The following is a 56118-nucleotide window of genomic DNA, read 5'->3' as shown; positions in this document are numbered from 1 at the left end:
TCAGTTCCCAGTACATGAAATCGTTGGCGCCGCTGCTGCGCGCCAGCACGCTGCCGGCGCCATAATATGGCAGCACTTCGCCGCGAAAATAAAACGACAGCACGCTGGCCTGCGCCTGCTGGCCCTGGCAGACGGTAAGGATGTCGCAATCGTCGCCGAACACCGTGCGCAGCAAAGCAAAGTGGCGTCGCGCGAACACGGGCGTGCCCAGACGGTGCACGCTGGCCGCATACAGGGGGAAGAATCGATCGAGATCGTCGTCGACGGCGCTGTGCAGGCCGGCGGCGATGGCCTTGCGCAAGACGGCGCGCTGCTTGCGCGGGATCGCCAGCAGGTTTTGCTCGTCATCGGCCAGCAGGGTCTTGCGGAAGGTGGCGTACAGCGGCTTGCCTTGCCAGCCGTCGGGAATGTCGCCGTCGCGCTGGCGGTACTCCAGGTGGCCTACCTCCAGTTCGCGCGCCAGGTGCTGGGCCCGTGCGTCCAGCGCGCGCCTGGCCTGCGGGTCGACCGCGGCAATGCCGCCATACACGCAGAAGGGCAGGGAGACGAGCGCCTTGCCGCACAGCAGGCCGCGCAGGTGCACCAGCGGCAGCACGCCCAGGATGCGGCCGTTCTGTTCGGCATACAGGAAATGGCTGGCGTGGCCCAAGCCTTGCTCCATGATGGTTTGCCAGCCGGCGCGGTGAAAAAAGGTGGCGTCGGGGCAGCTGTGCACGAAGGCGTCCCAGCGCCCATGGTCTTGCGGCAGCAGCGTGCGGATGGTGATCGCGCTGCTGCGCTGGGCGGCGGCAATCACGTCCGCCGCGCTGTCGGTAAAGTGGCGCGCCTCATGCATCATGTGCCCTCAAGAAAAATGCGGTCCATGCGGTCCCAGGCAAAATCGCTCGTCAGGCGTGCCAGCCGCGCCTCCATCCGCGCCAGGTTCAGGTAGTGGCGAAAACGGGTCTTCCAGCCCGGCCCAAGCGGCCGCGGTTGCCCCGGATCGAGCTCCCAAGGGTGAAAATAGAATATGCCAGCCTGGCCATCGCGCGAATTGATGCGGCGCAAAAGCCAGCGCGACAATGGATAGGGCAGCAGGCGAAAGTAGCCGCCGCCGCCGGCCGGATAATTGCGGCTGCCCAGGCGCACCGTGCTGACCGGCAATTCCAGCACGCCCTGCGCGCCGCGCGGACGCCAGGCGAAGCGCGGTGCGTCGGGCATGCCGTAATGGTCGTGGCGGATCGGGTAGATGCTGGAACTGTAGCGGTAGCCCGCTTCACACAGCACATCGAAGGCCCACAGATTGGCCGCGCCGATGGAAAAGCTGGGGGCGCGGTAGCCCAGCACCGCCTGGCCCGTCAGTTGTTCGAGGATGCTCTTGCTGAGCACCACATCGTGCAGGAATTCGATGCGCGACTGTTGCGAGGCGCGCAGGTGGGCATGGCCGTGGCTGGCCACTTCATGGCCGGCGGCGGCCACGCGGCGCAGCATGGCGGGATAGCGTTCGGCGATCCAGCCCAGGGTAAAGAAGGTGGCGTGGATGCCCTTGTCGTCCAGCAGCAGCAGGATGCGCTCGACGTTGGCCTCGACCCGGCACTCCAGGCGCGGCCAGTCGGCGCGGGCGATGTGGGGCGCAAAGGCCGAGACCTGAAAATAATCCTCGACGTCGATGGTCAGCGCGTTGCGCACGGTAGTCGGGTTCATGGCGCAAGCCGGGCGGATAGCCATTGCGCGGTGGCGCTGGCGATGCGCTCGGCGGCATGGCCGTCCCAGTATGGCGGAATGCGCCCGCGCTTGCCGCCCGTGCGCAGCACCTGGCGCGCCAGCGACAGGATGGCGGCTGGGTCGGTGCCGGCGATGACATTGGTCCCTTCGTCGACGGTGACGGGGCGCTCGGTGTTGTCGCGCAAGGTCAGGCAGGGCACGCCCAGCGCCGTGGTTTCTTCCTGGATGCCGCCCGAATCGGTCAGCACTAGGCGCGCGCCCTGCATCAGGCCCAGCATTTCCAGGTAGCCCAGCGGCGGCAGCAGCACGACGGCATGCTCGCGCAGCAGCCGCTCCAGGCCGGTTTTTTCCAGCATCCCGCGGGTACGCGGATGGACGGGAAACAACAGCGGCAGCTGCGCCGACAGGCTGCACATGGCCTCCATCAGCGCGGCCAGGCGCGCGCCATCGTCGACGTTCGATGGCCGGTGCAAGGTCAACAGGCCATACGCGGGCGGGTAGTCGTGGCCGTGGGCCTGCAGGCTGATGCGCGGCGGCACGGCGTCGGGCAACTGGCGCAGCAGGCTGTCGATCATCACATTGCCGGCAAAATGGATGCGCTCCTCGGCGATGCCTTCGCGCAGCAAATTGGCGCGCGCCCCCGCTTCGCTGGTAAACAGCAGCGCCGACAATTGATCGGTCAGCACGCGGTTGATTTCTTCCGGCATGGCGCGGTCGCCGCTGCGCAAGCCCGCCTCGACATGGATCACCGGCGTGCCCAGCTTGGCCGCCACCAGCGCGCAGGCCAGGGTGGAATTGACGTCGCCCACCACCAGCACGGCGTGCGGAGCCAGGTCGAGATGCACGGTTTCATAACGGCGCATGATCTCGGCCGTCTGATGCGCGTGGCTGCCCGAGCCGACCTCGAGGTTGATGTCGGGCGCGCGCAGGCCCAGGTCGGCAAAGACCTGCGCGTTCATGGCCGTATCGTAATGTTGGCCGGTATGCACCAGGCTGATACGCACCTGTGGCGCCACTGTTGCAAACGCCGCCAGGATAGGCGCCATTTTCATCAGATTGGGCCGCGCGGCAACGATGCACAGCAGATGCGGCCGTGCGGATGGCAGGACAGGGTCAAGCATGGGACCTCCTTAGAATCGCATGGTGAGCGTGGCGCTGACGCCGTTTTCGCGAAAATCTCCGCCGCGGTTGCTGCGGTGCTGGGTGCGGCGCAGGTCGACCGCCGCCGTCATGTTCGACCGCAGCACACGGCTGTAGCCGGCCGTGAACGTGATATTGTCGTCGCGTCGCGGCACGCTGAGCGAGCGCGCGCTGGCGTAGCCGGCCTGCACGTTGACGCTGCCGCGCGAGGAGGAACGCCAGCTCCAGCCGGCGCTGGCGCCCAGCTGGCGCGTGCGGTCCGACGTGCTCAGGTCGATATCGGGCAGCAAGCCGCTGTCGACACCGCTATTCGTCTGCGCCGTGCGGTCGACCGCCGACACGCCCAGTATCAGGGTGCTTTTCGGCGTGGCGCGCACCATGTTCAGTTTCAGCTGCTTTTGCAGGTAGTAGCGGTGGCTGAAGTAGTTCAGGCCGCCCAGCTGCGGATCCTGCGCCTGGGCGTAGCGCAGGAAGGCATCGATGCGCAGGCGCCGGTCTTGGGCGTTGGGAAAGATGCCGCGCCACAGCTGGTCCAGCAGGCCGGCCGCGTCGCTGTCGCCCAGGCGCAGGAATTGCGCCGGCATGGTGGTGATGTCCTCGCTGTATTGCAGCGACCAGTTGTTGTGGCGCTGCAGGAAACGCGCGTCCAGGCTGTAGGTCTGGCCGAAGAAGCGCCGGCCCGTGCTGAAAGCGACGCTGGTGCGCGAGGACGGCGTCCACACGCCGCCGAGCGACCAGAAACGGCCTTGCGGATTGCGCCCGTCGCTGGCCTCGTAGCCTTCCTTTTCCGTGCCGACGCTGGCCGTGCCCGACCAGGTACGGCTGAACGGGTAGCGCAGGCCGACGCTGGCGCGCTCCTTGCGTTGCGGCGGCAGCACGCTGTCCTCGGTGCGGCGCACCTCATAGCTGGCGTTCCAGGTCCAGCCCCGTCCGCGCGGTTCGCCACCGAGCAGCACCTGCAGCTCGTCGCTGTGGGTAGACAGCAGATTGTTTTCGCTCGACACGTCGGCGCGCGTATAGCGTGCATCAAAGGTGCCCAGGCCGCGAAAGCGGTGCCGCAGGTAGGGGCTGACGACGGTGGCGCGCACGGTGCTCTGGTTGCTGCTGTCGGGCAAGGCATCGATCACGGGCACGCCGAACGGCGACACGTTCTGCCGGCTGACGCTGGCGTGTCCGTCCAGGTAGAACCAGTCATGCACCAGTTCGGCATTGACGCCCGCCTGCAGTTGCACGGTGTCGGAGTCGGCGCGCTGGCGCGACAAGAACTTGCGCCAGCTGGCGTCGAGGTGGACCTGCAGGCGCGGACCGGTGGCGATCACGGCGATGGCGGGCGCGATTTCGGTGATGAAGTCGGTTTTCTCCTGGCCCGGCGGCGCCAGCAGCGCGTTGTCGGTATAGCTTTCACGCAGGCGCAGCGAGGGCGCCACCAGCCAGTCCAGGGCCGCCGCCGGTGGCGCCACCAATAGCAGCAGCCACGGCGCCAGCGCGCCGGCCGGGCTAGTCGTAATAGCCATAACCGTAGTATTCGTTGCCGGGGAAACCCTTGGTCTTGTTATAGATCAGGTGGATGTGTTCGCACGATTCGATCTGGCGCAAGGCTTCCTTGACCGCATGCTGGGTGGTGGTTTCCGCTTCGACCACCATCACCACCTGGCCCATCTGGCCCACCAGCGCATGGGCTTCGCTGGTGATCAGCAGTGGCGGCGAGTCGAACACGACGATGCGGTCGGCATAGCGGCTGGCGATTTCACTGAGCATGCGGCTCATGGCGCGGCTGGCCAGCAGTTCCGTGGCGTGCTTGTTGCTGCGTCCGGCCGGCAAGATGCTGAGGGTGGCGACATTGGTTTTCAGGATCACGTCGGCCATTTCCAGGCGCTCGTCGAGCAGCACGTCCATCAGCCCCGGTTCGGGTGGCAGTCCCAGCACTTTCAGCACCGACGGGCGCGCCACGTCGGCGTCGACCAGCAGCACCGTCATGTCCATTTCCATGGCGATGCTCATGGCCAGGTTGACGGCGCAATAGGTCTTGCCTTCGCCCGGCATGGCGCTGGTGACGACGATCAGGTTGCCGTGGCGGATGGCGTCGGCGCCGGTGGCGCGCGCGTTGCGCAGCAGCGGGCGCTTGATGATGCGGAAATCCTCGGCCACCGAGGTGCGCCCGCCGTCGTGGGTGACCATGCCCTGGGCCTGCAGCCTGGCCAGGTTCAGCGCGCGGTAATTGGGCGAGGCCGGGGTGCTGTCCGGGGTAACGTCGCCTGTGGCGCCATCGACCTCGTAAGGCGTGGCGGCCTCGGCCACTTCCAGCGGCGCGCCATTACCGGCTTGCCGTGCGTCGTCTGCATTGGTATCCATCGTGTCTCCCGTGCCAGCATCTAGAATTTGAGCAAGGCGGCCGCCACCACGCCGCCGTACAGCATGAACAGGCTGCCCAGGCAGGCGCTGAAGGCATAGCGGGCGCGGCGCTGGCGCGTCTGCTGCTGCTCGGTCCAGTTCATCGCCACCGTGCCCAATACGCTCAAGCCGGTGGCGTCGCGCAATTCGGCCGGGCTGAGGAAGGTCGGCCTGATCTGGCTGATCAACAGGGCCGCGGCCACGCCGGCCACCAGCGCCGCCGCCAGCGCCACGCTGAACAGCAGCGGCCGGTTCGGGCCGACCGGCGTCAGCGGCACTGTGGGCGGATCGATGATCTTGAAGGCCATCATGTCGGTGGTGGAGCTCAGTTCGCCCGACAGCTTGGCCGCCTCGCGCCGGCCGATCAGCTTTTCATAGTTTTCCTTGTTGATCACGTAATCACGGTTCAGCTGGGCCAGTTGCGATTCCACTTCGGGCACGGCGTTGCTGTGCGCCAGCAGCCGTTCGTTGCGGGCCGTGTATTCCGCCACCCGCGCCTTGATGGCGGCCACCTTGGCGTCCGCTTCGGTCAGCGCCACTTTCAGCTGTTGCAGCATGGGGCTGTAGTTCTTGCCGGGGTCGCTTGTTGCCGAGCGCAGCTTGCTTTCCGCGATCTTGCGTTCTTCCAGCTGGGCCACCAGCCGCTTCGAGGCCACGATGTCAGGATGCAATTCCGTGTACTGCATGCGCAGGCTGTCGAGGTTTTTATTGATGGTGGCGATGCGTTCGTCGAGCTCGGGATTGCTGATGGCCGCCGCCGTCGGTTCGAGATCCAGCACCGGTTCGTCACCCTCGATCTGGCTCAGGATGGCCTTGCGCGACTGCTCCGCTTCCAGCAGTTCCAGCTTGGCGTTGTTGAGGCTGTCGGACATTTGCAACAGCTGGCCGCCGTAGTCGATGCCCTGGCGCGGCAGCAGCATGTTGTTGCGGATCTTGAAATCCTTCATCAGGTTTTCCGCTGCGCTCAGCTTGTCTTCATAGTTCTTGATCTGTTCGTCGATGAATTGCACCGCCTTTTGCGAGTCGCCTTTCTTGCCCTGGAAACTGCCCTCGACAAAGATGGTCAGCAGGCTTTGCACCACGTCGCGCGTCACTTTCGGTTGCGGGCCGCTATAGCTGATGGTGTAGATGTCATAGGCATTGGTGCCGCTGATCTTGATGTTGCGCATCAGGTCATCGAGCTGGGCTTCATGTTCGCGCACGGTGCGCGAGTCGAGGTCCAGGTCCACCATGCGCATCACCCGTTCGACATTCGGCCGGCTGAGCAAGGTGCGGCTCATGATGGCCACCTGCTGTTCGGTATTGGGCACGCTGGTCATGCCGGCCATCAGGGGCTTGAGGATGGTTTGCGTATCGACAAACACGCGCGCCGAGGTCTGGTAGTTGTCCGGCAGGCTGATCACCTTGATAAAACCGGCAATTGCCACCAGCCAGGCCACCAGCACCGCGTGCCAGCGGTACTTCCAGATGCCTTTCAGGGCCGAGAGCACTTGCTGTATCAAATCCTCCATGTCGCTTCCTTCAGGGTACGGTGCAGGGCGTGGATAGGCGAAAACGGCGTATTTTCTTGTCGAGTGAACAAAGTATAGGGCGCGCCCGCCACAAAATTTCCCAAGATGATTGCTTCTTGATACTCCTCAAGAGACACCAGGCCGCTTTTACTAATCATGGGAAGTTCCCGGCCCAGCCGGGCTTTGCAGCGCCGTCTCTTTTGAAGGAAACAGCATGAACCTGTTACGCCGCGCCCTGATCACCCGCGTCCTGGCCTGCGCCAGCGCCATCGTGTTGCTGGCCGGCTGCCGTACGCAGCACGCGCTGGCGCCGGCCGAAGACAGCGCCCCGCTGCACGACTACCTGATCGGGCCGGGCGACTCCGTCAATATCCTGGTCTGGCGCAATCCCGAAGTGTCGCTGACGGTGGCGGTGCGGCCCGACGGCAAGATCACCACGCCACTGGTGGAGGACCTGATGGCCAGTGGCAAGACCTCGACCCAGCTGGCGCGCGATATCGAGCAGGCGCTGGGCAAGTTCATCCAGCAGCCGGTGGTGACCGTGATCGTCACCAATTTTGCCGGACCGTATGCGGAACAGATCCGCGTGATCGGCGCGGCGGCCAAGCCGCAGGCGCTGCCTTACCGCCAGGGCATGTCGCTGATGGACGTCCTGATCACCGTCGGCGGCATTACCGACTTTGCGGCCGGCAACAAAGCCAGCGTGATCCGCATGCGCGAGGGGGCGCAGCAGCAGCTGCGCGTGCGGCTCGATGACTTGTTGCGCGATGGCGATATTTCCGCAAACATCATGATGCGGCCCGGCGATGTGCTGCTGATACCCGAGAGTTTCTTTTAAACTTGCCGCCTATCAAAAGTGCATTTTTATTTGCTATTGCATATAAAAAAGCAAATTTATATTTGTATTTAGTCACTGAATATGTAAATTCTTCTGATTTTTCTAGCGATTGCGGGAACTTCTTCAGTTCAGGTCTTGTCACATGGCATTGGCATCAGTTCGTCTCAGGACGAACCGCCACGACAGCGAGGACAAGATGAGCTTTGAAGATGACCCCATAATTTCGTTTGACAGCCCGGTCGGTCTCAGCGACCTGGTAGTGGGCGAAGGCAAGATCGATCCGGCCATGGAGCATGAAATCGACCTGCAGCGCTTTCATATCCGCATGGCCAACTCGCGCGGCCGGCGCGAGGCCGCCAGCCTGCTGATCCGCAAGATGTACGGCTGGCGCGGCTACGCGGTCGATCCCGGCATCGCCCACGCGCTCAATAAAATCACGCTGTTTGCCGAAACGGCCGGCGACACGGTCGGCACCATGACCCTGTGCCTCGATAACGAGGAAACCGGGCTGCCCGCCGACGACAACTTCCGCGACAAGCTCGACGTCCTGCGCGCACAGGGCCGGCGCCTGTGCGAACCATCGCGCCTGGCGATCGACAAGGGCGTCAGCAAGCGCGTGTTTGCCGCGCTGATTCATATCTCGTATATCTACGCACACAATATCCACCGCTTTACCGATTACGTGATCGAAGTCAACCCGCGCCACGTGGTGTTCTACAAGCGCATGCTGGGCTTCAAGGACTTCGGCGGCGAGCGGGAATGTACGCGCGTGGGCGCGCCGGCCGTGCTGCTGCGGCTGGACCTGGCCTATATGGGCGAGCAGATCCGCAAGTACGGCGGCCTGATGGAGCAACACGGTGGCGAGCGCTCGTTTTATCCCTTTTTTTTTCCTACATGGGATGAGCCTGGCATTACCGAGCGCCTGCGGCAGGGGCGGAACTGAGCGCATTGTTTTTCAATAGCAGCGCTTGCATGTGGCGGCCCGGGATGGCGTAGGTGATGCCGCTCGGCGCGGTCACGGCCGCTTCCTTCAGGCCCTTGACATAGACCATGTTGACAATGCCGTACACCAGGCCGGTCTGCGGATCGAACAGGGGGCTGCCGCTGCTGCCCGGATAGGCCGTCGCATCCAGCTGGAACACCGTGTACGGCGCCTTTTGCAGCTGCGCCAGCTGTTTCGGGTCCAGCCGCAGCGCGTTGGCGCCGGGTAATACCACGGGCGTGAGCGCCGACACCATGGCGCGGTGCGTCACATGGTGCAGGCCCAGCAGGGTGCCGAGCGGAAAGCCTGTAAACGCCATGGCCTGGCCTTCGCGCACCTCGGCCGCGTCGCCCAGTTGCAGGGCCGGCAAGGGCGTGCCGGACAGGCGCAGCAAGGCCAGGTCGTGTTCGGCGTCAAGCGCCTGCACGGTAGCGGCGCGAAACTGCGCGACCTCGCCTTGGCCCGTCAGGATGCCGATGGTCTCGCCGGGATTGGCCGCCAGCAGCTTTTCGATCACATGCGCGCAGGTCAGCACGCTCAGGCCGTCACCGGTGGCAAAGCCGGTGCCGATGAACTGGATGGCCGGCGTGCGCGTCTTCTGATGGCTGCCGATGCCGACAATCGCCGGCTTGACGCGCGCGATCACCTGTTCCAGCGATTGCGGCTGGACCTGCGCGCGGGCGGCAGGCAAGCCACATGGCAATAACAGGCACAACAGCAGCAAGGTTTTCATCGCGGCGGCCTTTCACTATCAGGAACAGGGGAGATGGATGGCCGCAGCAGCGCGCACAGCAGCAGCATGTAGAACAGCAGGGCGATGCGCGGCACGTCGAGCAGGCTGTCGAACACGCCGATCGCCATGAAGCCGGCCAGCCCGGCCAGCATGGCGGCCGCGCCATCGGCGCCGGGTCCCGCCTGCGCCGCGCGCCGTACCAGGTTCGCGCAGGCCAGCACAAACAGGCCCAGCATGGAAAGCAGGCCGAACAGGCCGGATTCGACATGCAGGTGCAGCCACAGGTTCTTGATATGCCAGGGCAGGTGGTGGTGGTCGCTGCTGAAGAACCAGTAATCATTCGCCTTGCTGAAGCTGCCGTTGGCCAGCAGTTCCTCGCCGTCCGGCGCGCGCAGGCTGAGGTTGTCGACGTCGATGACTGCGGGATCGGCCTGGCCGCCGGCGGCCAGTTCCAGCTGCACCGGCGCACGCAGCAGCCAGGAACCGCCGCCCAGGCGGGCGCTGTCGATGGTCATCTGGTAATGTTGCCACTGCGGTTGCCACTGCGGTAAAGCCGGCGTGGGCGGCAACAGGCGCAGGGGCGCGTGCACGCAGTATTGCGCATACAGCAGTTGCCGCTGGCACAGCTTCAGTTGCAGCACCGGCATGGGGCCGTGGCGGCGCACGTCGAGCGCCAGCGCGTAGTGGGTGTCGGGCCGCACGCTCACGCGCTGCAACAGGCGCAGCAGTTCGCCATAGCCGGCGCGGTAGCCGGGACTGGCCAGGCGCAGATAGCGGTTACCTGCCTCTGCCTCGTCGGCATAGGCCAGGCGGGCCGGCACGTCGCCCACGGTGTTGCGCCAGAAATAACTGGCCGGAAAGGTACCGGTGCCCATGCCGAAGACCGTGCTGGCCCAGTCGGCCGGCATCATCGCCAGGACGCCGCGCCAGTGGCGCAGCCGGCCTTGCCAGTCGCCGGCGGTGGTGGCGAAGCGTTCGTTGGCGTAATAGCTGGCCGAGACGGGAATCGCCAGCATCAGCATCACCGCCGCCGAGGCGGCCACGCCGAGGCTGGCGCGCCCCATGCGCCACAAGGGCGGGCGCAACCGGCTGTTCAGCAACAGCAGGGCCGCCAGCAGCAGCACCAGCGCGGCCGGCCGCAAGCCGATGGCGCCGGCCCAGTGCCAGCCTATCCAGGCCGTATTGCACGCCATCATGCTCAAAGCCATGATGGCCAGCGGCAGCCACTGGCGCCACAGGCTACACGCCAACAGCAAACTCGACAGCAGGAACAGCGCATACGGCGCCTTCAGCAGGCCGTGGGCCGGGTCGGTTGGCCACAGCGCCGCCAGGCTGGCCTGCAGTGCCAGCGCGCACAGCACGCTGGCCGGCGCCAGGCGCCAGGGCAAGGCGCGCGTGGCCAGCACAAAGGCGCCAAGCAGCAGCACGATGGCCGCCAGCAAGCCACGGTAGCCGGCGGCCTGGAACATCAGCACCAGCAATGCCGCCGCGCCCACGCCCAGCAGCAAGCCGGCACTGGCGCGGCGCGCCGACCAGCGCTGCCGAGCATGCCGGCCATGCGCCAGTTGCCAGCAAGCCAGGCCGGTGATGGCGGCCACCGGCAGGGCCGCATACAGGGCGCGCGAAAAAGTGGCCATGGCCGCATGCAGTACCAGTCCCAGCAGCAGCAAGGCGGCGATGGCTGGCCGGCGGGAGCGGGCGCGGGCCAGCCACAGCGCCGCAAACGGCAAGGACAGGGCCAGATAGCCGTCGAGCGCCGCGCCGCCCGTGTGCATGGCGGAAAACGGCGCCGTGATGCGGTAGTCGCTGGACAGATTGAATACGCCGGGAAACACCGCCCGCTCCCACAGCGCGCACAGGGCGACCAGGCCCAGGCCGCACAGCATGCCGGGCAGCGCCAGGCGGCGCAAGCCGTCATTGGCGGCATCGCGCAGCAGCAGCGGCAGCAACAGCATGGCCCAGCACCAGGCCTTGCCCAGGCGCAGGCTGTTATAGGGACTCAGGTAATTGTTCCAGGCATTCAAGGCGTCAGGCGGCAGTTGCGCGGAAAACACGCCGCGCAGCAGGGCCGCCAGCGCCGCCGCGCTGACCAGGACCAGCCACAGGCGCGCGCCCGGCGCCAGCGCCAGCCGCGTGGCGCCGGTGCGCCAGCGCCAATAGCCGCAAGTCACGGTCAGCAACAGCAGCAAATCGATTTCTTCGAAAAAAAACCAGCCGGTCCATGGCGCCAGGTCCAGCACTGGCAACAGCGCGGGCAGGCAGAACAGCCACACCGCGGGGCGCCAGCACAGCAGCAGGAAGTAGATCGGCAGCAAGGCGTACAACAGCCAGACGGGCCAGCCGTGACCCAGCGGATATTGGCCCAGCGCCGCCAGGCAGGCCAGGCCGGCGGCCAGGGCCAGCAGCCGCGCGGCGATCATGGCCATCGGCTAGAGCCGTGCCAGCAGCGCCTGGGCCTCGGCGCGCTGCGCGAAGTCCTTGTTGGCGGCCAGCAGTTGCTCGAGTTGCTTGCGCGCGCCCGCCTTGTCGCCATTTTCCGCCAGCGCCGCGCCCAGGTGGTATTGAATCTCGGCGGCATTCGGCGCCAGGCTGGCCGCGCGGCGCAGCAGTTCGATGGCGCGTTTGCCATCGCCATGCTCGAGCGTGATCCAGCCCAGGGTATCGAGCACGGCCGGGTTGTCGGGCGCCAGCTTGTGGGCCTGCTCGGCGGTGGTCAGCGCGCGCTCGTCTTTGTCTTGCTGGTAAGCCCAGGCCAGGTCATTGAGCGCCACCACATTGCCGGCATCGCGCGCGACCACCTGCTGGTATTGCGCGATGGCGGCCCGATATTGCTTGGCTTGAAGCTTGGCACCGGCCAGGTACAGCCGTGTCGCCTTGTCGTCGGGCTGCTCCTTGAGCCAGGCGTCGATGCGCGCATCGGCCTGTTTTTCCTGGCCGGCCGCCAGCATGGCGCGGTAGATCTGCACTTGCAGGTGACCGATCCTGCTGATTTGAAAAGCCTGCTCATACAGCTTCAAGGCCTCGCGCGGCTGTTTCTGTTCCATCAGCACATCACCTTCCAGCTTGTAGCCGGCCGCCAGCTTCGGCTGCTGCTGCTGCACCTTGCGCGCCACGGCCAGCGCTTCGCGCGTACGCTTCAAGTCCAGCAGCAGCGCCACTTCGACCACCTGCGCGTCGAGCAAGGCCGGCTCGATCAGTTGTGCGCGCCTGGCCGCCTGCAGTGCGCTGGCCGAATCGCCCAGCGCCAGGTGCAGGCTGGAAATGCGCATCTGCAAGGGTGCCGAGGTGGTGCGCAGCATCGCCAGTTTGGTATAGCTGTCGAGCGCGGCGCGCGCCTCGCCGGCGCTGTACTCGACTTGCGCGCGCAGCGCCAGGGCGTCGGCATCCTCGGGATGGCCGCTTTGCAAGCGGCGCGCCAGCGCCAGGGCCTTGCCGGTGGCGCCGGTTTTCAGATAGAAATTGCTCAGCAGCAGGGCTGGCGCGACGGCGTCGGGATGGTCGGCATGGGCTCTTTCCAGCCAGCGCTGCGCTTCGTCGAGCTTGCCTTGCGAGGCCGCCAGCTTGGCCAGTGCGGCGGCCAGGTCCGGGTTTTTCGGGTCTTTCGCCAAGGCCGCCTCAAAACGCTGTCTGGCGCGCTCCGGCTTTTTCTCGGCCATGTCGATCTGCGCCAGGTTGTTCAGGGCCGGCAGATAGCGCGCGTCGATGGCCAGCGCCTGCTCGAAGCTGTCGCGCGCGGCCCGCAAATCGCTCAAGGCCAGATAGACGCCGCCTTTCAGGTTCAGCACCAGCGGATTGCTGCCATGCTGCTTTTCCATCGCCTGCACGGCGGCCAGGGCCTTCGCATTGTCCTTGTTGCGCAGCAAGGTCATCACCAGCATGGTGCCGGCCTGCGGCGTTTTGCTATCGAGCACGCTGGCGCGTTCCAGCTCGCTGACGGCGCGCGCGCTTTCGCCCTGGCCCACGCGGCTCACGCCCAGCGCCATGTGCAGCTTGGACGTGCCAGGCGCCAGCAGGCTGGCTTTTTCAAAGTAGCCGCTGGCCTTGTCATAATGGCCGGCGCGCAGGTGCGCCTCACCCACCAGTGACAGCAGTTCCACGTCGTCGGGAAAGGTGACCAGCAAAGGCTGCAGCAGGTCGATCGCCGCATCGGTCTTGCCTCGCCCCATTTCGATCGAGGCCATCATCTTGCTCGCATACAGGTGCTTGGGGTGGGCGGCAAGAAACGGTTGCAGATAATTTTCCGCTGGTTGCGGCGCACCGAGCGCCAGTTGCACGGCGCCCGCCAGCAGCAGCGCCGGCGGGTGTTCGGGGGCCGCCTTGAGCACCAGTTGCAAGCCTTCCAGCGCCGCCTTGAATTTGCCCTGGCGAAAATCGAGCAGGGCCTGCGCCTGCAGCACGCCCAGGTTGCCGGGCGCACTCTTGCGCGCGGCGGCCAGTTGCGCGGCCGCGTCGGCAAACTTGTTCTCCGTGATATCGAGATTCGCCAGTTCGATGCGCGCCTGCACCTGGTCCGGCTTGAGCTTGAGAATCTGCTGGTAAGCCAGCCGCGCCGGGCCATTGTTGCCCTGCAGGCGTTGCAGGTCGCCTTGCAGGCGCAGCGCTTCCAGGCTGTCCGGACTGCCTTTCAAGGCCTGTTCGCTCAGCAGTTGCGCCGCGGCGATTTGTCCGTCGAGCGCGGCCAGTCGCGCCAGTCCCAGCAGCGCTTCGGTCTGGCCCGGCTGGCGTTGCTGCATGCCGGCAAACAAGGCGCGCGCTTCCTCGTGGCGCCCGAGGGCCAGCAAGGCGTCGCCGCGCAGGGCCAGGACGGCGGTCGGCTGGGCCGGATCGCCCGGCAATTCTTTCAACACCCGCTCGAACTGGCCCAGCATCAGCCAGGCCTTGCCCAGCAGCGGCAGTACCTCGGCAGGTGCCGAGCCCAGGGTTTGCGCCTTGCGCAATTCCTTTTCCGCCGACAAGGCGTCACCCGTGTCGAGATAGATGCTGCCCAGCAGCAGGCGCGCGGCGGCGTTGTCCGCTTCCTTTTGCAGCAAATTCTTCAGCTGGATAATGGCGGCGCGCGGCTCGCCTTTCTGCTGGTACAGCTGGGCGTCGGCCAGCAGGCTGGCACTGCTCTGGCCGCCATTGCAGGCCAGCAGCAGGGTGGCGCACAGCGACAGCGCGGCGAGGCTGATCACGGGATGGGTGTGGCGCATGAAATTCTCCGATGGCGGCGTTGGCAGGAAGGGCACAGCACAGGGTAGGAAAGTTGGACATCGTGCCTGTTGATGAGGCTCAACACGCAGGCGATTGCGCGCGGCAGCTTCCGGCACGGCATGGACTTTCTTGTTCCGGCTCAAGAATGGTGCTGGACGCAACCGTAGAATTTCCAGACGGCGGCAAACCGGCCGGCAACCAGATGGAGCGAACAACCATGGACAAGGAAGCAGGCGTGGTGGCGGTGGTAGGACTCGGTTATGTGGGACTGCAGCTGGCGGTGGCGTTTGGCGCGCGCCAGCGCACCATCGGTTTCGATTTGTCGGCGCGCAAGGTGGCCAGCTACCGGGAAGGCGTCGATCCCACCGGCGAAGTGAGCACGGAGCAATTGCGCGCCGCACGCTGGCTCAGCGTGAGCTGCGATCCGGCCGAACTGATGCTGGCCGACTTCATCATCGTTGCCGTGCCCACGCCCGTCGACAGCGCGCACAATCCCGATTTTTCCGCCCTGGCCGGCGCCAGCGCCACGGCCGGGCGCCACATGAAGCGTGGCGCCACCGTCATTTTCGAATCGACCGTCTATCCGGGCGCCACCGAAGAAATCTGCATTCCCTTGCTGGAACGCCATTCGGGCCTGCGCTGGAAAGAAGATTTTCATGTCGGCTTTTCGCCCGAACGCATCAATCCGGGCGACAAGTCGCACACCCTGGCCAGCATCCGCAAGGTGGTGTCCGGCGACGACGCGGCCACCCTGGACCAGGTGGCGCGCCTGTATGAAGGCGTGGTCGAGGCCGGCGTGCACCGGGCTTCCAGCATCCGCGTGGCCGAGGCCGCGAAGGTGATCGAAAACACCCAGCGCGACCTGAACATCGCGCTGATGAACGAGCTGGCCATCATTTTCGACCGGATCGGCATCGATACCCTGGAAGTGCTGCAGGCGGCCGGCACCAAATGGAATTTTTTGCCATTCCGGCCGGGCCTGGTCGGTGGCCACTGCATCGGCGTCGATCCGTATTACCTGACGCACAAGGCGGAAATGCTGGGCTACCACCCCCATGTGATCCTGGCCGGGCGCCGCATCAACGATGGCATGGCCAAATTCGTGGCCGAAAAAACCATCAAGGAAATGGTGCGCGCCGGCTTCAAGCTGAAAGGCTCGCATGTCAACGTGCTGGGCCTGACCTTCAAGGAAAACTGTCCCGACCTGCGCAATTCCAAGGTGGTCGACATGATCCATGAACTGCAAAGCTATGGCGTGCAAGTACACGTGCACGACCCGGTGGCCGACGGCCGCGAAGCGCTGGAAGAATACGGCCTGGAACTGGTCAGCTGGGAGCAGCTGCCGCGCGCCGAGGCCATTATCAGCGCCGTCTCGCACCAGGCGCTGCTGGCGCGCCCGCTGGCCGATTTCCGCGCCAAGGTGGTCGACAACGGCTGTTTTATCGACATCAAGTCGCATTTCGATCCGCTCAAGCTGACCGAGGACGGCTTGCATGTGTGGCGGCTGTGATGGCCGCTATTGGTGACAGCACCACTGATTACAGCCAGGCCTGCGAGCGGTTGCGGCAGGCGCCCCGGCGCTGGCTGGTGACGGGCGCGGCAGGTTTCATCGGCTCGCACCTGCTGGAAACCTTGCTGGAACTGGGCCAGACGGTGCGCGGCCTCGACAATTTCAGCACCGGCCACCGCCACAACCTGGCGCAGGTACGCGAGCGTGTCGGCGAGCGGGCCTGGCGGCGCTTCGCCTTGATCGAAGGCGATATCCGCGATGCGCAAACGTGCGCGCGCGCCTGCGCCGGCGTCGATATCGTGCTGCACCAGGCCGCGCTCGGTTCTGTGCCGCGCTCGCTGCGCGAACCGCAGCTCTACCATGACGTCAACCTGGGCGGCTTCCTGTGCCTGCTGGACGCGGCGCGCGCGGCCGGCATCGGGCGCTTCGTGTATGCCTCGTCCAGCGCCGTTTATGGCGACCATCCGGGCTTGCCGAAAGTGGAACACGCCATCGGCGAGCCGCTGTCGCCGTATGCCCTGAGCAAGCATGCCGACGAGCTGTACGCGCGGCTGTATGGGCGCTGCTATGGCACCGAAACGGTGGGTTTGCGCTATTTCAATGTATTCGGGCCGCGCCAGGACCCGCTGGGCGCCTACGCGGCCGTGATCCCGCGCTGGCTGGCCGCCATGCTGGCCGGCGAGCCCGTGCGTATCAATGGCGACGGCAGCACCAGCCGCGACTTCTGTTATGTCGCCAACGCCGTGCAAGCCAATCTGCTGGCCGCCACCACCGTCCATCCGCAAGCCGTCAACGAGGTCTTCAACGTGGCCGTCAATGGCCGTACCAGCCTGCTTCAATTGCATGCCGTGATGCAAGCCCTGGTGCTGGAGGCGCGGCCCGGCCTGCGCCAGCCAGCCCCGCTGCACGGCGATTTCCGCGCCGGCGACGTGCGCCATTCCCAGGCGGACATCGGCCGCGCGACGCACCTGCTTGGCTATGCCCCCACGCACGATCTGCGCCAGGGCTTGCGGCAGGCGGTAGCCTGGTATGCGGCGCAGGAAGTTGCCGCGCCGGCTGGCGGTGTGCCGCTTTAACGTGGCATGGGTGCCGCGCCGCGGTCGGCATTGCCGTGCAGCACGCGCGGCGTGCCGCGAAAGTCGGCCGTGTGCAGGATCACCGGCCGGCGCCAGACCCTGGCGATATAGTTCAGCACCTGTTCCGCCTGTTCCAGCGCCAGTCCCCGTCCATCGCGCTGGTGATCGTGCCGCAGCACCAGGCTGCCGTCATCGTTGAGCAGGGTGGCGGCGATGCACGGCGCGCCATAATGGTATTTGGGCGACAGGATGGCCTCGCGGATGGCGTGCAGGTCGCGGCTGGCCAGCCGGGTTTCGCCATCGTGGCGGCTTTCATGCACGAACAGGCCCAGGCTGTCGGCCAGTCCGGCATCGAGGTGGTTGCGAATAAAGCTGAAATCGTCGTCGTCGCGGCAGATGCGGCGCGCCTCGTCCAGCCCCTTGCGCGAAACAATATGCTCCCAGATGGCAAAGCCCAGGTGGTAGGGGTTGAGCGCCAGCGCCGCCTGCCGCTCGCCCGCATGCGGGCGCACCACGTCCGAATGCGACTTGAGCGCCGCCAGGTACAGTTCCGGCGGCAAAAAATCGGCCTCGCGCAGCAGCCGCGCATGCCAGTAGGAGGCCCAGCCTTCGTTCATGATCTGGCAGGCAAATACGGGATAGAAATACAAGGACTCTTCGCGCACGGCCAAGAAGATATCGCGTTCCCAATCCTCGAGCTCGGGTGCGTAACGGGCGATAAACCACAACAAATCGTATTCGGGGTAGGGCGGCGTCAGCGGCCGTTCGGACAGGGGTTCCGAAGGTTCGTGTTCGCCGGGCAACTGCCGGTAGCGCGCGGAAAACGGGCCCGCGGCGGCTTTTGCCGGCATGGCGGTGGGTGCATAAGGCTGGCGGTACAGTTCGCCATGGATATCGACATGCTGTTCCAGCGCCAGTGCCGCGTCGAGCACGGCCTCCACCTTGTCCTGGCCCTGGGCTTGCCATGCCGCATCGATGCGGCGTGCCCGCGCCGCGCTCTGTTCCAGGATGCGCTTGCTGGCCATGGCGCTGAAACGGGCAAACAGGGCGTTGCGGTGGGCAAAATCGGCGTGGCCCAGCACATGCGCCGTCACCAGGGTGTTTTCCGCCAGGGTATTGTCTTGCGCCATATACGCGTGGCAAGGGTCGCCCGGGAACATGACTTCGAAAATATGCGAATGGCCCATCTTGCGCTGCACCAGCTGGTGGATGTAGCGCACGCCGAAAGACCAGTGGCGCATGCGCACCGGCAAGCCATAGATGGCGATTTCTGCCATGAAACTGTCGGGGACCAGCTCGAAGTCGACCCGGTCGAACTGCAGGCCCAGCTTGACCGCCAGCGCTTCGATGCGCGCCGCATGGCCGGCCAGTAGCGCGGCGTCGCCCGTGTCCGCCGTCATGCCGGCACTCCCTGGGCCGCATTTTCATGCTGGAAAAAATTGCGCAGGGCGGGCCACACATCGCCGGGCTCGGCCAAGATACTGGTGTGCAATGGCATGCCGCGCCGCGCCTGCTGCGCGCACAGGGCATGCGTTTCCGTTTCCAGCGCGCGCGGCATGCCGGTCGCCGTTTCCACATAGCCCATGTAGTTCAGCTCGCTTGCCAGCTCCGCCAGCGCCACGCTGGCCGCGTTGCGGTCTTCGCTGAAGTTTTCGCCATCGGAGGCATAGAACAGATAGGCGTTGTCGCGCGCGCCGCCATGGCGCTCGGCCAGCAACTGGCGGCACAGGCGAAACGCGCTCGAGGCCATGGTGCCGCCCATGCCATGCACCTGGAAAAAGTCGCTTTCCGAAAACGTCCAGGCGCGCGTGGTGTGGGCGATAAAACGCGTGTCGACGCGCGCATAGCTGCGGCGCAGGCCCTGCAGGGCCAGGAAGAAAAACGTTTTCGCCAGCCGGCGCTGCTCCTGGCCCATGCTGGCCGACACATCGAGCACGAAGAACACCACCGCGTCAACGCTGGGCAGGGGCCGCTGCAGCAACTGACTGAAACGCAGGTCTTCATTGGCAAACGGCACCGGATGCTCCTGCACCGCGCGCCGCTTGATGGCCTCCTTGACGGTACGCCGGCGGTCCAGGCGCGAACGGGCGCCGTGCTTGTCCCAGCCGGCACGCACCAGCTGCGTCTCGGTGATGGCACCTGGCCGACGCGGCTGCAAGTTGGGCAGCTTGAAGTGTTCCCACAGCCAGTCGAGGATATCGTCGACGGAAAATTCCAGCAGCAAACGGATCTCGCCGCCGCCGCCGGCGCCTTCCTGCGCGCCATCGCCACCGGGCTCATCGCCGTCCATGGTACGCGCCGGGCGCAGCAGGTCGCCGGGCTGGCCTTCGCCCTGGCCGGCGCCCATTTCCAGCCGTGGCGTAGACAGCCTGAAGCGCGCGTGTTCCAGCAGGCGCACCGGTACTTGCACGCTGCGCTGCCGGGTGCCGCTGATGAGATCCGGACCGGCGATCAGCTCGGGCAAATGGGCTTGCACCGCTTCGCGCACTTTCTGGTTATGCCGCAGCCAGTCGCGCGCGCCGCGCGAAAACAGGCCGTACCAAGGCTGGGCCAGGCTGCGGGCCGGGGTAGCGGGATAGACGGGCGTGTTCATTCCTGCGCCAGCAAGGTGGTGACATAGTTGAGCGCTTCGCGCGCGCTGTGGGCATCGTAGCCATAGTCGTCGACCAGGCGCTGCTCGACTGCCGATACCTTGGCGCACACCTCATCGTCGGGACGCTTGCTGGAGCCGACCAGGCGCAGCACGTCGCGCCGCTGTTCGAACAGATAATGCTGGACCGCGTCGCGCAGCGGCGCATGGCTGGCCAGGCCGAACGGCTCGCCGCGCTTGAAGGCGCCCATGGCCTTGCGCACCACCTCCTGGCGAAACGATTGCTTGCCCGAGTCGCTGACATGGATTTTTTCTTCCACCGCGCGCAGGAAGCGCTCATCGGGCCGGCGTTCGTCACCGGTGATCGGGTCGCGCACCTGGCGGTTGTCCAGCATGGCTTCGACTTCATCGAGGTATTTGTCCAGCAAGTCCTGCGCCTCCTGCTCGAACGAGACGAACAGGGCCTTGTGCACGTCAGCCTTGACCCAGCGGTTATAAAAATCCTTGCGCGTGAGCACCAGGTAATCGATCCACTTGCGCTTGCGGCGCGGCTCGATGCGGGCGTCGTTCTCGATGCTGTCCTTCAGGGCCAGCAGCACGTCCATGGTGCTCAGGCTGTTGCGTTCGGCCGCGATAATCGCGTGCGACAGCGCATTGATCACGAAACGCGGCGACACGCCCGACAGCGCCTCGTCCTGGCCGGATTTGTCCCGTTCGCGCTCGCGCAAACGTCGCACCTCGGCCTGGTTCAGGTCTTCCACGTCTTCGCCGGCATGGATGCGCAGACGCTGCACCAGTTCGGCCTCTTTTTCGTCACCGTCCTGCAGGCGGCTCAGGATGGCGAACACGGCCGCCGCATGCAGCGCATGCGGGTCCAGGTGCACGGCGCGAAAGGCGGGCGCCGACAGGATCAGCTTGCGGTAGATGCGCGCTTCCTCGCGGTAATCGAGGGTGTACGGCACTTGCACGATGACCATGCGGTCAAGCAGGGCCTCGTTCTCGCTTTCCTGCACGAATTTGCGGAATTCGGCCAGGTTGGTATGGGCGATGATGGTTTCATCGAGGTAGATCAGCGGAAAACGCGAGACCTTGACGTTTTTTTCTTGCGTCAGCGTCAGCAGCAGATACAGGAATTCGCGCTTGACCTTGAGGATTTCGATCATTTCCAGCATGCCGCGGCTGGCCGCATACACGGCGCCCGACCAGGACCAGGCGCGCGGATCGCCCTCGTCGCCATACTGCGCCACCTTGGACAGGTCGACCGAACCGACCAGGTCGGCCAGGTCGGCGGTGGTCGGGTCGTGCGGCGCATAAGTGCCGATGCCGCAGCGGCCCGCCTCGGACAGCACGATGCGCTCGACCGGCATCTGCAAAAAGTCGCCCTGGTACTGCTCGTCCAGGCGCGCGCGGCAGTGCGGACACAGCTCGCCGTGCAGCGCGACGCCATAGCTGTCGCGAAAGTCGCTGCGCATGCCATCTGGCACCAGGTGCAGCGGCGATTCATGCACCGGGCAGCCGGCGATGCCATACAGCGCGCCGTCGTCGCTGTGGCTGTACGCTTCCAGGCCCCGCTTGAGCAGGATCACCAGGGTGGACTTGCCGCCCGAAGGCGGGCCCAGCAACAGCAGCATGCGCCGGCCCACTTCCGAGCCGGCCGCGGCTGCCTTGAAATAGGCGGCCACCCGGCCGATGGCGACATCGATGCCAAACAGCTCATCGTCGAACAGACTGCAGTGAAACTGGCCGCCGGCGTCGTCATGGCCGCTGGCGCGCAGCATGTCCCACACATATTCATGGGCACTGCGGCCCAGCAGGGCGGCGCGTCCGGGCAGCACCTGGGCCAGGAAATCGTCGAAGCGCCCGCTCCAGCCCACGGCGCGGTGGGCCTCGTTGAAGCCGGCCATGCCGCGCAGGAATTGCGCGCGCAGGACTTCGTTGCCGCCGTCCTGGTCCGCCACGCCGGTCGCCAGTGTCATCCGTGAGCTTGTCATGTTCCCCTTCCATGCGCCCTGCATGCGGTCGATGAAAGCAGTATAGGACGCTGGACCTGCGGGGATGCCTGATGTGGCTCAATTGAAAAAGCGGAACTATCGTGTATATACAATGCCCTGCCACCGGCGCGGCCGGGGCAGGGAACTGGCGGCCGGCTTTATTTGCTCAGGCGAGCAATCGCTTCGGCCACGCCGGCGCCATATTGCGGGTCGCACAGGGTGCAGTTGCCGATATGACGCTCCTTGACTTGCGTCGATGCACCCGAAATGGCGCGCGCCGTATTGTCGAACAGCGCTTGCTGCTGTTCCGGCGTCATCAGGCGGAACAGTGCCCGTGGCTGCGAATAATAATCTTCATCGACGCGGTGGTTCCAGTGATCGGCCGCACCTTCGATCGACAGCGGCGGCTCGCGGAAGTCCGGCTGTTCGGCCCATTCCTGGGCGCTGTTCGGCTCGTACGACAGGGTGCCGCCGTGGTTGCCGTCGACCCGCATCTGGCCGTCGCGGTGGTAGCTGTTGAACGGGCATTTCGGCGCGTTGACCGGGATCAGGCTGTGGTTCACGCCCAGGCGGTAGCGCTGTGCATCGCCATACGAGAACAGACGGCCTTGCAACATCTTGTCCGGCGAAAAGCTGATGCCCGGCACCACGTTGGCCGGGTTGAAGGCGGCCTGTTCGACTTCGGCAAAGTGATTGTCGGCATTGCGGTTCAGTTCCAGCACGCCCACTTCGATCAAGGGATAGTCGCCGTGCGGCCACACCTTCGACAGGTCGAACGGGTTGATATGGTAGCTGCCCGCTTCGTGCTCGGGCATGATCTGCACGAACAGGGTCCAGCGCGGGAAATCCTTGTTTTCGATGCTCTCGTACAGGTCGCGGTGCGAGCTTTCGCGGTCCTTGCCGACCAGCGCCTCGGCTTCGGCGTCGGTCAGGTTGGCGATGCCTTGCTGGGTCTTGAAGGTGAACTTGACCCAGAAGCGCTCGTTTTGCGCATTCAGGAAGCTGAAGGTATGGCTGCCGAAACCGTGCATGTGGCGGAAGCTGCGCGGCAGGCCGCGGTCGCTCATCACCACGGTGATCTGGTGCAGCGCTTCGGGCAGCGAACTCCAGAAATCCCAGTTGCTGTTGGCGTTGCGCAAGCCGGTGCGCGGATCGCGCTTGATGGCGTGGTTCAGGTCGGGAAACTTGAGCGGGTCGCGCATGAAAAACACGGGCGTGTTATTGCCCACCAGGTCCCAGTTGCCTTCTTCCGTGTAGAACTTGAGGGCGAAACCGCGGATATCGCGTTCCGCATCGGCCGCGCCCCGTTCGCCGGCCACGGTCGAGAAGCGGGCGAACAGCGGCGTTTGCTTGCCGACCTGGCCGAAGATTTTGGCGCGCGTGTAGCGCGTGATGTCGTGCGTGACGGTAAACGTGCCGTAGGCGCCGGAACCCTTGGCGTGCATGCGGCGCTCGGGAATCACTTCGCGGTCGAAATGGGCCAGTTTTTCCAGGAACCAGACATCTTGCAGCAGGGCGGGGCCGCGCGGGCCGGCGGTCTGGATATTCTGGTTGTCGACGACAGGCGCGCCGAAGGCGGTGGTGAGCTTTTTCATTGGACTCTTTCTTTATTATAAGTACCCAGATCATACCGGCAGAGCGCCAGAATCCGCCACTCTCTAAAGATCAGGTGAAGATCAGGCGCTCAGAACCGGTTCCAGTTGTTATGCCGGTGCTCGGTGGCCTCCTTGAGCAGATGGCCGGCGCGCAGCGCGTCGTCGGCCTGCACCGTCATGGCCAGCTCCTGGATGGCAGGCGGATAGTCATGGTGCGCGGCCTCCTCCAGCAGCGCCAGGCCCTTGTCGGCGTCTTGCTCGACGCCACGGCCTTCGCGATACGCGTTGTACAGCAAAAACATGGCGTGAGGATTGCCCAGTTCGCTGGCGACGGCCAGCCAGCGCGCCGCCTCGACCGGGTTCTTGGCCACCCCTTCGCCATTCGCGGCAAGCAGGCCCAGCATCAGCGCCGCCCTGGCGTGCTGCCGCTTGGCCGCCATGCGGTACCAGGACCAGGCCTGGCCAGGCGCGCCCGGGCGCAGCATCTGGCCCATCTCGAAGGCCGCTTCCGTATCGCCGGCGCGCGCCGCCTGTTCGAACAGGCGCAGGGCGTCGGCGCGTCGCTCCGGGCGCGGCTGGTAGACCAGGGCCAGCTCGCGCTCGGCCACCGGCATGCCCTTGCCGGCCCAGGCCCGCACGCGGCGCTCGGCCTGCCGGTCGCCGGCCTGGCGCGCATGCATGGCGGCCGCCTCGATTTCCGCCGTGGTCGGCGGTGGCGGCGCCTGGCAGGCCACCAGGGCGGTTGCCAAGACAGTTGCCAAGGCGACGGCAGGGAAAGCGAGGGCGGTTTTCATCATCTGCTCCTTATTTGCTCAGGTCGATCGCATATTTGGCAAAGCCGCTGGCGTCCAGCGCGCCTTCGGACACGACATTGGCGATGCCGCTGCTTTTTGCCAGCGCCAGGTGGCCGGGCGCCGAGCGCAGGATCACCGGGCCGGCGGTGGCCGTCTTGACGAAACTCCAGCTGCGCGCGCTGCCGTTGTCCGCCAGGGTCACCTTGCCGGCGCCCTTGCCGGCCAGGGCCAGCAGGTAGTTGCTGACCACGGCCTGGTTGGCGTCCGGCGACTTGATGATGGTCTTGCTGCCGTCGATGCCTGGCACGGCGCCGCCGCCGCCGGCGCGGTAGTCATTGGTGGCGACGATAAAGTCATCGCTGTCGGCCACCACCACGCCCTTGTGGCGCAGGTTGACGATGCGGCTGCCCGCCGGCTTGGTCACGTCGATCTGGTACGTGAGCGCATTGTTTTCCGCATAGAACACGTCATAGTTGTAGATCGTGCCATAGGTCGGCACCAGGTCCTGCTCGGTGCTCAAGGCCGGGTTGATCTGGGCAAACTGTTTGGCCGAGGTTTCCAGCCACGCTTTCAGGTCCGACCCCTTGATCTTCACGGCTTGCAGATTGTTATTGCTATACAAATACAAGTCGCCCGGATTGCGTACTTGCAAGCCGACCGGCGCGGCCGGCGTCGCGCCGGCAGCCACATCCGTGAAATCCGATGGCCCGTTGCGGCCCGCCTTGAAGGGCGCGCTGCAGGAAATCACGGGAATATTCTTGTAGCTGGCCAAAGTCGCATCGGTGCTGGTGGCAATGAAGTTTTTCACGTAATCGAGCTGGGCCTGGTTGACCAGCTGGATCGCGCTGACATCGCCCACCAGCGCGAAATATGCCGACATCTCGAAATCGGTGCTGACGCCCAGCGGCTTTTTGGCGTAGGCGATGGTGGCGTCATGCTCGGTGGCCACCAGCGGCGCGATCGCCGGGTCGGCCTTGACATTCGAGCCGTCGGCCAGCTTGAAGCCGCGCGACTCGACCGTCGTCTTGTCCGGCTGCACCACCCACTTGCCGCCCTGGTAGACCATGGTCAGCTTGATGATGCCCAGGCGGCGGCCCCAGCTTTGCGCCATGACGGTCGGCACGCCGTTGACCAAGCCCTTGTCGCCATCGATCCTGGCGCTGGCCGGGAAGGCGGCAAACGAGGCGTCCAGCGCGGCAGCGCCCGCTTCCTTGCCTTTCGGGAAGATCAGGTGCGAATGGCCGATCATCAGCGCGTCGATGCCGGTGCTGGTCAAATGATAACTGCCGTTTTCCATCTTCGGGCTGTAGGCGCTGGTGTCCAGGCCACCGTGCGACAGGGCCACCACCAGGTCGGCACCCTTGCTGCGCAGCTCGGGCACATATTGTTTCGCCGCTTCCTGCACGCCGGTCACGCTGACCTTGCCGGCCAGTACTTTTTGATCCCATTCCAGGATTTGCGGCGGCACAAAGCTCATCACGCCGATATTGATCTTGACGTTGAGCTTGCTGCCATCGGGCGCCACGGCGGCAAAATCGCGCGGCAGCAACACGTAAGGGTTGAAGATCGGCTTGCCGCTGGCCACGCCGACCACATTGCTCAGCACGGAAGGGAAGGTGGGCGCGCCGCAATTGCCGCTGGGCTTGCTGACGCCGGGAATGCCGAAATCGGTATTCGTGATCTGGCTCAGATAGCCCAGGCCGTAGTTGAATTCATGGTTGCCCATGCCGCCCGCGTCATACTTGAGCGCGTTCATGGCCTTGTGCACGGCCAGGGTCGCGGTGCAGGGCACGGGCGCGGCCACCGCCTGCAGGTCGGCCAGCAGGGTGCCCTGGATCACGTCGCCATCGTCGAGCAGCACGTTATTCGGGTTTTCCGCGCGCGCCGCCTGGATCAGGGTCGAGGTGCGTTCCAGCCCCAGGCTGGTGTCTTCGGCCAGCGCATAGTAGTTGTAGCTGAGGACGTTCGAATGGATGTCGGTGGTTTCCAGCAGCGCCACGGTGACCGTCGTGCCCTCGGGAATGTTGGCCGCCTTGTTCGAGCTGCCGTTGCAACCCACCAGGCCCACACCCGCCAGCGCCGCCATCATGATCCAGTTTGTTTTCATTGCGATTCTCGGAAAGATTCAAAGGACGCGACTGTAGCGCTGTCATATGACGGCCGAATGACAGCGCGAGCGGAGGCAAGAAAAATCTGTTAATGCAAGAGAGTTGCACTATAATCTGCAAACGCAACTTAACTGCATCAAGGAATCATCATGAGAAAACTCCCCGTTACCGTACTGTCCGGCTTCCTGGGTGCCGGCAAGACCACCTTGCTCAACCACATACTGCGCAACCGCGAGGGCAAGCGCGTGGCCGTAATCGTCAACGACATGAGCGACGTCAATATCGACGCCTCCTTGATCCGCGAGGGCACGCAGGCGGCCGGCGCGGCCCTGTCGCGCACCGAGGAAAAGCTGGTCGAGATGTCGAATGGCTGCATCTGCTGCACCCTGCGCGACGATCTGCTGCTGGAAGTGCGGCGCCTGGCCGAGGAAGACCGCTTCGATTACCTGCTGATCGAATCGACCGGCGTGGGCGAACCGATGCCGGTGGCCGCCACCTTTGACTTCGAGGACGAAGACGGCGTCAGCCTGAACCAGGTGGCGCAGATCGACTGCATGGTGACCGTGGTCGACTGCGCCAATATCCTGGCGGACTTCGGCAGCGAAGACACCCTGGAGCAGCGTGGCGAGACGGCGGGCGAGGGCGACGACCGCCAACTGGCGAACCTGCTGACGGAACAGATCGAGTTTGCCAATGTGATCGTGCTCAACAAAGTCGACATGGTCGATGCCGCCGAGCGCCTGCGCGTGCTGGCCCTGATCAGGGCGCTGAACCCCGGCGCGCGCGTGATCGAAACCAACCAGTCGGTGGTGCCGCTGGACGCCATCATGGGCACAAGCCTGTTCGACCTGCAGCAGGCGGCCAATATGCCGGGCTGGGCGCAAGAGCTGGCCGGCGTGCACGTGCCGGAGACGGAAGAATATGGCATCGGCAGTTTTGTCTATCGCGCCAGGGAGCCGTTCCATGCGCAGCGCCTGTACGACTATATTTCGCAGCCGATCGCCGGCGTGGTGCGCAGCAAGGGCTATTTCTGGCTGGCCAGCCGCCCGGAATGGGTGGCCAGCCTGTCCGGTGCGGGCAAGCTGATGAATATCGAACCGGTGGGCCTGTGGTGGGCCGCCGTGCCGCAGGAACGGTGGCCGCTTGACGCCGAATCGCTGGCGGAACTGAGGGAAGGCTGGAGCGAGCCCCATGGCGACCGCTACCAGGAAATCGTGTTTATCGGCCAGGACATGGATAAATCCGCGATTGAAGCCGGCCTGAAGCGCTGCCAGCTCAACTATACGGAGACGCGCAAGGGCATGGCCGCCTGGCGCAAGCTGCCCGATCCGTTTCCGCAGTGGCAGCGCATGGAAGACATCGAGGAGCCCGCATGATGGACGAGGAGTTCATGCCTGAGCTGATCCCGGTCACCATCATCACGGGTTTTCTCGGCAGCGGCAAGACCACCTTGCTCAAGCGTATTCTGCAGGGCAAGCATGGTCTGCGCATCGCGGTGATCGAAAACGAGTTCGCGCTTGATGGCATCGACAATGCGCTGCTGGTGCAGGACAGCGAGGAGCAGATCGTCGAGATGAACAATGGCTGCATCTGCTGCAGCGTGCGCGGCGACCTGATCCGCATCCTGGGCGAGCTGCGGCAGAAACGCTCGGCCGGCACGCTGGCTTTCGACCATGTGATTATCGAAACGACGGGCCTGGCCGCGCCGGGGCCGGTGGCGCAGACCTTTTTTGCCGAGCCGTCCGTCAGCGCCTTTTACATGCTCGATGCGATCCTGACGGTAATCGACGCGCGCCACGCGCAGCAGCAATTGACGGAACACCGCGAAGCGCAGGAGCAGGTCGGTTTTGCCGACCGCATCCTGCTGTCGAAAACCGACCTGGTCAGCAAGGACGAGCTGGCCAAGCTGCGCCAGCGCCTGCTGGCCATCAATTGCCGCGCCAGCATGCAGAAAGTGAGTTTTGGCAATGTGCCGCTGCGCGATATCCTGAATATCCGCGGCTTCAACCTGAACGCCATCGTCGAGCTGGAACCGGATTTCCTGGGCGAACTGGGACACCGCCATGGCGACGGCGTGCAGTCGTTTGTCTACCACCAGGCCCGGCCGCTGGACTTGATGAAGGTGGAGAATTTTCTGGACGCCATCGTGCAGCTGTTCGGCACCCAGCTGATGCGCTACAAGGGGATTTTATACATTGCCGAGTCGCCGTGCCGCGCCGTGTTCCAGGGCGTGCACATGCTGATGGGCTCGGAACTGGGCGCGCCGTGGCGCGACGGCGAAACGCGGGCCAGCAAGATGGTGTTTATCGGCCGGGGCTTGCCGCAGGACACCCTGATACGGGGCCTGGACCGCTGCGTGGCGGGCGAGCAGGCGCCGGAGATGCAGCCTACTTACAGCGCGGACACAGCCCCTTGATCAGGTAATCGACGTCGCCGCCGCTGAATCCTTCGGGCAGGGACACGGGTGGCGGCAGCTTGACTTCATTGAAGCAGGTGACGGTGGCGCATTTGTTGCACTGGAAATGGGCGTGCTCGTGCGCCTGATGGCCGCCGCCGGCGCTGAAGCGCCACACCTGGTCGCCGCCGGCGATGCGGTGCACCAGCTCGTTTTCGGTCAGCCATTCCAGCACCCGGTACAAGGTGACGGAATCGATATCGCTGTCCTGCGCCAGCGCCTGCTGGATTTCATGGTGGGTCATCGACTGGCTTTGCGCCATCAAAAAGTCCAGCACCTTCACGCGCGTCTTGGTGACGCGGGCATTGGTGTTGCGGATCAGCGATTCAGCTTGTTCGGTAGAAGAAGTCAACATAATGTTTGCCTGCATGCGCATGGTCATCATCGCGGCGCGGTCGCCGTGTCTTTGCCATGCCGTTTTACCGCATCTTAACATGCCTGCCCACCTGCCTGTCAGGGCTTGAACGTCCAGTAGCGCCCCTTGGGCGTGTCGACCGGATCGAGAAAGCGCTGGTCGGCGCGCGCATTGTTATGGATCAGATAAAACATGTCGGACAGGGCCGAGCGCCGCTCGGCAAAATAGCTGTGTTTGAGGAAACCCGTGTCCACGCCGGTGGCGTCGATGGTTTCCACGCCGGCCAGCAGCAGCATGCCGTCGCCGCTGTCGCCGGCGCGCCGATGGCCGTGCACCAGCCTGGACGCGGCCAGCGCCAGGTCTTCCGACGAGGCGTACAGGGTCACCGGATGGTGTGCGGCCGTCAGCCGGGGCGCGATCTCTTGCTGGAATACATCGGCGTCGATATCGGGCGCCGTCAGGATGATTTCGGCGATGCGCCTGGCCAGTGCCGGCTGGCTTTCGATCAGGCCGGCCACGGCGCGCGCCAGGCCACGGTTGCCCATGCTGTGGCCGATCAGGTAGACCTTGGCGGCATCGGTCTTTTGCAGGAAGTCGGCGAGAAATGCCTGCAGGTGGGGCGTGCTCCATTCGATATTGTTTTCATCGACCGTATAGCGCGCCACGTCGCTCTGCGACGGCCAGCTGTAGAACACGGGCGCGCCATCGAAGCCGAGGTCGTATGCCATCTGCCCCGTGCGCCGCGCCGCATCCTCGAAGCTGACGTTATAGCCATGGATAAAGATAAAGGCGCTGCCGGCGGCGGACGCCTTGACCTGCGCGGCGATGCCGGCAAAGAAAGTGGCCTGGTCCTCCACCTCGGCGTCGAGCAGCATCACGTGTTTGGCCGGGTCCAGGCGAAATTCCAGCCGCCACAGGGAAGGGGACTCCAGCTCGCCCATGCGGTGGTCGCGCGGGATGCTGATCTCGCAGTGGCCGTAGCTGAGACCGGCGTTGTGACTGCGCTCGTTGCCGAAACGCTGCGCGGCCGGCTTGCCCAGGTCGCGCTGGCGGTCGGTGGCAAAGCCCACCTTGACCACCGCATGGTTTGACACCAGCGCGCTTTTTTCCACGCCAGCCACTGCTGGCACGGCCTCCGGCCGGGGCAATTGCTCCAGCAGCGCCTGCGCCGCAAACAGGACGGCCATGTCGTCGGGCGCCCTGGCCCTGGCCACGGCTTTCGACAGCGCCAGGCGCAGTTCGGGCGTATCGGGCGCCGCTTCCAGGCTGGCGATGGCGGCCAGCACATCGGCCGCGCCGGCCAGCTGGCCGATGGCCGCTTTCAGGCGCCGGTAGGGCTCGGTGATGGAGTCAGGCGACGCATGGTGCGCGCCGTGGGCGATGGCGGCCGCCACCGCGGAAGTGATCAAGTCCATGCGCCACCTGCCTCTCTGTGCAATATGAACGGAACATCAATTCATCTTGCCATAAAAGCACGCTGCGCGCCAGTGGCGCGCACGGACTCAATGCTGCTCGCCGCTGCCGAACTGCTGGGCCAGCGATTGCAGCGGGGTGACGCCGAGGCCGCCGCGGCCCGCATGCTCGGGAATCGCCACGCGCACCGGCTTGCTGCGCATATTGGTCGACGACAACACATTGCTGGTGGTGTCCGGCGCCGCGTTCCACACCGGATCGGCGATACCTTCGAACACATGCTTCAATTGCTCGCCCCAGGTGTCGCGGATCATGCGGAAATACTGGTTTTTTTCATCGATGGTGACGAAGCGCGTGACGGCCAGGCGTTCGGTTTCATACACCAGCAGGTCCAGCGGCAGGCCGACCGAAATATTCGAGCGCAGCGTCGAATCCATGGAAATCAGCGCGCACTTGGCCGCTTCGTCGAGGCCGGTGGCCGGGTTGATCACGCGGTCGATGATGGGCTTGCCATACTTGGCTTCGCCGATCTGGAAATAGGTGTTTTCATCGTGCGATTCGATGAAGTTGCCGGCCGAATAGACCTGGAACAGGCGGCAGCGCTCGGCGCCTATCTGGCCGCCGAGGATGATGCTGACATTGAAGTCGATGCCGCAGGCGGCCAGCGCCTTCGCTTCACGCTGGTGCACGGTGCGCACGGCGTCGCCGACGATGCGCGCCGCGTCATACATGCTGGTCACGTTCCAGATGCTGCGCCCGTCGCTGTCGACATGTTCGGCAACGATCTGGCGGATCGCCTGCGAGATCGACAGGTTACCGGCGGTCATCATCACCAGCATGCGGTCGCCCGGATGTTCAAACACGCTCATCTTGCGGAAGGTGCCGACCTGGTCCACGCCGGCGTTGGTGCGGGAGTCGGACAGGAAGACCAGGCCCTGATTGAGGCGCATGCCTATGCAATAAGTCATCGTCAACGGTAACAGTCAAAAAGGTGGTCATTCTACATCAGGCTGGCCCCGGACCAGCAAGCCGGGCCAGGCCCAGCCTCGTTCTACCGGTTTTTTCAGGCGATCAGGCCGGCACGATCTGCACGTCGACGCTCATGGTTTCCTTGCCGCCGCCCCGGCGCACGCCGCGCACGGGCGCGGCCGAATCGTAGTCGCGGCCGATCGCCAGCCGGCAATAGGCATCCGTCATCAATCGCGCATGCGTGACGTCGATGCTGACCCAGCCCGCGAAATCGCTGTCGACCACCCAGGCGTCGACCCAGGCATGGCTGGCCGCGTGGCCGGTGGTGCCCGGATCGATATAGCCGGACACATAGCGCGCCGGAATGTCCCAGGCATGGCAGCAGGCCAGGTACAAATGGGCATGGTCCTGGCATACGCCGCGCCCCAGCGTCAGGGCGGCGATGGCGGTGGTGGTCACCTCGGTGGCGCCGCTTTCATAGGCCACCTTGGCGGCGATGTTTTCGGCCAGCCGCAGCAAATGGCGGGTGGCGGCCGGCGTGCCGCGGTCCGGCAGGCTGGCGGCGGTCAGCGCGACGATCGTGGGGTCCGATTCGGTCAGCCGCGTCGGCATGGTAAACAATAGCGGCGAGAGCGTGTCGACCAGGTTCAGCCGGCCCTGGTAGGGGTAAATGGTTTCCACCGCGCCCTGCACCACCAGCGACAGCGCCTGGTGCTTGCCATTGATGGTCAGCATCTGCGACAGGTTGCCGTAGGCATCCGTATAGGCGTGGCACTGGCCTGGCGTGTTGATCTGCCAGGACAGCGCGCGCTGCTGCGGTTCGATGCGCGGCGTCAGGTGCAGCTGCTGGATGGTGTACGCCAGCGCTGTGCTGTAGTGATACGTGGTTTCGTGGCGTATGGTGAGTATCATCAGGCCGCCAGGGGAACGAGGAAGTCACGGCTGACGCGGTTGCCCAGTTCATAAATATTTTCCAGGAACTCGGTCAGGGTATGGTGCAGGCCCGCTTTCAGGATGTCGTCGATATGGCCGAATTTCAGTTCGGCATGCAGCCGTCCCGCGAAACGCTCGGTATCGGCCGACACGTCGTTGCGGATATGGTGCAGATTGTCGACCACGTCATCCATGCAGGCCAGCAGCGAACGGGGCATGTCGCCACGCAGGATCAGCAGCTCGGCCACGCGTTCGGGCGTGATCACGTCGCGGTAGACCTTGCGGTAAATCTCGAATCCCGATACCGAGCGCAGCAGCGCCGCCCAGTAATAAAAGTCGCGCTGGGCGATGTCTTTCGACGCATCCTTGGCGCCATGGAACTTCACGTCCAGGATGCGCGCCGTATTGTCGGCCCGTTCCAGGAAAGTGCCCAGGCGAATGAAGTGAATCGCTTCATCTTTCAGCATGGTGCCCAGGGTCACGCCGCGCGACAGATGCGAGCGGTACTTGACCCATTCGAAAAAGGCGCTCGGGTCGGTTTCCAGCAGATTGCTTTTCAATCGTTTCTGCAGGTCGAGCCAGGTGGCGTTCTGGGTTTCCCACACTTCGGTGGTCAACGTACCGCGCACGGCGCGCGCGTTTTCGCGGGCGCCCGTCAGGCAGGCGAGGATGGACGACGGATTGTTCGGATCGCGCACCATGAAGTCGAGCACGTCGCGCGTATGGAAGCGGCCGTACTTGGCATCGTAGGCGCTTTGCAGTTCGGAAATGCCCAAGGTGGCGCGCCAGCCTTGCTCGGCGTCTTCCTGCGATTGCGGCAGCATCGAGGTCTGCATGTTGACGTCGAGCATGCGGGCCGTGTTTTCGGCGCGTTCGGTGTAGCGGGCCATCCAGAACAGGTGATCGGCGGTGCGGCTCAGCATTATTTGTCTCCAGCGAAAGATTTTTCCAGTACCCAGGTATCCTTGGTGCCACCCCCTTGCGAGGAATTGACCACCAGCGAGCCTTCGCCCAGCGCCACGCGGGTCAGCCCGCCCGGCACCATCGAGATGGTCTTGCCCGACAACACGAAGGGGCGCAGATCGATATGGCGCGGCGCGATGCCCGATTCCACATAGGTGGGGCAGGCCGACAGGGCCAGCGTGGGCTGGGCAATATAGCCGCTGGGGTTGGCCAGCAGGCGCTGGCGGAAATCCTCGATCTGCGCAGTGGTCGAGGCCGGCCCCACCAGCATGCCGTAGCCGCCGGCGCCGTGCACTTCCTTGACCACCAGCTTGGGCAGGTTGGCCAGCACGTAGCTGAGGTCGGCCGATTTGCGGCACTGGTAGGTCGGCACGTTGTTGAGGATCGGTTCTTCCGACAGGTAGAACTTGATCATGTCGGGCACGAACGGGTAGATCGACTTGTCGTCGGCCACGCCGGTGCCGATCGCGTTGGCCAGGGTGACCCTGCCGGCGCGGTACACCGACAGCAGGCCAGGCACGCCCAGCGAGGAGTCCGAGCGGAAGGCCAGCGGATCGAGGAAATCGTCGTCGACGCGGCGGTAGATCACGTCCACCCGTTTCGGTCCGCGCGTGGTGCGCATGTAGACCGAATTGTCGTTGACGAACAGATCCTTGCCTTCGACCAGCTCCACGCCCATCTGCTGGGCCAGGAAGGCATGTTCGAAATAGGCCGAGTTGTACATGCCCGGCGTCATCACCACCACGGTCGGGTCGTCGACGCCCATCGGCGCCACCGAACGCAGGTTGTCGAGCAGCATGTCCGGGTAATGGTCGACCGGGGCGATGCGATTGCGCGCGAACAGTTCCGGGAACAGCCGCATCATCATCTTGCGGTCTTCCAGCATATAGGACACACCGGACGGCACGCGCAGATTGTCTTCCAGCACATAGAATTCGCCCTGGCCGGCGCGCACGATATCGACGCCGGCGATATGCGCATAGATATCGGAGGCGACCGAGATGCCCTGCATTTCCGGGCGATATTGGGCGTTCTTGTAGATCTGCTCGGCGGGGACGATGCCAGCCTTGATGATGTTCTGCTCATGATAGATATCATGGATGAACATGTTCAGGGCCTTGACCCGCTGCACCAGGCCGGTTTGCATCTGCGCCCATTCGTCGGCGGGAATAATCCGGGGAATCGTGTCGAACGGAATCAGGCGTTCCGTGCCGGCATCGTCGCCATACACGGCGAACGTGATGCCCACGCGGCGAAACGTCAGGTCGGCCTCGGCCCGCTTGCGGGCGATGGTCTCCGGCGATTGCTGCTCCAGCCATTGATGGAATTCACGATAATGTTCACGCACCTTGCTTTCGGTACCCAACGCATCTGCCGTCATTTCATTGAAAAAATTCGCCATATTATGATTTCCCCTAGAGCCTGGTTGTAACATTACCTCAGCACGAAGCGTGCCAGAGAGAATATGACAGAAAAGACCATTATTAATGCACCAATGTGTGCGCTGCACCGCATTGGTGCGCCGGGAATGGCGAGACGGGCGGTATTGGGGCTGCCGCAGGCCGGGAATCAGGCGGCCGGCTGGACGTAAGGACGGCAGTCGACGGGCAGGTCGAGGATGAAGGAAGTGCCGGTGGCGGGCGCGCTGTCGACGGCGACGCTGCCGCCATGGCTCTCGGCCACATTCTGCACATAAGGCAGGCCGATGCCCCAGCCCGGTGCGGGCGCGTGGTTGTCGCGCCGCAGATAATCGAAGATGCGCGTCATCTGCTCTTCGGCAATGGCCGGTCCGCTATTGTGTACGGTAACGATCACGCGCCCGTGCGCCTGCTCCAGCCGCAACTCGATGACGCCGTCATCGCCGTACTTGACGGCATTGCCGAGCAGGTTTTCCAGCGCGCGGCGCAGCGAATTTTCGCACCACCAGCCCATGACGCCCGTGCCCGTCACGCGGCATTTGCCCGGCTGCTGCAGATTGACCTGGCCGCAGACGGACTGCGCCAGCGGCAGCAGGTCGAATTGCGTCAGCACCAAGGGCAGTTGCTGGCCCCGGTGATAGCTGAGTGTGTCGAGCAATTCCTCGATCATGGTGTCGAGCCGCTTGCCATGGTCGACGATGCGCTGCGTCAGGTCCGCCACTTTTTCCGGCTCCAGCCCGGCCTGGCGTTGCAGCAATTGCGCGCTGATCAGTATCACCGACAGCGGGTTGCGCATGTCGTGCGACAGGCCGGCGGCGATGCGGCGCTGGAAACTGTCGTGCATGGCCGTGAATTCGCGTATCGCATCGCGGATGGCGATGTCGATCGAGGCGTGCAGGATGGCCCAGTCGCGGCGCCGCAAGGGCAGGCCTGCCGCCAGCGCCGCGTCGGCAAAGCAGTCGCGGAAGATCTGGTATTCCTGGATCACCTGTTCCGGGCCGTAGCTGGTCATGCGCGCCCGTTCATTGCCATGCACGGCGGGCACATTACTGTTGCTGGCGGCGGTCTGGCGCGGGTTGCCGGCTGACAGCGCCTCGGCCAGGTGGTCGAAAAAGGCCGGCAAGGTATCGATCAGTATCGGTGGCAGCAATTGCGCGGCGCCGCGCACGCTGGCGCGCACGCGATGTTCCCATTCGTGCAGCACGGCGTCGCGCAGGTCGGCAATGCGCTGCGTGCGCAGGCGCGAACGTGGATGTGGACGCGCGGCAGAGAAAACAGGATCGTGGGCAAGTGACAAGCTGGCTCCGCAAGGCTGCGCGCAGCGGTGCGGTCCGATGCGCGGCCCTCCAGTATCCTACAAATGCGCAGGCTTATTGGGCCGATGAAGGACTGCCGCGCTGCTGCATGATATCGATCAATTGTGCGATCGATTCCGACCAGGCGGCCAGCGAAAAGTTTTGCGGATCGTCGTGGCCGTTCGCATAACCTGTGTCGAGCACGGCATGGAAGGCGGGAATCAGCCAGCGTCCCTTGCGCACGCTGGCCGCGATATACAACAGGGCCAGCCGTTCGTACTGTGCCGGCGTAAAGCCGGGCTCGGGCGCCAGGCCGTCATTGCCGCGCCCGCCGGCCGGATCGGACTTGCGCGGCTGCACCAGTTCCACGTGCAGGAACAGGCCGGTCAGCGAAGGCTTGTTCTTTTCCAGCTTGCTGGCGAAATTGGCGACCTCAAAACCGTGCACGGTGACCGACTCGCCGAGCCGGTTCACATACACATGGCCTTTCGGCCCCGCGCCCCTGGCCGGGTTGCGCAGCGCAAAATCATTGAAATCCCAGTCGCGCGTATCGATGGCGGCGGGAATCGGGTCCAGCAGGAAGTTCGGATAGCTGGTGTCGTGGAGTACGAAATAGCGCGCCACCGGGGAAACCAGGCGGCCTGAAGCGCGCGACAGCGGTGCATCCAGCGCGCCGCCGAGCTCGCTTTCATTGATTTGCCGTTGCGCCAGGTAGGCGCGCAGCTGGTTGCGGTCGACGGTCACTTTTTCGCCGACATGGCGATCGAGGAAAGCGGGCAGGGCGCCCGCCTGGCCGATGCGCGCATACCTGTAGACGGGTTGCAGCAGGCACGCCGCCTGCGCGCGGGGATGGCCCAGGAAGCCGCTTTTCCAGGCGGCCCAGGGACAGGCCGCCGTTTTTTGCGCGGCGGCGGGCAAGCATAACAACAATGAGAACAGCAAGGAGGGCAGCAATAATGGGCGCGGTGTCATGCGCCCATTATTGCCGATCAGAACGCGACCGTGGCGGAAACGACGACCGTGCGCGGCGAAGCGAGCACCAGGCTGCCGGCGTCGAACGAGGACACCGCCGACGCCCAGTAGTTGCGGTCGGTAACGTTGTCGATACGCGCACGCAGGGTCACATCGCGGCCGGCCAACTGAGTCAGGTAGCGCGCGCCGATATCGAGGCGGGTCCACGAAGGCAGTTGCTTGGTATTGGCCTGGTCCGCATATTGGGTCGAGGTGTAGACGGTACGAGCGTTCAGGTTCAGCCCTTGAACGCCGGGTACGTCCCATTCGCCGCTGAAACTCACCTGGGTTTCAGGCGCGCCGATCGCCTGCTTGCCGTTGATGGCAGGCTTGCCGGTCCCGCGCAACTCCGTATTCAGCCAGGTCAGGCCGCCCAGCAGGCGCACGCCGCTGGCGGGAGAGCCAAAAACGGACAACTCCACGCCCTGGTTGCGCTGCTTGCCAGACATTTCAGCGAGTGTGCCAACCACCGCCAGCAAAGGCTTGTCAGTGCTGAACAAAGCGGCGCTCATGCCCAATTTGCCAGCGTCGTACTTGACACCGATCTCCTTCTGCTTGGACTTGTATGGCGCGAACACCTCGCCATTGTTGTCAACAACCTTGGTCTCGCCATTGATCACAAAGGAGCCGCTGGCCACGAGCCCCTTGCTCAGCCCCTCGATGTAATTGGCATACAGCGAGATACCCGAATTTACCTTGTACACGATGCCTGCGACAGGCGTGGTGGCACTCTCATCGTATTGCTTGCCCGACAGCACTCCCGTGTTGTAGTCATAGCCTGCATCCTTGATCTGCTGGTGGCGCGCGCCCACGGTCAACAGCAACTTGTCGCCCAGGAAGGACATCGTGTCGGCCAAGGCATAGCTGTTGAGTATGGTTTTTTGCGTCACGAGCGGATTGCTCATGTCGCCACCAAAAAAGGTGGTCGGTGGCAGGGCGGTGTACACGGGGGCATAGATATTGGTCGCCAGGGCATTGCCAATGGCATAGGCATTCCTGGCCTCGTTCCAGTGACCCGACCAGCTCGCTACCAGCGTATGCTTGATTGCGCCGGTATTCACCTTGCCGCGAATGCCCACTTCTCCGGTGCGTATTTCCTGTTTGCGTGCATTGTCAAAGCGCGAAAAACTGGCGTCGCCATTTGTGGACGTCAGTGACGGCTCGGCGAGACTGTTGGCCTCTTTCGTCGAGCGGCCACCGAAGGCGGCCCAGGCCACCACGTCCTGGGCGATATCATATTCGGCGCGCGCGGTGCCGAACACGTCGCGTTCCTTGGAAAAACTCCAGGGCTGGGCAAAGTTGTGCGAGGCGTCGGGCGCCGATGGCAGCACCGCCACACCCGAGGTGGCGACCGACGGGCGTGGCGCGTCGAGGTCGAAATTCTGGTAGCCGGCGTCGGCCGACAGGCGGAAGCCGCGGCCGCGATAGTCCAGGCCGACGGCGAACATGCCGACGTCGTGGTCTTCATGCTTGATGCCGGTCTCGCCCTGGCGCTTGGCGGCGTTCACGCGCACGCCCAGCTCCTGCTGTTCGCCGAAGCGGCGCGCCACGTCGATGGCGGCATAGGCATGGCCGCCCGTTTCCACGCCGACCGTCACTTCCGTCAGCGGCGCATTGCCGGCGCGCTTGGGCATCAGGTTGATGGCGCCGCCGACACCGCTGCCGCCAGGGGCCGCGCCGTTCAGGAAAGCGCTGGCGCCACGAAATACTTCCACCCGCTCCAGCAATTCCGGCGAGACGTACTGGCGTGGCAGCACGCCGTACAGGCCGTTATACGCCACGTCGTCCGAGTCCAGCGCGAAACCGCGGATCATATACACTTCCTGGAAGTTGCCGAAGCCACGCGACATGCGCACGGCCGGGTCGCTTTGCAGTAAGTCGCCCACGCTGCGCGCCTGCTGGTCGGAAATGAATTGCTGGGTGTAGCTGGTGGCGCCGAACGGCGAGTCCATCATGTCCACCGAGCCGAGGATGCCCATGCGCCCGCCGCGCGCCACCTGGCCACCCGCATACGCGCGCGACAGGCCCTCGGCCGAGGCGTCGGCCGACGCGCTGACGACCACGCTCGGCATGGTCTGCGCATCGCCGGGAGTATTCGACGTTTGTGCCTGGACGACGGAACTGGCCAGCAGGAATACGGCCAGGGCGATAGGGGTGGGGGCGAGGCGGAAAGTAGGCATGGCGGCGGTTGTCTGAATGTTAATGAGAATGATTATCATTATATGCAAGTCAGTGACATTGTGTGAAAGATGATCAGAATTGTTCGGTCTTTGGTCAAAAAGTACAGAGATATAAGCAACACCGGCGCCACAAGGAGGCAGGATTTGCCGGAAAAAGTAGCGCCAGACGGTACCTTGTTGAATTTTTAATGCACTTGAGAAAGTATGCCTAGAATGGCGGACCGCGCCCCGGCGCTTCGAGGACCCCGCATGCCGTCGCCATTCACCGTTCTTGCCTTTCCCGCTCGCCGCATCAGCCTGAAAAGCGCCGCCGTGGCGCTGATCCTGGCCATGCACGGCCTGGGCCTGTACTTGTTGCTGTTGCCGGCCAGGCAGCTCCAGCACTATACGGAAGTGGCTTTCATGACCCTGATTCCGCCCAGGCCGATGCCGCGCGCGCTGCCGATGATCGTGCCCATGCCGGTCACGGCGCCGCCACGCAGGGCCAGATCATTACCGCCAGCCACCATCACCGTTCCCGCAGCGCCGAGCGAGGCGATCACTGCCTTGCCGGAGGCCATCGCTAGGGAGGCCATCGTTCCCGATAGCGCGCCAGCGGCCCCGGCCGTCGATCTGCGCACCCGCGCCGTGCTCGCCGCCGGCGGCATCGACAAGACCCTGCGCGTCGAACTGAAGAAAGACAAGCCGTGGCTGGCGGCGCCGGAACTGTCCGGCGAAAGCAAGTTCCAGAAAATGGTGGCCAGCGCCTGGCGCGGCGGACCGCCGATCAGGATAGAGGACTATCTGACTGCCGACTGCCGGCCCGCCACGCGCGTGGTGACGGCCACCGGTAGCGCCTGCTACGCCATGCAGGCCAATCCGCTGGGCGGTGCCGACCCCTTCAATACCGCCGGCAAGGTGAAAAAAGTCTCCTGTCCATAGGACTGGCCCGACCTTGATGACGGCAGGGTTTTAGGGGCGGCCAGCCCCGGGTGGGCGTCAAATATGCTAAGTTGCGTCTGGCTATGACACCGACCCAACCCAGGACACCCATGCTCCCCGACATACTGATACTCGCCACCAGCCCCTCCGCCGCCGTCAATGAACAACTGGAACGCCAGTACACCTGCCACCATGCCTGGCAGGTGGCGCCCGAACAGCGCGCCGCCTGGCTGCGGGAACGCGCCAGCCGCATCCGCGCCGTCGTCACCACCGGCGCGTTGGGCCTGAAGGCGGCCGACATGGCGGCCTTGCCTGCGCTGGAAATCATCGCCGTCAATGGCGTGGGCCTCGATGGCGTCGACCTGGACGCGGCCCGCGCGCGCGGCATTGCCGTCACCACCACGCCGAACGTGCTGACCGACGACGTGGCCGACGTGGCGCTGGGCCTGCTGCTGGCCAGCGTCCGCCATATCGTGCTGCTCGACCGCTTCGTGCGCGACGGCGCCTGGGAACGGCGCGAAACGGTCAAGCCGGCCTTCAGCCTGCGCGGCAAGACGGCCGGCATTTTCGGCTTCGGCCAGATCGGCCAGGCCATCGCGCTGCGCCTGGCCGCGTTTGGCGTGCAGGTGCGCTACTACCAGCCGCGCGCCAAACCTGGCGTGAGCGCGCCGCTGGCCGGCTCGCTGCTGGCCCTGGCCCGTGAAAGCGATTATCTGATCGTTTGCGCGCCCGGCACGCCGGCCACCCGCCACGCCGTCAACGCCGAAGTGCTGGCCGCGCTGGGGCCGCAAGGCACGCTGGTCAATATCGCGCGCGGCGCGCTGATCGATGAGGAAGCGATGATGGACGCGCTGGCCGACGGCCGCCTGGGCGCGGCCGGCCTGGACGTGTTTGCCGACGAGCCGCGCGTGCCGGCCGCCTTGCGCGCCTTGCCGAATGTGGTGCTGACGCCCCATGTGGGCAGCCTGACGGTGGAAACCCGCCACGCGATGGGCCAGCTGGTGGTCGACAACCTGCAGGCGCATTTCGCGGGCCAGCCTTTGCCGACACCTGTGAAATTTTAATAATAGAAAGAAACTGATGGAATTGAAAACATCGCTGCTGCGCACGCGGGGCAGGGCGGATAGCGGCAAGGTCGGCATGATTGAATTGTTTTTCGACCTGGTCTTCGTGTTTGCCGTGACCCAGCTGTCGCATGCGCTGCTGGAACACCTGAGCGCCATGGGCTGGCTGCAAACGGCCTTGCTGCTGATGGCGGTCTGGTGGGTCTGGATCTATACCTCGTGGATCACCAACTGGCTCGACCCCGAGCGCATGCCGGTACGCATCAGCCTGTTCGTGCTGATGCTGGGCGGCCTGCTCATGTCGGCCTCGATCCCCGAAGCGTTCGGCACGCGCGGCCTCGGTTTTGCCGGCGCCTATGTGGCGATGCAGGTGGGCCGGCCGCTGTTCGCGCTGTGGGCCGTGCGCCATGAAGACCTGGCGCGGCGCCGCAATTTCCAGCGCATCGCGCTGTGGGCCGCGTTTGCCGGCGTGTTCTGGCTGATCGGCGGCGCCGCCGACCCCTCCGTGCGCATTTACTGGTGGGCCGCGGCGCTGCTGATCGACCTGGCCGGACCGTGGCTGCTGTTCAATGTGCCGGGCCTGGGCGGCTCCTCGACCGGCGACTGGGATATCGACGGCAACCATATGTCCGAACGCTGCGGCCTGTTCGTCATCATCGCCCTGGGCGAGTCCTTGCTGGTGACGGGCGCCAATTTTGCGGGCCTGGCATGGACCGCCGCCAACTGGGCCGGTTTTATGTCGGCCTTGCTGGGCAGCATCGCCATGTGGTGGTTGTATTTCGACAAGGGCGCCGAGCTGGGCCATACCCATATCGCCGCCTCGAAAGACCCGGGCCGCATCGCGCGCCGCGCCTACACGTATATTCACATGCTGATTATCGGCGGCATCATCGTCAGCGCCGTGGCCGACGAACTGTCGCTGCTGCATGCCGACGAAACCAGCTTTGCCGGCATCTGCGCCATGCTGGGCGGACCGATCCTGTATCTGCTGGGAAATGCTTTGTTCAAATGGGTCAGCAGCGAGCGCAGCAGTCCGCCGATGTCGCATGTGCTGGGCATCCTGATCATCATGGCCCTGATCCCGATGGCGTTCGGCCGCTTGTATACACCGTTGATCCTGGCTTGCATCACCACCGGCGTGCTGGTCCTGGTGGCGATATGGGAACATATGGCGCTGCGCCGGCCGCCGCCCGAACTGGATCCATAATGGTCCACTGAGTGTTCACGGCACTGCCGCCGCGCGCAACTGGGCGATCCAGGCGCGCGCGGCCCTATTTTGCTCGTGGCGACGAAACGCCACCGCGATTTCCGATGCGATCGGCGCTCCCGCCAGTTCCCGGTAGCACACGCCAGGCAGGGTGATGCCGGTCAGCACCGCCTGCGGCACGATGGCGCAGCCGGCCCCCAGCGACACTTGCGCCAGGACCGACAGCAGGCTGCCCGGGCGCGACGCCACCAGCGGCGCAAAGCCGCCACGCCGCGCCGTTTCCAGCGTTCCCCATTCCTGTTCCGGCACGATCAAGGGCAGTTGCGCCAGCGCCTGCGGCGCCACCACACCGGTGCCACCGGCCAGCTCGCTGTGTTCGGGCACGGCCAGCACGAAACGGTCGCGCAGCAGCACCACGCTATCCACGCCCTCCGGGTAGCGCATCGGCGGGCGCACGAATGCAAAATCCAGTTCGCCTCGTTCCAGCATGGCGGGCAGCAGCTCCATCGCCACTTCGCGCGACTGCAGGGTCACGCCCGGGTGCGAGGCGCGAAAGCGGGCAAACGCCCGCTGCAGCACGCCCGAATAGACGGCCGAGCCCACATAGCCGATCTCCAGCCGCCCCAGCTCGCCCCGTCCCGCGCGCCGCGCCACCTCCTGCGCCTGCGCCAGCTGCTCCAGGGCACGCTGCGCCTCGGCCACGAACAGCGCCCCGGCGCTGGTGATCGCCACCGCACGCTTGCTGCGCTGAAACAGCCGCGTGCCCAGCAGGCGTTCCGCTTCCTGTATCTGCTTGCTCAGGGCCGGCGGCGAAATGCCGAGCTCCGCCGCCGCGCGGGCAAAGTGCAGGCTGTGCGCGACCGCCACCACGCAGCGGTAGTGACGCAGTTCCAGTTGTTTTTCAGTATTCACCATTCGGAAATTATAAGCCTTGCGTCTTATAACAATAAATAAGCATGGGCCGTCTACACTGGCGCCATGAAACCTGCCGACCACACCCTGTACACCTGTTCCGCCGTCTGTGCGCTGATCATGCTCGACACCAATGTGGTGGCCGTCTCGCTGCCCGCCATCGCCCGTAGCCTGGGTGCCAGCTTTGCCGACGTCGAGTGGGTGGTCAGTGCCTACATGCTGGCGTTTGCCTCCTGTTTGCTGCCGGCCGGCAGCATCGCCGACCGCCTGGGCCGGCGCCGCGTGATGCTGTGCGGCCTGCTGCTGTTCGCGCTGGCCTCCTTGCTGTGCGGCGCCGCCTGGACGCCGTTCGTGCTGAACCTGGCGCGCGCCGCCAAGGGCATCGGCGCCGCCTTGCTGTTGACCTCGGCGCTGGCCGTGATCAGCCACACTTTCCAGGGCGAAGCCGAACGGGCGCGCGCCTGGTCCATCTGGGGCGCGGCCATGGGCGTGGCGATGACGGTGGCGCCGCTGCTGGGCGGCCTGCTGACCAGCGCCCTGGGGTGGCGCTGGATTTTCTACCTGAACCTGCCGGTGGTGGCCATCCTGATGCTGCTGGTGTCTAGACACGTGACGGAGTCGCGGAATCGCGCCAGCGCCAGGTTTGACCCGCTCGGTGCCTTGCTGTTTTCGGCCGGCCTGTTCTGCCTGATCTGGGGCCTGATCGATGCCGGCGTGGCGGGATGGTCCAGCACCGCCACGATAATCCGCTTTGCGCTGGGCGCGCTGCTGCTGGCCGCTTTCCTGGTGGCGGAGCAAAAGGTGCGCGCGCCGATGGTCGACCTGTCGCTGTTTGGCCGGCGCGTGTTTGTCGGCGCCGTGCTGGGCATGCTCGGTTACGCCGTGTCGGCCCAGGTGATGATGACGTTTTTGCCGTTGTACCTGCAGAACGCCTTCGGCTATTCGGCCGTGCTGGCCGGCTGCGCCATGCTGCCGTTCGCCGTCGCCATGGTGGTGGCCTCGCGCCTGGCGCCGCTGCTTGGCCGCTGGCTGCATGACCGCGGCATGCTGGTGACGGGGCTGCTGATCGTCGCCGGCGGCAATGCGGCCAGCGCGGTGGCGGCCGCCAGCCTGTCGTATGGCTGGGTGGCGCTAGGCATGGTGGTCACAGGCATGGGTGCCGGCCTGCTCAATGGCACGACGCAGAAAGCCATCCTGGCCGGCATTCCGCGCGAGCGCAGCGGCATGGGTTCGGGCATCAGCACCACCACGCGCTTCACGGGCATCGTGCTGGCCGTCGGCGGCCTGGGCGCCGTGCTGGCCCAGCGCACGGGCGCCGCCTTCGAGCGGCTGGCCTGGCTGCATGGCCTGCATGCCTCGCCCGAGATGGTGGGGCGCATCGTGGCCGGCAATGCGGCTGAGGCTTTCGGCCAGTTGCCACCAGCCGTGCGCGAGGTGGCAGTGGAAGCGGCGCGGCAGGCCTTTATGGAAGGTTTTGCCGGCGTGCTGAGGCTGGCGGCGATATTGGCGGTACTGGCTGCGGGGCTGGTGTTTGCATTGGCCCGGCCGGCGGCAAAAAATGTAACTGTTTGACGAGTAGGGCGTGCGCCGGGCAGGACTGTAATATGATGCCACCAAGAAATACATGGCATTCATCCAACTTTCAAACTGATTCTGCAGGAGGCGCATGCGCAGGAAACGCATCTTGATCACCAGCGTGCTGGCGGCCCTGGTCGGCGTGGCCGTGCCGCTGGCCGTCGCTTATCAGCTGTCGCTGGCGCGCGCCGTGCAGGGCGAGGAGGCGCGCCTGCGCGTGCTGGCCAACTACGCGCTCGAACGGGCCCAGCGCACCCTGGACTCGGCCGGCGCCGCCTTGCGCCGCTTCGAACCGCTGGCCGTGACGCCCTGTTCGGCCGCGCATATCGAGGCGCTGCGCCAGACCACGATTACCACCCGCAGCGTCGACGATATCGGCTATGTGGAGCAGGGCATGCTCAAGTGCAGCGCCAGCGGCATGCAGGCCACGCCGGTCAAAATCACGCCGGCCGACTTCGTGCTGGACAATGGCATCGGCGTCGATTTCGACCTGCGGCCGGCCGTGTCGGGCGGCGAGCGCATGGTGGGCCTGGCGCTGGGCCGGCACAAGGCGCTGGTCGCGCCGGTGCGCTTTGCCGACGTGATCGTCGAACAGAACATACAAATGGCCGTGGCGCTGGCGCACGGTGGCGTGCTGGGCGTCTTGCACCAGCCGGACATGGCCGTCGTCGCCAGCTTGCTGGCCGGCGGCCAGGCCAGGGACGGCAAGCTGCACGCGGTGGTGGCACGCGGCGGCCTGATTGCCGTCATGACGGCGCCGCGCGGCACGCTGGAAGCGCGGCTGAGGAGCGAACTGGCGGTGCTGCTGCCGGTCGGCCTGTTGATGGCGGCGTTTATCGTCGGCCTGGTCGTCTGGCTGTCGCGCCGTCGGCTGTCCCTGCTGGGCGAACTGACGATCGCCCTGGAGCGGCGCGAATTTTTCGTCCACTACCAGCCGATTATCGCGCTGGACACGGGCGTTTGCGTGGGCGCCGAAGCGCTGATACGCTGGCAGCGGCCGGACGGCAGCATGATACGGCCCGACCTGTTCATTCCGGTGGCCGAAGAAAGCGGCCTGATACTGCCGATTACCGACGAGGTCATCGCCTGCGTGATCGCCGACCTGAAGGATGCGCTGGTGGCCGACCGTGCGCTGCATGTCGCCATCAACCTGTGCGCCAGCGATATCGAAACGGGCCGGGTGCTGGACGTGCTCGAACGCGCCCTGGCCGGTACCGGCATCGAAGCGCAGCAGATCTGGCTGGAAGCGACCGAACGGGGCTTCATCAACGCCAACGCGGCCCGCGCCACCCTGGAAAAAGCCCGCGCGCGCGGCCATGCGGTGGCCATCGACGACTTCGGCACCGGCTACTCTAGCCTGGCCAGCCTGCAAAGCCTGCCGCTGGACGCCCTGAAAATCGACAAGGCCTTTGTCGATACCATCGCCACGGACGCCGCCACCAGCAGCGTCACGCCGCATATTATCGCCATGGCGCGCGGCCTCAAGCTGCTGATCGTCGCCGAAGGCATCGAAACCCAGGAGCAAGCCGACTACCTGGCCGCGCGCCAGGTGGAATTCGGCCAGGGCTGGCTGTATGCCAGGGCGCTGCCGGCCGCGGACTTCCTGGCGTTTTACGAAGCGCGCCGCCCCAAACCATCACCATGAGCGATTTTCCCTACTCCTTGCAGCCGCTGCGCGTACCGGGCGGCTGGACCATCACGGTCAACACCCTGTTCGAGGTCGAGCCGGGTCCGCACACCATGCAGTGGTTCAGCAGCGCGCTGCTGCTGTGGGGCCATCACCGCGACAGCGGCGACTGCTTCAATTCGCATTTCGAGCCGGAAGACGACCCGGAAGGCGAGTTCGTGCTGGAGTGTTACAAGGTGCAATACGACCGGCAGGGCAAGGCGGTCAAGGGCAGCGAGGTCTTTCTCGGCGAATTTCGCACGCGCAGCAAGGCCGAATTTGTGGAACGGGTGGAGCAATTCATGGCCAGGCCGGCCCGCGGGTAGTATCGATGAGCAAAGTCACCCTCCATTATCTGTTTGTCTCCTTGTTTATCTTGCTGTTCGGCACGGCCGGTGGCAGCGCCATGACGCGAAAAATGGCCCATGGCAATGACGAACTGGGGTGGAATTTTTTCTGGTGCTGGCTGCCGGTCGGCCTGGCACTCTTCCTGTGCCAGTGCCTGGTGTTCCCCAAGGCCCGCACCAGGCTGCTGTTTCAGCTGGTGTTCAACGGGTTGATGGGTTTTACCCTGGCGTTCTTCCTGCTGTCCCTGATACTGCCCGTCTTCTGGCTCAGCCCGATGGAAGTGTGGTCAAAAGTAGTCCTGGCAGCCATCTTCGCCGCCATCCTTCTGTACAACCTGGTGTTCGGCTGGCTCACCGTACACCGGCGCTGGGCGGACATGGCCGCGCCCGCATTCGAGCAGCACTTCCAACCCAGGGACGGCAGCGTCAACTGGGACAAGGTGGTGCGAAAAATGAAGATCCAGCCAGAAATCATGCTTCCCGGGGTGCCTGCCAGCTGGACCGCCGCCGTCTGGATCACCTTGATTGCCTGCATGATCGCCGGCCTGCTCATGAAGTCGGCCTGGCCGGCATTCAGCGCCTTTTCCTGGGGCATACCGGTCATGCTGGTGGGCGCCTGTTTCAACCAGTTCAGCGGCGCGCACTTTGCGCAGGCGTTGAAAGTACGCGCCATCGAAAAAGACAGGCATATCGTCCTGCCGTCCTGCGGCTGATTGCCGAGGGCTTGCCGCTTACTCCTTGCGCTGGCCCGGTATCGCCTGGCCGTTCTGGTGCAGCACCAGGCCGGTAATGGCGCCCTTGGTATCGCGCTGGAACACCAGTTGCGCGTCAACCACTTTATAGAAGAAGGCATCCTTGCCGCTGGCAAACACGGGCGCTTCCTGCTGGCCGGTGGCGCCCACCAGCAAGCCCTGCGGTCCCTGGCGCACCGTCAGCACGAAATTCGGCGCCAGCGCGTAGCTGCCCACATACTCCGCCAGCGCTGCCGGCACGATGGCGACTTCCTGGCGCTGCGTTGGCGCGGCGGCCAGCGGCGGCAGGGTGCCCGGCACCAGGCTGGCCACGCCCAGCGCATCGACGGTGGTCGAGGTATTGCTCAACACCACCACGCCGCGCCGGCCATCCTGCGTAAAACCGGCAAAGCTGGCATAGCCGCCGGTCTGGCCGTTATGCCATACAAATGGCTGGCCCTTGGCCTGGTCGCGTATCCAGGCCAGGCCGATCTGCTTGCCGCCGCTGATATCGCGCTGCGGCTGCACGGCCAGCACGTGGGCCGCGTCCGGCTTGAGCATGAACGATTGCACATAGGCCACCATGTCGCGCGGCGTCGACAGCACCGCGCCGGCGCCGGCGATCGCCTGGAACTGCCAGTGCTGCGCCGGCTTGCCGTCGGCCAGGTGGCCGGGCGCCAGCCGCGCGCGCAGGGCCGGTGACATCACGCTCGAGGTCGAACGCATTCCCAGCGGGCCGGCAATCTGTGTTTGCAGCAGGGTTTCGTAAGACTGGCCGGCCTTGGCCGCCAGCGCCGTGCCCAGCAGGCCATAGCCCAGGTTGGAATATTCAAACGCGGCGCCCGATGCGCGCGCCATCACGTGGCCGGCCAGGAAGGCGCGCAATTGCGGGTCGCCATAGTCGGCATACGGATCATTGACGTCGGCCGGCGCCAGGTTGCCGGGCAAGCGCGGCAGGCCCGAGTAATGGGTGGCCAGGTCGCGCAAGGTGATGGCGCGGTCCTTTGTTCCAGGCATGGCATAGCCGGGCAACAGCTCGGCCACCGGCTGGGCCAGCGTGACCTTGCCCGCCACCACCGCCTGCGCCAGCAGCAAGCCGGTCATGGTCTTGGTGACGGAACCGATCTCGTACACGGTATCGACATCGGGCAAGGCATCCTGCTTGCCACGGCCAAAACCGTACACCGCGCTATCCTTGCCCTCGATCACGGCGATCACGATGCCGGCGTGCTGGCCGCCGCGCGTCAGGGCCTCGGCGCGCTCGCGTACGGCGGCATCGAGCGTGGGCGCGGCGCCGGCCAGCGCGCAGGTCAAGGGCAGCATGGCGGCGGCCAGCGCACGCAGGGGCAGGGACAAGGGCAAGGTCATGAACGGCTCCGTAAAAATGGCTATAAAAAGTGACAACAAAGATCATAAAGCAAGAATGATCTTCCTGGTAACTTCAGGCTTCTGTCAATTCTCTCTACTATGCCGGCGTCTGGTGAATTTCGCGTGAAGAAGGCGGGAGTTGATGGCAGAATGGGCATGCCCCCGGCTGCCAGCTTGTTCACTTCGTGTCAGGACCCCGTTCCATGTCGAACCGTGTTTATCTGTGCTGTACGCATTTCTCCACACCGCCGCAGGAAACGGATTGGCCGGCCTTTGGCGACGAGTCCGGCACGGAATACGAGGCGGCCTACTGCATCCCGCTGTTCTGGCTATGCCTGTTTGCGCCGCAGGATGTGCACCTGGCACCGGGCCAGGAGGGCATGCTCGATATTGCGCGCGACTACGCCTTCCTGGCTTGCGCGCGCGACGAGGGCCTGGCCCGGCTGAAAGCGCGCTCGGCCGTACTGCGGCGCGCCCTGGGCGAAGAGCGGCACGGCTTGTACCTGGAATGGCAGGCGCGCATCGCCCGCGAAAGCTACAGCCATGTGCTGGTGCGCACTGAAGAGCTCGACATGATGGACGAGGAAGGGCAGCTGCGGCAGGATATGCTGGCGGCCCTGCTGGAGCTCGATACGGCCTGCGCCAGCGGCACCTTGATGATCGGCCCGGTGCTGGCCAGCCTGGCCGGTCTTCCTTATCCCGCCGCGCCGCAGCGCTACAACGCCCACGTGCTGGTCGGCACGGCGATCAGCGCCGAAGGCTGGCCGCCAGCCTTGCCGGAACCGGGACCGGGACCGCGTGTCGAACCACATGGCACCGAGGTGGTGCTGGCAGCGCGGCCGTGGTGGAAGTTCTGGTAGTGCTTTGTTGACTATTTCTTTGGTGTCTGCCGTTCTTCCTGCAGCGCCAGCCGCGCCGCCATGCCGGCGTGCTCGCGCAGCAGGGTGTCGCGTTCCTGTTCCAACTGCCGCGTGCGCTGCAAGCCCGCTTCGGTCTTGTCGGCCAGCATGGCCAGTTGCCGGTCCTGCGTGGCCAGCGCCACTTTTGATTCATTGAGCGCCAGCATGACCGCTTCCAGCTTGGCCAGCAGGGCGTCGGCCGAAGCCGCCGCCTGCCCGTACTGATATTCGAACTGGTCGCGCTCGGGGCGCACGGTGGCCAGGGCCTCGCGGTCCGCCGCCGCGCTTTGCTCCAGGCGCTGTTGCTCCGCCTGCAGCTGGGCCAGGCGCATGTCCTGCTGCACCAGGGTCGCCTGCTGGCCTTGCAAGCGCTGCTGCAGCTGGGCGTTCTCCTGCTCCAGCCGGCTCAGCTGCTGTTGCTGCGTTTGCCGTTCCTCGCTGCGCTGGGCTGCCGATGCTTCCTGGTAATGGTCGAACTGCGAACGTACCTGCGCCAGCTGCCGGTTCAGTGCGGCGATTTCCTCGCCCCGGTCGGCCAGGCGCTGCGTCAATCCCGCATTGTCGCTGTGCAGGCTGGCCAGGGTGACGGCGCGAAAATGGTGTTCCTCCTTCAGCTGGGCCAGGGCCTGCTGGGTGGCGCGCAGCTCCTGCGTCAGGGCGGTGCGCACTTCCGTCAATTTGAGGCGTTCCGCCTCGGTTTTCTTCAGTTTTTCCAGCGCCGCATCGAGCTCGATGCGGCTTTCCTGCATGGCAAGCTCCAGTTGCTGCGCCACGTCGCGCTGCTGCTTGTGATACACGTCGCGCATCGCCTCCATCAGCTCGGCCGGCAGTCCTGCCTCCGTTTTCACGGCGCCGGGCCCCTGGAACTCCTCCTTCCACCGCTTGAGCAGGGGCGCGATGGTGCTCTTGCTGCCCGTGCTGCCCAGCGCCTCGCGCACATTGTCGACCGTGGGATTGCGCCCATCGGCGGCCACGATTTGGGCTGCTTTCATAACATCGGAGTACAAAATGCCGGCGCGAGCCATAAAACCACCTATGAGCGAAATTTAGTAACGTATTACATGATACGTAATACACCATAATATTACGATATAAATTTTCAGAAAAATGAAGAAAAATAAGTCGCGATAAGATCGCTTATCGTGGGTTAGAAGCGCGGTTTGCGTGGTATCCTGCGTTTTGCCCAGTACAAATCCCTGTTTTCCCGCATTCCATGGCCCAGCACCCCCTGAAAAAATCGCCCGCCGCCACCAGGCTGGCCGTGGCGCCAGTACATGGCGCCCTGGTCGATGCCGAACTGGCCGCGCGCCACCAGGCTTTCCTGGCGGCCGCCACCGCCGACAACACGCGCCGCGCCTACCGCTCGGCCATCCGCCACTTTCAAGCCTGGGGCGGGGCGCTGCCGGCCGATGAATCGGCCGTGATCCGTTATCTGCTGGCCCACGCGGATACCTTGAACGCGCGCACCCTGGCCTTGCGCTTGACGGCGCTGTCGCAATGGCATGCCTACCAGGGCTTTTTTGACGCCGCGTCGACGCCCACCGTGCGCAAGACCCTGGCCGGCATCGCGCGCCTGCACGGCAAGCCGAAAAAAAAGGCCAAGGCGCTGCCGTTGGAAGACTTGGAACTCATCGTCGCGCGCCTGCATGAACAGGGCACGGTAAAAGCGCTGCGCGACAGCGCCTTGCTGCAGCTGGGATTTTTCGGCGGTTTCCGCCGCAGCGAGCTGGTGGCCTTGCGCGTGGAGGATGTCAGCTGGGAGCCGCAAGGCATGGTGATCACCCTGCCGCGCTCGAAAACGGATCAGTCGGGCGAGGGCATCGTCAAGGCGGTGCCGTATGGGGAAGGCATCTGCTGCCCGGCCACGGCATTGAAAAACTGGCTGGCGGCGGCCGCCATTGCCTCCGGGCCGCTGCTGCGCACCGTCAATCAGTGGGGCCATATCGCCGACAAACCACTGCATGCGGGCAGCATCAACACGATACTGGAGGGCTGCGCCCGGCTGGCGGGACTCGATTATGTGCCGGAACTGTCCAGCCACAGCCTGCGGCGCGGCATGGCCACCAGCGCGCACCGCGCCGGCGCCGACTTCCAGGCCATCAAGCGCCAGGGCGGCTGGCGCCATGACGGCACGGTCCATGGCTATATAGAAGAGGCGGGCCGCTTCGACAGCAATGCAGCCGGCAGCCTGCTGCGCAAAAAAACGGCCGCCAGGCAGAAATCCGGGGATTGACAGTCATGTGACATATGTCACATACTCCGTGCACATTTCACCATCGCAAGGTGCACAGCGCATGAATGATCACAATCCGGGTACGCGCAACGCGCGCATCGATTTCCTGCGCGGCGTGGCCATCGCCTGCGTGCTGGTCCTGCATTTCACCCTGGCCTTTGGCCTGGTAAACAGTCCATTGGGCGACCTGGTGGGCCGCGACGCCATCAAGGCAATCGCCTTTAACGGCAACTATGGCGTGACGATCTTCTTTGTCATTTCCGGCTACCTGATTACCAGCGGCATCCTCAAGCGCTGGGGCAGCCTGCGCGGCATCAACGTGCGCAGCTTTTATGTGATGCGCGCCGCCCGCATCCTGCCCAGCCTGCTGCTTGCGCTCACCATCATCGTGGTGCTGGGCGTGCTGGACGTTCCCTACTTTAACAATGGCGACGCCGATCCGCCTCTGCCGGCCAGCTATTTCGGCATTGCCATTTTGTCGATTCTGACCTTCTGGCATAACCTGCTGATGCAGTCCGAGGGCTACTTCAACTATTGCCTCAACGTCTACTGGTCGCTATCGGTCGAGGAAATGTTTTACCTGTGCCTGCCGCCGCTTTGTTTGCTGCTGCGCCGCACCTGGCTGGTGGTGGTCGTCTGCCTGGGTGCGGTCGTGATCGGCCCGATTTATCGCGGCGCACACGCCGGCAATGAGCTGTATTTCATGTATGGCTATTTCGCCTGCTTCGACGCGATCGCCATCGGCTGCTTGAGCGCCTTGCTGGCGCCGCAACTTGCCTTGCCGCCACAGGCGCGGCGGATATTGCGCGTGGCCTGCGGCATCGCGCTGCCCCTGATTTATCTGCGCGGCATCGCCGGCCATGAAATGTTCGGATTTACGGCGATCGCGCTGGCCGCCGCCGGCATTGTGCTGGGCGCCCACGGCGAACAGCAGCCGGGCTGGACCACGGGTAAGCTGGGCGCGCCGCTGCGCTGGGCCGGACGCCATAGCTATGAGCTGTATCTGTTTCACGTGATCGTGCTGGCGGCGATGCGCAACATTCTCACCAAGGCAGAACTGAGCCATGCCATGCGCTTGCCGTGGCTGGCCCTGTTCTTGGCGGTGTCGGCCGTGGTGGCCATGCTGGTCAGCCGGCATGTGTCGGAGCCGGCCAACCGGGCCCTGCGCGCCTGGCATCGCCGGCGCACGGGCGCGGAGGTGGCGGTCAGGACGGGCGGAAAATCATGCAGGTGGCCGTGGCATGCGCATAGATCTTGCCGGCCTCGTCGCGTATCGTGCCTTCCGAAATGACCAGGTTACGCCCCGCATTGATGACCTTGCCTTCCGCATACAAAGCCTGGTCGAACGGCAGCGGGCGGCACATCTTGATATTCAGGTCGGTCGTGCCATAACTTTCACCGGCCGGCAGCACCGTATGCGTGGCGCAACCAGTGACGGTATCGAGCACGGTGGCGGCAAACCCGCCATGCACGCCGCCCATCGGGTTGGTGTGGGTCTGGTTCGCCGTGGCCGTAAACACCACGCGGCCGTGCTCGATGGTGTCGACTTCCATCGGCATCACATTCGAGATCCCCGGGCGTGGAAACAGTCCCTTGGCGAAAGCCTGCATCAGTTCCAGGCCGGTCATTTCATTTGCTTGCATGGTCTTGCTCCTGTGGGGTGGTCGAAAGTGGATGGTCTTGCTGGAAGCGCAGCCCCGCCGCATGGATCAGGAAACGCGCGACAACGGCCAGTTCCTGTTCGCTGAAACCCTGTTTCAGCTGCGCATTGAGGCTGTCGAGCACGGGCAGGGCGGCCGCCAGCACTTCATGGCCCTTGGGCGACAAGTGCAAGACCCCCGCGCGCGCATCGAGCGCCGACTGGCCACGCACGATCAGCCCGTTCTCTTCCATGCGCGACACCAGGCCCGTGACGGCCGAATTCTTCAGTTGCAACAACCGCCCCAGGTCCTTCAGCTGGCAGCCTTCCTCGCTTTTCAGTACAAATAGCGCGACCACCTGCGTGCCTGAATAGCCGAGTTCGCTGGTAAACACGGCATCGGCCGATCGGAACAGATTCTGGCGCGCCTGGCTTAGCAGGTTGAACAGGCGAGGCGAGCGCTTGCCGGCGGGGCAGGCGGGAGGGGTATCGGGAGGCAGGTCAGAGTTATTACGCATGCGGAGTATACTACTACGTATGCGTAATAAATCAAGTCGCGTCAGGGCTAAATTTCACCGCAGCAGGTAGGAAATCGCTACAAGAAATCGAAGTCCATGAGTATGTGTATCATTGGTGCTATCAGTTGCTGGCCGGACAAGAGAAAATCGAGAAAAAATCTGCGGTAAAGCGAACTGGTGAAGTTCCAATATTATTTTTTCAGTCCCATCGATCTCGCTTCACCTCATTAATCAGTACCTTCAGATCTTGATCAAGTCTATCGCATTGATCACCTTCACCGGAAGCAACAAGCTTAATCTGAATAAGCCGATTTTTCCCTTTGTAGCGAATGCAGCCTATATCCTGCACCTCAAAGGCCTTGATCATCTGCCGAACTTCAACGGCACTTGACGGCTGCTTACTCACATAACAATGTCCGTCAGGCGCGTAAGAAAATAATTCGGGCGCTACAGTTGAAGGCATGTCACACGACGTACAGCACCCATCCTCCACATAAAAATCTCCGTGCACGTTATGCGCGAAAAGGACATGTACAGCACCTTCATTCTCGGCAAGCCGAAGCATCCTGCCTATCGTTTCATTTCACCCCCAAGGTGGACTGAGATCTATGTTTGCCACAACTCCGTCGAACCTGACTATCCTGACACGGATCGGTGTTCCGCGTCTCGGTCCGACCACTCGTCGAACGCGACAGCAGTATCTCAGAGAACTGTGAGGTACCCTGACTTTTTCGGACACTCTAGTTTGGTAAACTTCACCAACTGGAGAACTTATGACACGCTCAACAACATACACACCGGAGCTTCGGGAAGAAGCGGTAAAACTGGTCCTGACACAAGGCCTGACGCTGGAAGACGCCGCGTTGCGTCTCACCATTCCCAAGGGTACGCTGGCCAACTGGGTCAGTGCGGCAAGGCGCGGCACGTCGCCCAAAGTGGCCCCTGGTAGCCGCTCCGTGCCGGAGCTTGAGGCTGAGGTAACCAAGCTGCGCAAAGAGCTTGCCGAGGCACGCATGGAGCGCGATATCGTAAAAAAAGCGGCAGCGTACTTTGCGCGGGAGTCGCTGCCAAGTACGCGGTCATGAAGACCTTGCGACTCGCATTTCCTGTCACCGTCATGTGCCGCGTCTTTGGCGTCTTTGGCGTCTCGCGCAGCGGTTTCTACGCTTGGGCGAACGGCAAACCATCGCAGCGGGCGCAGGACGACGCACGCCTGAAGGTCGCCATCGAGGCCGTGCACGCGCAGAGCCGGCAGACCTATGGCCCTCTGCGCATGCAGCCGGAACTGACGGCACAAGGCTTTCCGGCCGGCCGTGATCGTATCGTCCGCCTGCGTCGCGAGCTCGCCCTGCGCTGCAAGCAGAAGCGCAAGTTCAAGGCCACCACGAACTCGAATCATGACCTGCCGGTGGCCGACAACCTGCTCAATCAGACCTTTGCACCGACCCGTCCGAACGAAGCCTGGGTGACCGACATCACCTATGTGGCCACCGGCGAGGGCTGGCTTTACCTGGCCGGCATCAAAGACGTGTTCACCTGCGAGCTGGTGGGCTACGCGATGGACGAGCGCATGACGCAAATGCTGACGGCAACGGCGCTGTGGAAGGCCGTGCGCAACAAACGCCCCGCGCCGGGCCTGATTCACCACTCCGACCGTGGCACCCAGTACTGCGCCCATGACTATCAAAAACTGGTGACGCAGTTCGGCATGAAGCCGTCCATGTCGCGCCGGGGGAACTGCTATGACAACGCGCCCATGGAAAGCTTCTGGGGCAGCTTGAAAAACGAACTGATCCACCATCAACGTTACGCGACCCGGGCCGACGCGAAAGCCGCAATACAGGAATATATCGAAAGCTTTTACAACCGCCAGCGACGCCATTCGCGCCT

48 protein-coding genes (2 of these 48 only partly in view) are annotated in these 56118 nt (G+C 64.5%); 17 read left to right on the top strand and 31 right to left on the bottom strand.

Features of this window, described 5'->3' with window-relative positions:
* The 7 genes in view from ACP7B7_RS18740 to ACP7B7_RS18710 are tightly spaced (at most 20 nt apart) and all read right to left on the bottom strand, a layout consistent with a single transcriptional unit that may run on beyond the window.
* Positions 1–835, bottom strand: the 5' portion of a protein-coding gene (locus tag ACP7B7_RS18740; RefSeq protein WP_426077702.1) for a FemAB family XrtA/PEP-CTERM system-associated protein. Its footprint begins 260 nt before the window's first position; only the first 835 of its 1095 coding nucleotides appear in the window; the start codon lies at positions 833–835; its stop codon lies beyond the left edge, outside the window.
* Positions 835–1683, bottom strand: a complete 849-nt coding sequence (locus ACP7B7_RS18735) for an XrtA system polysaccharide deacetylase (protein ID WP_308921096.1) — start codon at positions 1681–1683, stop codon at positions 835–837. The genes ACP7B7_RS18740 and ACP7B7_RS18735 overlap by 1 nt, the downstream gene beginning before the upstream one ends.
* The gene (gene wecB, locus ACP7B7_RS18730; RefSeq protein ID WP_308921097.1) at positions 1680–2825 is read right to left on the bottom strand and encodes a non-hydrolyzing UDP-N-acetylglucosamine 2-epimerase; all 1146 of its coding nucleotides are present in this window, start codon (positions 2823–2825) and stop codon (positions 1680–1682) included. The genes ACP7B7_RS18735 and wecB overlap by 4 nt, the downstream gene beginning before the upstream one ends.
* Before the next feature lie 9 nt (positions 2826–2834).
* Positions 2835–4358 carry a TIGR03016 family PEP-CTERM system-associated outer membrane protein gene (locus tag ACP7B7_RS18725; RefSeq protein ID WP_426077654.1) on the bottom strand — a complete coding sequence of 508 codons (1524 nt, stop codon included), beginning with the start codon at positions 4356–4358 and terminating at the stop codon, positions 2835–2837.
* A complete protein-coding gene (locus ACP7B7_RS18720) occupies positions 4342–5196 on the bottom strand; it encodes an XrtA-associated tyrosine autokinase (protein ID WP_426077652.1) in 855 nt (284 codons plus the stop codon). Before ACP7B7_RS18720 ends, ACP7B7_RS18725 begins: the two co-directional genes overlap by 17 nt.
* A 20-nt stretch (positions 5197–5216) precedes the next feature.
* Positions 5217–6746: an XrtA system polysaccharide chain length determinant gene (locus ACP7B7_RS18715; RefSeq protein WP_426077651.1), complete on the bottom strand. Its 1530-nt coding sequence runs from the start codon at positions 6744–6746 to the stop codon at positions 5217–5219.
* On the bottom strand, positions 6734–6904 hold the full coding sequence (locus ACP7B7_RS18710) for a hypothetical protein (protein WP_426077650.1): 171 nt from the start codon (positions 6902–6904) through the stop codon (positions 6734–6736). Before ACP7B7_RS18710 ends, ACP7B7_RS18715 begins: the two co-directional genes overlap by 13 nt.
* Before the next feature lie 56 nt (positions 6905–6960).
* Between ACP7B7_RS18710 and ACP7B7_RS18705 the strand changes: the two genes are divergently transcribed.
* Both ACP7B7_RS18705 and ACP7B7_RS18700 read left to right on the top strand, forming a co-directional pair.
* Positions 6961–7584 (top strand): XrtA/PEP-CTERM system exopolysaccharide export protein, encoded by a 624-nt coding sequence (locus tag ACP7B7_RS18705; protein WP_426077649.1) that lies wholly within the window; start codon positions 6961–6963, stop codon positions 7582–7584.
* 196 nt (positions 7585–7780) lie between these two features.
* On the top strand, positions 7781–8527 hold the full coding sequence (locus tag ACP7B7_RS18700; protein WP_426077648.1) for an N-acyl amino acid synthase FeeM domain-containing protein: 747 nt from the start codon (positions 7781–7783) through the stop codon (positions 8525–8527).
* On the opposite strand, the gene ACP7B7_RS18695 is transcribed toward ACP7B7_RS18700, so the two are convergent.
* From ACP7B7_RS18695 to prsT, 3 genes are read right to left on the bottom strand one after another with little or no spacing between them, the layout of a single operon-like run.
* Positions 8496–9299: a S1 family peptidase gene (locus tag ACP7B7_RS18695; RefSeq protein WP_426077647.1), complete on the bottom strand. Its 804-nt coding sequence runs from the start codon at positions 9297–9299 to the stop codon at positions 8496–8498. The genes ACP7B7_RS18700 and ACP7B7_RS18695 overlap by 32 nt on opposite strands.
* A complete protein-coding gene (locus tag ACP7B7_RS18690) occupies positions 9296–11725 on the bottom strand; it encodes a hypothetical protein (RefSeq protein ID WP_426077646.1) in 2430 nt (809 codons plus the stop codon). Before ACP7B7_RS18690 ends, ACP7B7_RS18695 begins: the two co-directional genes overlap by 4 nt.
* 3 nt (positions 11726–11728) lie before the next feature.
* Positions 11729–14491, bottom strand: a complete 2763-nt coding sequence (gene prsT, locus ACP7B7_RS18685) for an XrtA/PEP-CTERM system TPR-repeat protein PrsT (protein ID WP_426077645.1) — start codon at positions 14489–14491, stop codon at positions 11729–11731.
* Between the two features lie 218 nt (positions 14492–14709).
* On the opposite strand from prsT, the gene ACP7B7_RS18680 reads away from it, so the two are divergent.
* Entirely contained in the window at positions 14710–16002 is a 1293-nt protein-coding gene (locus tag ACP7B7_RS18680) for a nucleotide sugar dehydrogenase (RefSeq protein WP_308921107.1), read from the top strand.
* Positions 16002–17078 carry an SDR family oxidoreductase gene (locus ACP7B7_RS18675; protein WP_308921108.1) on the top strand — a complete coding sequence of 359 codons (1077 nt, stop codon included), beginning with the start codon at positions 16002–16004 and terminating at the stop codon, positions 17076–17078. Before ACP7B7_RS18680 ends, ACP7B7_RS18675 begins: the two co-directional genes overlap by 1 nt.
* Here the strand turns inward: ACP7B7_RS18675 and ACP7B7_RS18670 are convergent.
* From ACP7B7_RS18670 to ACP7B7_RS18645, 6 genes are all read right to left on the bottom strand, one after another.
* A complete protein-coding gene (locus tag ACP7B7_RS18670) occupies positions 17075–18478 on the bottom strand; it encodes a SpoVR family protein (RefSeq protein WP_426077644.1) in 1404 nt (467 codons plus the stop codon). The genes ACP7B7_RS18675 and ACP7B7_RS18670 overlap by 4 nt on opposite strands.
* Positions 18475–19671, bottom strand: a complete 1197-nt coding sequence (locus ACP7B7_RS18665) for a DUF444 family protein (protein WP_426077643.1) — start codon at positions 19669–19671, stop codon at positions 18475–18477. Before ACP7B7_RS18665 ends, ACP7B7_RS18670 begins: the two co-directional genes overlap by 4 nt.
* The gene (locus ACP7B7_RS18660) at positions 19668–21659 is read right to left on the bottom strand and encodes a serine protein kinase (RefSeq protein ID WP_308921111.1); all 1992 of its coding nucleotides are present in this window, start codon (positions 21657–21659) and stop codon (positions 19668–19670) included. The genes ACP7B7_RS18665 and ACP7B7_RS18660 overlap by 4 nt, the downstream gene beginning before the upstream one ends.
* A 158-nt stretch (positions 21660–21817) precedes the next feature.
* Positions 21818–23254, bottom strand: coding sequence for a catalase (locus tag ACP7B7_RS18655; protein ID WP_426077642.1), 1437 nt, complete (start codon positions 23252–23254; stop codon positions 21818–21820).
* Between the two features lie 89 nt (positions 23255–23343).
* Positions 23344–24051, bottom strand: coding sequence for a tetratricopeptide repeat protein (locus ACP7B7_RS18650; RefSeq protein ID WP_426077641.1), 708 nt, complete (start codon positions 24049–24051; stop codon positions 23344–23346).
* 7 nt (positions 24052–24058) lie between these two features.
* Positions 24059–26155 carry a bifunctional 2',3'-cyclic-nucleotide 2'-phosphodiesterase/3'-nucleotidase gene (locus tag ACP7B7_RS18645; protein WP_426077640.1) on the bottom strand — a complete coding sequence of 699 codons (2097 nt, stop codon included), beginning with the start codon at positions 26153–26155 and terminating at the stop codon, positions 24059–24061.
* A gap of 150 nt (positions 26156–26305) precedes the next feature.
* Between ACP7B7_RS18645 and ACP7B7_RS18640 the strand changes: the two genes are divergently transcribed.
* Positions 26306–27532 (top strand): GTP-binding protein, encoded by a 1227-nt coding sequence (locus tag ACP7B7_RS18640; RefSeq protein WP_426077639.1) that lies wholly within the window; start codon positions 26306–26308, stop codon positions 27530–27532.
* A complete protein-coding gene (locus ACP7B7_RS18635) occupies positions 27529–28572 on the top strand; it encodes a CobW family GTP-binding protein (RefSeq protein WP_426077638.1) in 1044 nt (347 codons plus the stop codon). Before ACP7B7_RS18640 ends, ACP7B7_RS18635 begins: the two co-directional genes overlap by 4 nt.
* On the opposite strand, the gene ACP7B7_RS18630 is transcribed toward ACP7B7_RS18635, so the two are convergent.
* The 9 genes from ACP7B7_RS18630 to ACP7B7_RS18590 form a co-directional block, all read right to left on the bottom strand.
* Positions 28544–28966, bottom strand: coding sequence for a Fur family transcriptional regulator (locus ACP7B7_RS18630; RefSeq protein ID WP_308921117.1), 423 nt, complete (start codon positions 28964–28966; stop codon positions 28544–28546). The two genes, ACP7B7_RS18635 and ACP7B7_RS18630, sit on opposite strands and share 29 nt — an antisense overlap.
* A 98-nt stretch (positions 28967–29064) precedes the next feature.
* Entirely contained in the window at positions 29065–30381 is a 1317-nt protein-coding gene (locus tag ACP7B7_RS18625) for an alpha/beta hydrolase (protein WP_426077637.1), read from the bottom strand.
* An 87-nt stretch (positions 30382–30468) separates the two neighbouring features.
* A complete protein-coding gene (locus tag ACP7B7_RS18620; RefSeq protein ID WP_308921119.1) occupies positions 30469–31347 on the bottom strand; it encodes a peptidase in 879 nt (292 codons plus the stop codon).
* A gap of 103 nt (positions 31348–31450) precedes the next feature.
* Positions 31451–32260 carry a transglutaminase family protein gene (locus tag ACP7B7_RS18615; RefSeq protein ID WP_426077636.1) on the bottom strand — a complete coding sequence of 270 codons (810 nt, stop codon included), beginning with the start codon at positions 32258–32260 and terminating at the stop codon, positions 31451–31453.
* A complete protein-coding gene (locus ACP7B7_RS18610; protein WP_308921121.1) occupies positions 32260–33204 on the bottom strand; it encodes an alpha-E domain-containing protein in 945 nt (314 codons plus the stop codon). The genes ACP7B7_RS18615 and ACP7B7_RS18610 overlap by 1 nt, the downstream gene beginning before the upstream one ends.
* Entirely contained in the window at positions 33204–34646 is a 1443-nt protein-coding gene (locus ACP7B7_RS18605) for a circularly permuted type 2 ATP-grasp protein (RefSeq protein ID WP_426077635.1), read from the bottom strand. Before ACP7B7_RS18605 ends, ACP7B7_RS18610 begins: the two co-directional genes overlap by 1 nt.
* Positions 34647–34813: 167 nt before the next feature.
* The gene (locus ACP7B7_RS18600) at positions 34814–35959 is read right to left on the bottom strand and encodes a sensor histidine kinase (RefSeq protein ID WP_426077634.1); all 1146 of its coding nucleotides are present in this window, start codon (positions 35957–35959) and stop codon (positions 34814–34816) included.
* 73 nt (positions 35960–36032) lie between these two features.
* Positions 36033–36929 carry a hypothetical protein gene (locus tag ACP7B7_RS18595; RefSeq protein WP_426077633.1) on the bottom strand — a complete coding sequence of 299 codons (897 nt, stop codon included), beginning with the start codon at positions 36927–36929 and terminating at the stop codon, positions 36033–36035.
* Positions 36930–36946: 17 nt separating this feature from the next.
* The gene (locus ACP7B7_RS18590; protein ID WP_426077632.1) at positions 36947–39148 is read right to left on the bottom strand and encodes a TonB-dependent receptor; all 2202 of its coding nucleotides are present in this window, start codon (positions 39146–39148) and stop codon (positions 36947–36949) included.
* 249 nt (positions 39149–39397) lie between these two features.
* Between ACP7B7_RS18590 and ACP7B7_RS18585 the strand changes: the two genes are divergently transcribed.
* The 3 genes from ACP7B7_RS18585 to ACP7B7_RS18575 all read left to right on the top strand — a co-directional run bounded on the left by ACP7B7_RS18585 (position 39398) and on the right by ACP7B7_RS18575 (position 42340).
* Positions 39398–40069, top strand: a complete 672-nt coding sequence (locus ACP7B7_RS18585) for a hypothetical protein (RefSeq protein ID WP_426077631.1) — start codon at positions 39398–39400, stop codon at positions 40067–40069.
* Positions 40070–40179: 110 nt separating this feature from the next.
* The gene (locus tag ACP7B7_RS18580; RefSeq protein WP_308921127.1) at positions 40180–41133 is read left to right on the top strand and encodes a 2-hydroxyacid dehydrogenase; all 954 of its coding nucleotides are present in this window, start codon (positions 40180–40182) and stop codon (positions 41131–41133) included.
* Positions 41134–41149: 16 nt separating this feature from the next.
* Positions 41150–42340 (top strand): low temperature requirement protein A, encoded by a 1191-nt coding sequence (locus tag ACP7B7_RS18575; protein WP_308921128.1) that lies wholly within the window; start codon positions 41150–41152, stop codon positions 42338–42340.
* A 15-nt stretch (positions 42341–42355) separates the two neighbouring features.
* On the opposite strand, the gene ACP7B7_RS18570 is transcribed toward ACP7B7_RS18575, so the two are convergent.
* Positions 42356–43255 (bottom strand): LysR family transcriptional regulator, encoded by a 900-nt coding sequence (locus ACP7B7_RS18570; RefSeq protein ID WP_426077630.1) that lies wholly within the window; start codon positions 43253–43255, stop codon positions 42356–42358.
* Between the two features lie 63 nt (positions 43256–43318).
* On the opposite strand from ACP7B7_RS18570, the gene ACP7B7_RS18565 reads away from it, so the two are divergent.
* The 4 genes from ACP7B7_RS18565 to ACP7B7_RS18550 all read left to right on the top strand — a co-directional run bounded on the left by ACP7B7_RS18565 (position 43319) and on the right by ACP7B7_RS18550 (position 47553).
* Complete coding sequence (locus tag ACP7B7_RS18565; protein ID WP_426077629.1) at positions 43319–44824, top strand: MFS transporter; 1506 nt, start codon at positions 43319–43321, stop codon at positions 44822–44824.
* Between the two features lie 94 nt (positions 44825–44918).
* Positions 44919–46472, top strand: coding sequence for an EAL domain-containing protein (locus ACP7B7_RS18560; protein WP_426077628.1), 1554 nt, complete (start codon positions 44919–44921; stop codon positions 46470–46472).
* Entirely contained in the window at positions 46469–46819 is a 351-nt protein-coding gene (locus ACP7B7_RS18555; RefSeq protein ID WP_426077627.1) for a hypothetical protein, read from the top strand. The genes ACP7B7_RS18560 and ACP7B7_RS18555 overlap by 4 nt, the downstream gene beginning before the upstream one ends.
* A gap of 5 nt (positions 46820–46824) precedes the next feature.
* Positions 46825–47553: a hypothetical protein gene (locus tag ACP7B7_RS18550; RefSeq protein ID WP_426077626.1), complete on the top strand. Its 729-nt coding sequence runs from the start codon at positions 46825–46827 to the stop codon at positions 47551–47553.
* A gap of 18 nt (positions 47554–47571) precedes the next feature.
* Here ACP7B7_RS18550 and ACP7B7_RS18545 read toward each other — a convergent pair whose 3' ends face one another.
* The gene (locus ACP7B7_RS18545) at positions 47572–48939 is read right to left on the bottom strand and encodes a serine hydrolase (protein WP_308921134.1); all 1368 of its coding nucleotides are present in this window, start codon (positions 48937–48939) and stop codon (positions 47572–47574) included.
* 203 nt (positions 48940–49142) lie between these two features.
* Between ACP7B7_RS18545 and ACP7B7_RS18540 the strand changes: the two genes are divergently transcribed.
* Entirely contained in the window at positions 49143–49799 is a 657-nt protein-coding gene (locus ACP7B7_RS18540) for a hypothetical protein (protein ID WP_308921135.1), read from the top strand.
* Between the two features lie 11 nt (positions 49800–49810).
* Here the strand turns inward: ACP7B7_RS18540 and ACP7B7_RS18535 are convergent, their stop codons facing one another.
* Positions 49811–50830, bottom strand: coding sequence for a DNA-binding protein (locus tag ACP7B7_RS18535; protein ID WP_426077625.1), 1020 nt, complete (start codon positions 50828–50830; stop codon positions 49811–49813).
* Between the two features lie 221 nt (positions 50831–51051).
* On the opposite strand from ACP7B7_RS18535, the gene ACP7B7_RS18530 reads away from it, so the two are divergent.
* Together ACP7B7_RS18530 and ACP7B7_RS18525 are read left to right on the top strand one after the other, a co-directional pair.
* Positions 51052–52071, top strand: coding sequence for a tyrosine-type recombinase/integrase (locus ACP7B7_RS18530; RefSeq protein ID WP_308921137.1), 1020 nt, complete (start codon positions 51052–51054; stop codon positions 52069–52071).
* Positions 52072–52132: 61 nt separating this feature from the next.
* Positions 52133–53362: an acyltransferase family protein gene (locus ACP7B7_RS18525; RefSeq protein ID WP_426077624.1), complete on the top strand. Its 1230-nt coding sequence runs from the start codon at positions 52133–52135 to the stop codon at positions 53360–53362.
* Here ACP7B7_RS18525 and ACP7B7_RS18520 read toward each other — a convergent pair.
* From ACP7B7_RS18520 to ACP7B7_RS18510, 3 genes are all read right to left on the bottom strand, one after another.
* Positions 53277–53714: a PaaI family thioesterase gene (locus tag ACP7B7_RS18520; protein WP_426077623.1), complete on the bottom strand. Its 438-nt coding sequence runs from the start codon at positions 53712–53714 to the stop codon at positions 53277–53279. The two genes, ACP7B7_RS18525 and ACP7B7_RS18520, sit on opposite strands and share 86 nt — an antisense overlap.
* Entirely contained in the window at positions 53701–54228 is a 528-nt protein-coding gene (locus ACP7B7_RS18515) for a MarR family winged helix-turn-helix transcriptional regulator (RefSeq protein WP_308921140.1), read from the bottom strand. The genes ACP7B7_RS18520 and ACP7B7_RS18515 overlap by 14 nt, the downstream gene beginning before the upstream one ends.
* Positions 54229–54427: 199 nt before the next feature.
* Positions 54428–54793, bottom strand: a complete 366-nt coding sequence (locus ACP7B7_RS18510; protein ID WP_426077622.1) for a ferredoxin — start codon at positions 54791–54793, stop codon at positions 54428–54430.
* A gap of 208 nt (positions 54794–55001) precedes the next feature.
* Here ACP7B7_RS18510 and ACP7B7_RS18505 point away from each other — a divergent pair.
* Positions 55002–56118, top strand: a protein-coding gene (locus ACP7B7_RS18505) for an IS3 family transposase (protein ID WP_426077621.1) whose coding sequence is annotated in 2 segments (ribosomal slippage) — positions 55002–55266 and positions 55266–56118 — 1266 coding nt in all; it runs 148 nt beyond the window's last position. Because the reading frame shifts where the segments join, the coding sequence is not laid out codon by codon here.

This window comes from Janthinobacterium sp. PSPC3-1, from assembly GCF_049896105.1.
Lineage (GTDB): Bacteria > Pseudomonadota > Gammaproteobacteria > Burkholderiales > Burkholderiaceae_D > Janthinobacterium.
Note: the sequence above shows the minus strand (reverse complement) of the source record. Positions and strands in the feature narration are given on the sequence as shown.

Bases quoted from the DNA above. Each gene is read 5' to 3' on its own strand.
- ACP7B7_RS18735 (WP_308921096.1), bottom strand. From the start codon at position 1,683: ATGAACCCGACTACCGTGCGCAACGCGCTGACCATCGACGTCGAGGAT.
- wecB (WP_308921097.1), bottom strand. From the start codon at position 2,825: ATGCTTGACCCTGTCCTGCCATCCGCACGGCCGCATCTGCTGTGCATC.
- ACP7B7_RS18725 (WP_426077654.1), bottom strand. From the start codon at position 4,358: ATGGCTATTACGACTAGCCCGGCCGGCGCGCTGGCGCCGTGGCTGCTG.
- ACP7B7_RS18720 (WP_426077652.1), bottom strand. From the start codon at position 5,196: ATGGATACCAATGCAGACGACGCACGGCAAGCCGGTAATGGCGCGCCG.
- ACP7B7_RS18715 (WP_426077651.1), bottom strand. From the start codon at position 6,746: ATGGAGGATTTGATACAGCAAGTGCTCTCGGCCCTGAAAGGCATCTGG.
- ACP7B7_RS18710 (WP_426077650.1), bottom strand. From the start codon at position 6,904: ATGATTAGTAAAAGCGGCCTGGTGTCTCTTGAGGAGTATCAAGAAGCA.
- ACP7B7_RS18705 (WP_426077649.1), top strand. From the start codon at position 6,961: ATGAACCTGTTACGCCGCGCCCTGATCACCCGCGTCCTGGCCTGCGCC.
- ACP7B7_RS18700 (WP_426077648.1), top strand. From the start codon at position 7,781: ATGAGCTTTGAAGATGACCCCATAATTTCGTTTGACAGCCCGGTCGGT.
- ACP7B7_RS18695 (WP_426077647.1), bottom strand. From the start codon at position 9,299: ATGAAAACCTTGCTGCTGTTGTGCCTGTTATTGCCATGTGGCTTGCCT.
- ACP7B7_RS18690 (WP_426077646.1), bottom strand. From the start codon at position 11,725: ATGGCCATGATCGCCGCGCGGCTGCTGGCCCTGGCCGCCGGCCTGGCC.
- prsT (WP_426077645.1), bottom strand. From the start codon at position 14,491: ATGCGCCACACCCATCCCGTGATCAGCCTCGCCGCGCTGTCGCTGTGC.
- ACP7B7_RS18680 (WP_308921107.1), top strand. From the start codon at position 14,710: ATGGACAAGGAAGCAGGCGTGGTGGCGGTGGTAGGACTCGGTTATGTG.
- ACP7B7_RS18675 (WP_308921108.1), top strand. From the start codon at position 16,002: ATGGCCGCTATTGGTGACAGCACCACTGATTACAGCCAGGCCTGCGAG.
- ACP7B7_RS18670 (WP_426077644.1), bottom strand. From the start codon at position 18,478: ATGACGGCGGACACGGGCGACGCCGCGCTACTGGCCGGCCATGCGGCG.
- ACP7B7_RS18665 (WP_426077643.1), bottom strand. From the start codon at position 19,671: ATGAACACGCCCGTCTATCCCGCTACCCCGGCCCGCAGCCTGGCCCAG.
- ACP7B7_RS18660 (WP_308921111.1), bottom strand. From the start codon at position 21,659: ATGACAAGCTCACGGATGACACTGGCGACCGGCGTGGCGGACCAGGAC.
- ACP7B7_RS18655 (WP_426077642.1), bottom strand. From the start codon at position 23,254: ATGAAAAAGCTCACCACCGCCTTCGGCGCGCCTGTCGTCGACAACCAG.
- ACP7B7_RS18650 (WP_426077641.1), bottom strand. From the start codon at position 24,051: ATGATGAAAACCGCCCTCGCTTTCCCTGCCGTCGCCTTGGCAACTGTC.
- ACP7B7_RS18645 (WP_426077640.1), bottom strand. From the start codon at position 26,155: ATGAAAACAAACTGGATCATGATGGCGGCGCTGGCGGGTGTGGGCCTG.
- ACP7B7_RS18640 (WP_426077639.1), top strand. From the start codon at position 26,306: ATGAGAAAACTCCCCGTTACCGTACTGTCCGGCTTCCTGGGTGCCGGC.
- ACP7B7_RS18635 (WP_426077638.1), top strand. From the start codon at position 27,529: ATGATGGACGAGGAGTTCATGCCTGAGCTGATCCCGGTCACCATCATC.
- ACP7B7_RS18630 (WP_308921117.1), bottom strand. From the start codon at position 28,966: ATGTTGACTTCTTCTACCGAACAAGCTGAATCGCTGATCCGCAACACC.
- ACP7B7_RS18625 (WP_426077637.1), bottom strand. From the start codon at position 30,381: ATGGACTTGATCACTTCCGCGGTGGCGGCCGCCATCGCCCACGGCGCG.
- ACP7B7_RS18620 (WP_308921119.1), bottom strand. From the start codon at position 31,347: ATGACTTATTGCATAGGCATGCGCCTCAATCAGGGCCTGGTCTTCCTG.
- ACP7B7_RS18615 (WP_426077636.1), bottom strand. From the start codon at position 32,260: ATGATACTCACCATACGCCACGAAACCACGTATCACTACAGCACAGCG.
- ACP7B7_RS18610 (WP_308921121.1), bottom strand. From the start codon at position 33,204: ATGCTGAGCCGCACCGCCGATCACCTGTTCTGGATGGCCCGCTACACC.
- ACP7B7_RS18605 (WP_426077635.1), bottom strand. From the start codon at position 34,646: ATGGCGAATTTTTTCAATGAAATGACGGCAGATGCGTTGGGTACCGAA.
- ACP7B7_RS18595 (WP_426077633.1), bottom strand. From the start codon at position 36,929: ATGACACCGCGCCCATTATTGCTGCCCTCCTTGCTGTTCTCATTGTTG.
- ACP7B7_RS18590 (WP_426077632.1), bottom strand. From the start codon at position 39,148: ATGCCTACTTTCCGCCTCGCCCCCACCCCTATCGCCCTGGCCGTATTC.
- ACP7B7_RS18585 (WP_426077631.1), top strand. From the start codon at position 39,398: ATGCCGTCGCCATTCACCGTTCTTGCCTTTCCCGCTCGCCGCATCAGC.
- ACP7B7_RS18580 (WP_308921127.1), top strand. From the start codon at position 40,180: ATGCTCCCCGACATACTGATACTCGCCACCAGCCCCTCCGCCGCCGTC.
- ACP7B7_RS18575 (WP_308921128.1), top strand. From the start codon at position 41,150: ATGGAATTGAAAACATCGCTGCTGCGCACGCGGGGCAGGGCGGATAGC.
- ACP7B7_RS18570 (WP_426077630.1), bottom strand. From the start codon at position 43,255: ATGGTGAATACTGAAAAACAACTGGAACTGCGTCACTACCGCTGCGTG.
- ACP7B7_RS18565 (WP_426077629.1), top strand. From the start codon at position 43,319: ATGAAACCTGCCGACCACACCCTGTACACCTGTTCCGCCGTCTGTGCG.
- ACP7B7_RS18560 (WP_426077628.1), top strand. From the start codon at position 44,919: ATGCGCAGGAAACGCATCTTGATCACCAGCGTGCTGGCGGCCCTGGTC.
- ACP7B7_RS18555 (WP_426077627.1), top strand. From the start codon at position 46,469: ATGAGCGATTTTCCCTACTCCTTGCAGCCGCTGCGCGTACCGGGCGGC.
- ACP7B7_RS18550 (WP_426077626.1), top strand. From the start codon at position 46,825: ATGAGCAAAGTCACCCTCCATTATCTGTTTGTCTCCTTGTTTATCTTG.
- ACP7B7_RS18545 (WP_308921134.1), bottom strand. From the start codon at position 48,939: ATGACCTTGCCCTTGTCCCTGCCCCTGCGTGCGCTGGCCGCCGCCATG.
- ACP7B7_RS18540 (WP_308921135.1), top strand. From the start codon at position 49,143: ATGTCGAACCGTGTTTATCTGTGCTGTACGCATTTCTCCACACCGCCG.
- ACP7B7_RS18535 (WP_426077625.1), bottom strand. From the start codon at position 50,830: ATGAAAGCAGCCCAAATCGTGGCCGCCGATGGGCGCAATCCCACGGTC.
- ACP7B7_RS18530 (WP_308921137.1), top strand. From the start codon at position 51,052: ATGGCCCAGCACCCCCTGAAAAAATCGCCCGCCGCCACCAGGCTGGCC.
- ACP7B7_RS18525 (WP_426077624.1), top strand. From the start codon at position 52,133: ATGAATGATCACAATCCGGGTACGCGCAACGCGCGCATCGATTTCCTG.
- ACP7B7_RS18520 (WP_426077623.1), bottom strand. From the start codon at position 53,714: ATGCAAGCAAATGAAATGACCGGCCTGGAACTGATGCAGGCTTTCGCC.
- ACP7B7_RS18515 (WP_308921140.1), bottom strand. From the start codon at position 54,228: ATGCGTAATAACTCTGACCTGCCTCCCGATACCCCTCCCGCCTGCCCC.
- ACP7B7_RS18510 (WP_426077622.1), bottom strand. From the start codon at position 54,793: ATGCTTCGGCTTGCCGAGAATGAAGGTGCTGTACATGTCCTTTTCGCG.